Source organism: Streptomyces peucetius (assembly GCF_025854275.1).
GTDB classification, from domain to species: domain Bacteria; phylum Actinomycetota; class Actinomycetes; order Streptomycetales; family Streptomycetaceae; genus Streptomyces; species Streptomyces peucetius_A.
In genome coordinates, this window is the sequence record NZ_CP107567.1 from 1,762,737 (window position 1) to 1,818,062 (window position 55,326).

General features: G+C 71.1%; 55 protein-coding genes and 2 pseudogenes (2 of these 57 running past the window's edge). 26 read left to right on the forward strand and 31 right to left on the reverse strand.

From position 1 onward, the window contains the following. Positions 1-515, forward strand: the 3' portion of a protein-coding gene (gene thpD, locus OGH68_RS08125; protein ID WP_264242655.1) for an ectoine hydroxylase. 382 nt of this gene lie to the left of the window's left edge; only the last 515 of its 897 coding nucleotides appear in the window; its start codon lies beyond the left edge, outside the window; the stop codon is at positions 513-515. Between the two features lie 91 nt (positions 516-606). Here thpD and OGH68_RS08130 read toward each other — a convergent pair. The 3 genes and pseudogenes from OGH68_RS08130 to OGH68_RS08140 form a co-directional block, all read right to left on the reverse strand. Then, a pseudogene (locus OGH68_RS08130) lies at positions 607-1,606 on the reverse strand (alkene reductase). Between the two features lie 116 nt (positions 1,607-1,722). Then, positions 1,723-2,784 (reverse strand): aminotransferase class V-fold PLP-dependent enzyme, encoded by a 1,062-nt coding sequence (locus OGH68_RS08135; protein ID WP_264242656.1) that lies wholly within the window; start codon positions 2,782-2,784, stop codon positions 1,723-1,725. 69 nt (positions 2,785-2,853) lie between these two features. Then, the gene (locus OGH68_RS08140) at positions 2,854-3,588 is read right to left on the reverse strand and encodes a DsbA family oxidoreductase (protein ID WP_264242657.1); all 735 of its coding nucleotides are present in this window, start codon (positions 3,586-3,588) and stop codon (positions 2,854-2,856) included. A gap of 422 nt (positions 3,589-4,010) precedes the next feature. Here OGH68_RS08140 and OGH68_RS08145 point away from each other — a divergent pair, with 422 nt between their 5' ends. Continuing rightward, positions 4,011-4,265, forward strand: a complete 255-nt coding sequence (locus OGH68_RS08145) for a hypothetical protein (RefSeq protein WP_264242658.1) — start codon at positions 4,011-4,013, stop codon at positions 4,263-4,265. A gap of 8 nt (positions 4,266-4,273) precedes the next feature. Here the strand turns inward: OGH68_RS08145 and OGH68_RS08150 are convergent, their stop codons facing one another. Further along, a complete protein-coding gene (locus OGH68_RS08150; RefSeq protein WP_264242659.1) occupies positions 4,274-4,747 on the reverse strand; it encodes a GNAT family N-acetyltransferase in 474 nt (157 codons plus the stop codon). 94 nt (positions 4,748-4,841) lie between these two features. On the opposite strand from OGH68_RS08150, the gene OGH68_RS08155 reads away from it, so the two are divergent. After that, a complete protein-coding gene (locus tag OGH68_RS08155) occupies positions 4,842-5,276 on the forward strand; it encodes a nuclear transport factor 2 family protein (protein ID WP_264242660.1) in 435 nt (144 codons plus the stop codon). Between the two features lie 33 nt (positions 5,277-5,309). Here OGH68_RS08155 and OGH68_RS08160 read toward each other — a convergent pair whose 3' ends face one another. Both OGH68_RS08160 and OGH68_RS08165 read right to left on the reverse strand, forming a co-directional pair. Beyond that, a complete protein-coding gene (locus tag OGH68_RS08160) occupies positions 5,310-5,918 on the reverse strand; it encodes a DUF1349 domain-containing protein (protein WP_264242661.1) in 609 nt (202 codons plus the stop codon). 5 nt (positions 5,919-5,923) lie between these two features. Continuing rightward, entirely contained in the window at positions 5,924-7,453 is a 1,530-nt protein-coding gene (locus tag OGH68_RS08165; RefSeq protein WP_264242662.1) for an aldehyde dehydrogenase (NADP(+)), read from the reverse strand. Positions 7,454-7,580: 127 nt separating this feature from the next. Here OGH68_RS08165 and OGH68_RS08170 point away from each other — a divergent pair, with 127 nt between their 5' ends. The 6 genes from OGH68_RS08170 to OGH68_RS08195 all read left to right on the forward strand — a co-directional run bounded on the left by OGH68_RS08170 (position 7,581) and on the right by OGH68_RS08195 (position 13,390). Then, the gene (locus tag OGH68_RS08170) at positions 7,581-8,351 is read left to right on the forward strand and encodes an IclR family transcriptional regulator (protein ID WP_264242663.1); all 771 of its coding nucleotides are present in this window, start codon (positions 7,581-7,583) and stop codon (positions 8,349-8,351) included. Between the two features lie 2 nt (positions 8,352-8,353). After that, positions 8,354-8,824 (forward strand): GNAT family N-acetyltransferase, encoded by a 471-nt coding sequence (locus OGH68_RS08175; protein WP_264242664.1) that lies wholly within the window; start codon positions 8,354-8,356, stop codon positions 8,822-8,824. Positions 8,825-8,913: 89 nt separating this feature from the next. Beyond that, positions 8,914-9,891, forward strand: coding sequence for a hypothetical protein (locus tag OGH68_RS08180; RefSeq protein WP_264242665.1), 978 nt, complete (start codon positions 8,914-8,916; stop codon positions 9,889-9,891). A gap of 35 nt (positions 9,892-9,926) precedes the next feature. Then, positions 9,927-11,189 (forward strand): sensor histidine kinase, encoded by a 1,263-nt coding sequence (locus tag OGH68_RS08185; RefSeq protein WP_264249969.1) that lies wholly within the window; start codon positions 9,927-9,929, stop codon positions 11,187-11,189. After that, the gene (locus tag OGH68_RS08190; protein WP_264242666.1) at positions 11,186-11,842 is read left to right on the forward strand and encodes a response regulator transcription factor; all 657 of its coding nucleotides are present in this window, start codon (positions 11,186-11,188) and stop codon (positions 11,840-11,842) included. Before OGH68_RS08185 ends, OGH68_RS08190 begins: the two co-directional genes overlap by 4 nt. 99 nt (positions 11,843-11,941) lie before the next feature. Then, on the forward strand, positions 11,942-13,390 hold the full coding sequence (locus OGH68_RS08195) for a peptidoglycan D,D-transpeptidase FtsI family protein (protein ID WP_264242667.1): 1,449 nt from the start codon (positions 11,942-11,944) through the stop codon (positions 13,388-13,390). Between the two features lie 61 nt (positions 13,391-13,451). On the opposite strand, the gene OGH68_RS08200 is transcribed toward OGH68_RS08195, so the two are convergent. Beyond that, entirely contained in the window at positions 13,452-14,594 is a 1,143-nt protein-coding gene (locus OGH68_RS08200; RefSeq protein WP_264242669.1) for a hypothetical protein, read from the reverse strand. Continuing rightward, entirely contained in the window at positions 14,591-15,535 is a 945-nt protein-coding gene (locus OGH68_RS08205) for a 5-dehydro-4-deoxyglucarate dehydratase (RefSeq protein ID WP_264242670.1), read from the reverse strand. The genes OGH68_RS08200 and OGH68_RS08205 overlap by 4 nt, the downstream gene beginning before the upstream one ends. A gap of 238 nt (positions 15,536-15,773) precedes the next feature. On the opposite strand from OGH68_RS08205, the gene OGH68_RS08210 reads away from it, so the two are divergent. From OGH68_RS08210 to OGH68_RS08220, 3 genes are all read left to right on the forward strand, one after another. Next, a complete protein-coding gene (locus tag OGH68_RS08210; RefSeq protein WP_264242671.1) occupies positions 15,774-16,598 on the forward strand; it encodes an NAD-dependent epimerase/dehydratase family protein in 825 nt (274 codons plus the stop codon). A 98-nt stretch (positions 16,599-16,696) separates the two neighbouring features. Next, positions 16,697-16,915 (forward strand): hypothetical protein, encoded by a 219-nt coding sequence (locus tag OGH68_RS08215; RefSeq protein ID WP_264242672.1) that lies wholly within the window; start codon positions 16,697-16,699, stop codon positions 16,913-16,915. Between the two features lie 45 nt (positions 16,916-16,960). Then, the gene (locus OGH68_RS08220; RefSeq protein ID WP_264242673.1) at positions 16,961-18,163 is read left to right on the forward strand and encodes a TerD family protein; all 1,203 of its coding nucleotides are present in this window, start codon (positions 16,961-16,963) and stop codon (positions 18,161-18,163) included. Between the two features lie 73 nt (positions 18,164-18,236). Here the strand turns inward: OGH68_RS08220 and OGH68_RS08225 are convergent, their stop codons facing one another. Then, positions 18,237-18,467 carry a hypothetical protein gene (locus OGH68_RS08225; protein ID WP_264242674.1) on the reverse strand — a complete coding sequence of 77 codons (231 nt, stop codon included), beginning with the start codon at positions 18,465-18,467 and terminating at the stop codon, positions 18,237-18,239. A gap of 193 nt (positions 18,468-18,660) precedes the next feature. Here OGH68_RS08225 and OGH68_RS08230 point away from each other — a divergent pair, with 193 nt between their 5' ends. Continuing rightward, a complete protein-coding gene (locus OGH68_RS08230) occupies positions 18,661-19,425 on the forward strand; it encodes an SDR family NAD(P)-dependent oxidoreductase (protein ID WP_264242675.1) in 765 nt (254 codons plus the stop codon). A 216-nt stretch (positions 19,426-19,641) separates the two neighbouring features. On the opposite strand, the gene OGH68_RS08235 is transcribed toward OGH68_RS08230, so the two are convergent. Beyond that, positions 19,642-21,159 (reverse strand): hypothetical protein, encoded by a 1,518-nt coding sequence (locus tag OGH68_RS08235; protein WP_264242676.1) that lies wholly within the window; start codon positions 21,157-21,159, stop codon positions 19,642-19,644. Between the two features lie 278 nt (positions 21,160-21,437). Between OGH68_RS08235 and OGH68_RS08240 the strand changes: the two genes are divergently transcribed. Then, complete coding sequence (locus tag OGH68_RS08240; protein WP_264242678.1) at positions 21,438-23,306, forward strand: endonuclease/exonuclease/phosphatase family protein; 1,869 nt, start codon at positions 21,438-21,440, stop codon at positions 23,304-23,306. A 30-nt stretch (positions 23,307-23,336) separates the two neighbouring features. Here OGH68_RS08240 and OGH68_RS08245 read toward each other — a convergent pair. Next, a pseudogene (locus OGH68_RS08245) lies at positions 23,337-23,558 on the reverse strand (DUF4232 domain-containing protein); the annotation flags it as partial. Positions 23,559-23,864: 306 nt separating this feature from the next. On the opposite strand from OGH68_RS08245, the gene dapA reads away from it, so the two are divergent. Beyond that, positions 23,865-24,785, forward strand: coding sequence for a 4-hydroxy-tetrahydrodipicolinate synthase (gene dapA / locus OGH68_RS08250; protein ID WP_264242679.1), 921 nt, complete (start codon positions 23,865-23,867; stop codon positions 24,783-24,785). On the opposite strand, the gene OGH68_RS08255 is transcribed toward dapA, so the two are convergent. From OGH68_RS08255 to OGH68_RS08270, 4 genes are all read right to left on the reverse strand, one after another. Then, positions 24,770-24,973: a hypothetical protein gene (locus OGH68_RS08255; RefSeq protein ID WP_264249970.1), complete on the reverse strand. Its 204-nt coding sequence runs from the start codon at positions 24,971-24,973 to the stop codon at positions 24,770-24,772. The genes dapA and OGH68_RS08255 overlap by 16 nt on opposite strands. 204 nt (positions 24,974-25,177) lie before the next feature. Beyond that, positions 25,178-26,221, reverse strand: a complete 1,044-nt coding sequence (locus OGH68_RS08260; RefSeq protein ID WP_413470951.1) for a tyrosine-type recombinase/integrase — start codon at positions 26,219-26,221, stop codon at positions 25,178-25,180. After that, positions 26,118-26,558, reverse strand: a complete 441-nt coding sequence (locus tag OGH68_RS36375; RefSeq protein ID WP_413470952.1) for an MSMEG_6728 family protein — start codon at positions 26,556-26,558, stop codon at positions 26,118-26,120. Before OGH68_RS36375 ends, OGH68_RS08260 begins: the two co-directional genes overlap by 104 nt. 70 nt (positions 26,559-26,628) lie before the next feature. After that, positions 26,629-27,081, reverse strand: a complete 453-nt coding sequence (locus OGH68_RS08270; protein WP_264242681.1) for a DUF4383 domain-containing protein — start codon at positions 27,079-27,081, stop codon at positions 26,629-26,631. Positions 27,082-27,382: 301 nt separating this feature from the next. Here OGH68_RS08270 and OGH68_RS08275 point away from each other — a divergent pair, with 301 nt between their 5' ends. Beyond that, the gene (locus OGH68_RS08275) at positions 27,383-27,658 is read left to right on the forward strand and encodes a hypothetical protein (protein ID WP_264242682.1); all 276 of its coding nucleotides are present in this window, start codon (positions 27,383-27,385) and stop codon (positions 27,656-27,658) included. 657 nt (positions 27,659-28,315) lie between these two features. Here the strand turns inward: OGH68_RS08275 and dapD are convergent. Next, positions 28,316-29,308 carry a 2,3,4,5-tetrahydropyridine-2,6-dicarboxylate N-succinyltransferase gene (gene dapD / locus OGH68_RS08280; protein ID WP_264242683.1) on the reverse strand — a complete coding sequence of 331 codons (993 nt, stop codon included), beginning with the start codon at positions 29,306-29,308 and terminating at the stop codon, positions 28,316-28,318. 103 nt (positions 29,309-29,411) lie between these two features. Here dapD and OGH68_RS08285 point away from each other — a divergent pair, with 103 nt between their 5' ends. After that, on the forward strand, positions 29,412-30,497 hold the full coding sequence (locus OGH68_RS08285; protein WP_264242684.1) for a hypothetical protein: 1,086 nt from the start codon (positions 29,412-29,414) through the stop codon (positions 30,495-30,497). A gap of 35 nt (positions 30,498-30,532) precedes the next feature. Here OGH68_RS08285 and OGH68_RS08290 read toward each other — a convergent pair whose 3' ends face one another. From OGH68_RS08290 to OGH68_RS08330, 9 genes are all read right to left on the reverse strand, one after another. Further along, complete coding sequence (locus tag OGH68_RS08290; RefSeq protein ID WP_264242685.1) at positions 30,533-30,898, reverse strand: VOC family protein; 366 nt, start codon at positions 30,896-30,898, stop codon at positions 30,533-30,535. 77 nt (positions 30,899-30,975) lie between these two features. Beyond that, positions 30,976-31,314: a metal-sulfur cluster assembly factor gene (locus OGH68_RS08295; protein WP_264242686.1), complete on the reverse strand. Its 339-nt coding sequence runs from the start codon at positions 31,312-31,314 to the stop codon at positions 30,976-30,978. Next, entirely contained in the window at positions 31,311-31,775 is a 465-nt protein-coding gene (gene sufU, locus OGH68_RS08300; protein ID WP_264242687.1) for a Fe-S cluster assembly sulfur transfer protein SufU, read from the reverse strand. The genes OGH68_RS08295 and sufU overlap by 4 nt, the downstream gene beginning before the upstream one ends. 8 nt (positions 31,776-31,783) lie before the next feature. Beyond that, complete coding sequence (locus tag OGH68_RS08305; RefSeq protein WP_264242688.1) at positions 31,784-33,040, reverse strand: cysteine desulfurase; 1,257 nt, start codon at positions 33,038-33,040, stop codon at positions 31,784-31,786. Then, positions 33,037-33,801, reverse strand: coding sequence for a Fe-S cluster assembly ATPase SufC (sufC, locus tag OGH68_RS08310; protein WP_264242689.1), 765 nt, complete (start codon positions 33,799-33,801; stop codon positions 33,037-33,039). Before sufC ends, OGH68_RS08305 begins: the two co-directional genes overlap by 4 nt. A gap of 7 nt (positions 33,802-33,808) precedes the next feature. Next, positions 33,809-34,126, reverse strand: a complete 318-nt coding sequence (locus tag OGH68_RS08315; RefSeq protein WP_005319006.1) for a non-heme iron oxygenase ferredoxin subunit — start codon at positions 34,124-34,126, stop codon at positions 33,809-33,811. Continuing rightward, complete coding sequence (gene sufD / locus OGH68_RS08320) at positions 34,126-35,322, reverse strand: Fe-S cluster assembly protein SufD (RefSeq protein WP_264242690.1); 1,197 nt, start codon at positions 35,320-35,322, stop codon at positions 34,126-34,128. The genes OGH68_RS08315 and sufD overlap by 1 nt, the downstream gene beginning before the upstream one ends. Before the next feature lie 62 nt (positions 35,323-35,384). Then, entirely contained in the window at positions 35,385-36,806 is a 1,422-nt protein-coding gene (gene sufB, locus OGH68_RS08325) for a Fe-S cluster assembly protein SufB (RefSeq protein ID WP_264242691.1), read from the reverse strand. Then, positions 36,803-37,603 (reverse strand): helix-turn-helix transcriptional regulator, encoded by an 801-nt coding sequence (locus OGH68_RS08330; RefSeq protein WP_264242692.1) that lies wholly within the window; start codon positions 37,601-37,603, stop codon positions 36,803-36,805. Before OGH68_RS08330 ends, sufB begins: the two co-directional genes overlap by 4 nt. A gap of 217 nt (positions 37,604-37,820) precedes the next feature. Here OGH68_RS08330 and OGH68_RS08335 point away from each other — a divergent pair, with 217 nt between their 5' ends. From OGH68_RS08335 to OGH68_RS08350, 4 genes are read left to right on the forward strand one after another with little or no spacing between them, the layout of a single operon-like run. Next, positions 37,821-38,747, forward strand: coding sequence for an ABC transporter ATP-binding protein (locus OGH68_RS08335; RefSeq protein WP_264242693.1), 927 nt, complete (start codon positions 37,821-37,823; stop codon positions 38,745-38,747). After that, positions 38,744-39,511: an ABC transporter permease gene (locus tag OGH68_RS08340; RefSeq protein WP_264242694.1), complete on the forward strand. Its 768-nt coding sequence runs from the start codon at positions 38,744-38,746 to the stop codon at positions 39,509-39,511. Before OGH68_RS08335 ends, OGH68_RS08340 begins: the two co-directional genes overlap by 4 nt. A 48-nt stretch (positions 39,512-39,559) precedes the next feature. Beyond that, a complete protein-coding gene (locus OGH68_RS08345) occupies positions 39,560-40,693 on the forward strand; it encodes a hypothetical protein (RefSeq protein WP_264242695.1) in 1,134 nt (377 codons plus the stop codon). A gap of 25 nt (positions 40,694-40,718) precedes the next feature. Continuing rightward, positions 40,719-41,690 carry a COX15/CtaA family protein gene (locus OGH68_RS08350; protein ID WP_264249972.1) on the forward strand — a complete coding sequence of 324 codons (972 nt, stop codon included), beginning with the start codon at positions 40,719-40,721 and terminating at the stop codon, positions 41,688-41,690. 247 nt (positions 41,691-41,937) lie between these two features. Here the strand turns inward: OGH68_RS08350 and OGH68_RS08355 are convergent, their stop codons facing one another. The 3 genes from OGH68_RS08355 to OGH68_RS08365 form a co-directional block, all read right to left on the reverse strand. Next, a complete protein-coding gene (locus OGH68_RS08355; protein ID WP_264242696.1) occupies positions 41,938-43,032 on the reverse strand; it encodes an amidohydrolase in 1,095 nt (364 codons plus the stop codon). A 78-nt stretch (positions 43,033-43,110) separates the two neighbouring features. Then, positions 43,111-43,467, reverse strand: a complete 357-nt coding sequence (locus tag OGH68_RS08360) for a hypothetical protein (protein ID WP_264242697.1) — start codon at positions 43,465-43,467, stop codon at positions 43,111-43,113. A gap of 93 nt (positions 43,468-43,560) precedes the next feature. Then, complete coding sequence (locus OGH68_RS08365) at positions 43,561-44,514, reverse strand: heme o synthase (RefSeq protein ID WP_264242698.1); 954 nt, start codon at positions 44,512-44,514, stop codon at positions 43,561-43,563. Positions 44,515-44,850: 336 nt separating this feature from the next. Here OGH68_RS08365 and tkt point away from each other — a divergent pair, with 336 nt between their 5' ends. The 5 genes from tkt to pgl are packed head-to-tail and all read left to right on the forward strand — an operon-like array spanning position 44,851 to position 51,472. Next, positions 44,851-46,938: a transketolase gene (tkt, locus tag OGH68_RS08370; RefSeq protein ID WP_264242699.1), complete on the forward strand. Its 2,088-nt coding sequence runs from the start codon at positions 44,851-44,853 to the stop codon at positions 46,936-46,938. Positions 46,939-46,972: 34 nt separating this feature from the next. After that, positions 46,973-48,091, forward strand: coding sequence for a transaldolase (gene tal / locus OGH68_RS08375; protein WP_264242700.1), 1,119 nt, complete (start codon positions 46,973-46,975; stop codon positions 48,089-48,091). A 5-nt stretch (positions 48,092-48,096) separates the two neighbouring features. Next, on the forward strand, positions 48,097-49,629 hold the full coding sequence (gene zwf, locus OGH68_RS08380; protein WP_264242701.1) for a glucose-6-phosphate dehydrogenase: 1,533 nt from the start codon (positions 48,097-48,099) through the stop codon (positions 49,627-49,629). Continuing rightward, positions 49,626-50,690: a glucose-6-phosphate dehydrogenase assembly protein OpcA gene (gene opcA, locus OGH68_RS08385; protein WP_264242702.1), complete on the forward strand. Its 1,065-nt coding sequence runs from the start codon at positions 49,626-49,628 to the stop codon at positions 50,688-50,690. The genes zwf and opcA overlap by 4 nt, the downstream gene beginning before the upstream one ends. Beyond that, positions 50,687-51,472, forward strand: coding sequence for a 6-phosphogluconolactonase (gene pgl / locus OGH68_RS08390; RefSeq protein WP_264242703.1), 786 nt, complete (start codon positions 50,687-50,689; stop codon positions 51,470-51,472). Before opcA ends, pgl begins: the two co-directional genes overlap by 4 nt. Before the next feature lie 474 nt (positions 51,473-51,946). On the opposite strand, the gene OGH68_RS08395 is transcribed toward pgl, so the two are convergent. The 3 genes in view from OGH68_RS08395 to pgi are tightly spaced (at most 4 nt apart) and all read right to left on the reverse strand, a layout consistent with a single transcriptional unit that may run on beyond the window. Next, the gene (locus OGH68_RS08395; RefSeq protein WP_264242705.1) at positions 51,947-53,488 is read right to left on the reverse strand and encodes a PH domain-containing protein; all 1,542 of its coding nucleotides are present in this window, start codon (positions 53,486-53,488) and stop codon (positions 51,947-51,949) included. Beyond that, positions 53,485-53,985 carry a PH domain-containing protein gene (locus tag OGH68_RS08400; RefSeq protein WP_264242706.1) on the reverse strand — a complete coding sequence of 167 codons (501 nt, stop codon included), beginning with the start codon at positions 53,983-53,985 and terminating at the stop codon, positions 53,485-53,487. Before OGH68_RS08400 ends, OGH68_RS08395 begins: the two co-directional genes overlap by 4 nt. A 4-nt stretch (positions 53,986-53,989) precedes the next feature. Next, a protein-coding gene (pgi, locus tag OGH68_RS08405; RefSeq protein ID WP_264249974.1) for a glucose-6-phosphate isomerase crosses the window boundary here: on the reverse strand, positions 53,990-55,326 show its 3' portion. 313 nt of this gene lie beyond the right edge of the window; only the last 1,337 of its 1,650 coding nucleotides appear in the window; the start codon falls outside the window, past its right edge — the gene reads right to left on this strand; the stop codon is at positions 53,990-53,992.

Consider the following 55,326-nt stretch of genomic DNA (forward strand, 5'->3'; position numbering starts at 1 on the left):
TGTACGTCCACCAGTCCCGGATCAATGTGAAGCCGGGCTTCGGCGCCTCGGGCTTCTACTGGCACTCGGACTTCGAGACGTGGCACGCGGAGGACGGCCTGCCGAACATGCGGACCGTCTCCGTCTCGATCGCGCTGACCGAGAACTTCGACACCAACGGCGGTCTGATGATCATGCCGGGGTCGCACAAGACGTTCCTGGGCTGCGCGGGCGAGACGCCGAAGGACAACTACAAGAAGTCGCTGCAGATGCAGGACGCCGGCACGCCGTCCGACGAGGCGCTGACGCGCTTCGCCGACGACCACGGCATCCGCCTCTTCACCGGCAGGGCCGGTTCGGCGACCTGGTTCGACTGCAACTGCATGCACGGTTCGGGTGACAACATCACGCCGTACCCGCGCAGCAACGTCTTCATCGTCTTCAACAGCGTGGAGAACGCCGCCGTCGAGCCCTTCGCGGCGCCGGTGCCGCGGCCCGACTTCATCGGGGCACGGGACTTCACACCCGTGCGGTAGCAGGGGCGGCACGTCCCGATTCCTCACGCGCAAGGGCCGGTCTCCTCGGGGAGACCGGCCCTTGCGCGTGGCTGTGCGCGGCGCGCCGCTGTCAGCCGGTGAGGGCCGGGTAGTCGATGAAGCCCTCGTCGCCGCCGCCGAAGAGCGACGCCGGGTCCGGGGTGTTGAAGGGGCCGCCCGCCCGCAGCCGGGCGGGCAGGTCCGAGTTGGCGATGAACAGTGCGCCGTACGAGATCACGTCGGCGACGCCGTCCTCGACGAGGGTCAGCGCCTCGGGGCCGGTCGGACCGTCGGGGCGCCGCGTTGAGGACGATCGTCCCGGAGAACAGCTTGCGCAGCGCCTGGGTGAGCTCGCGCAGCTCGGGGGCCGCCTCGAGGATGTGCAGATAGCCGAGGCCGAGCGGCTCCAGCCGCTGGACGAGCGCGGTGTAGGCGGCCTCCGGCTCGTCGATGTCGTTGTACGGGTTGCCGGGCGAGATCCGCAGGGCGGTGCGCTCGGCTCCGATCGCTGCGGCGACCGCCTCGGTGACCTCTGCGGCGAAACGGATCCGGTTCTCGGCCGGTCCGCCCCACTCGTCGGTTCGGGTGTTGCTGTTGGGCGCGAGGAACTGGTGGATGAGGTAGCCGTTGGCGCCGTGCAGTTCGACGCCGTCGAAGCCCGCCGCGATCGCGTTACGGGCGGCGAACACGAAGTCCTGGACGGTCGCCCTGATCTCCTCGGGGCTCAGCTCCCGGGGCGTGACGAAGTCCTTGGGGCCCTCGTGCGTGTAGACCTGCCCCTTCGCGGCGACGGCGGACGCACCGACCGGGACGAGGCCGTCGGGCAGCAGGACCGGGTGACCGATCCGGCCGGCATGCATGAGCTGGGCGAAGATGGTGCCGCCTTCGGCGTGCACGGCGTCGGTGACCTTGCGCCAGGCAGCGACCTGCTCGTCGCTGTGGAGCCCCGGGGTGTCGGGATAGCCCTGACCGACGACGGAGGGCTGGGTGCCCTCGGTGATGATCAGGCCGGCGGAGGTGCGCTGGCGGTAGTACTCCACGACGGAGGGCGTCGGCGTCAGACCGGCGCCGTGGGCACGGCTGCGGGTCATCGGTGCCATCGCGATGCGGTTGGGCAGGTGCTTGCCGACGAGCTGGATTGAGACCGGGGCCCGAGGGCCGGTCCGGGTCTGATCCGCCGGACCGGCCCCCGATGCCATTGCCGGGGTCAGCCCACGAGTCGCTCCAGGATCCGGTCGACGTCGGCGGGCGAGTTGTAGAGGTGGAAGGCGACGCGCAGGTTGCCCGCCCGGCCGGAGACCAGGACCCCGGCCCGGCCCAGCTCGGGCGCACGGTCGCCGAGTCCGGGGATCGCCACCGTCGCCGAGTCGCCGGGCACCGGCTCGTGGCCGTGCTCCCTGAGGGCGGCCCTGAACCGCGCGGCCAGCGCGGTGCCGTGGGCGTGCAGGGCCTCGATGCCGCATTCCTCCAGCAGCGCCAGCGACTGCTCCGCACCGTGGTACGGCAGGTAGGCCGGGGTCTCGTCGTACCGGCGGGCGGAACGGGCGAGTTCGGCGATCGGGCCGTACAGGGTGTCGTCCTGCCACGGCCGTTCGGCGGAGACGGTGCCGGCGTGGAGGGCAGGCAGCGACTCCTGCGCCTCCTCCGTCACCGTCAGGAACGACACACCGCGCGGGCAGAGCAGGAACTTGTAGCCGGCCGTGACGGTGAAGTCCCAGTCCCCCGCGGCCAGGGGCAGCCAGCCCGCCGACTGACTGGCGTCGAGGAGCGTACGGGCCCCGTGGGCCGCCGCGGCCGCCCGTACGGCCGCGAGGTCGGCGACCCGGCCGTCCGCGGACTGCACGGAGGAGAAGGCGACGAGCGCCGTGCCCGGGCGCACCGCCTCTGCGAGCTCGTCCAGCGGGACGTAGCGCCGCTTGAGGTCGTCGCGGACGGAGAACGGTGTGACGAGCGAGGTGAACTCGCCCTCCGGAGAGAGCACTTCCGCGCCCGGCGGGAGCGAGGCCGCGATCAGGCCCACATGCGTGGAGACCGAGCCGCCGACGGCCACCCGGTCCTCGTCCACTCCGGCCAGGCGGGCGAAGGACCGCCGGGCGGCGGTCACCGCGGAGAAGTTCCCGGGGCCGCCGGCCCGGCCCTCGCCGAGCTCCTCGGCGAGGGCCGTGACGGCGCGGATCGACCGGCGGGGCAGCAGTCCGTAGACCGCGGTGTTCAGATACGTGGTGCGTGGCGCGAACTCGGCATCGATGAGCGGCTTCGAGATCTCCATGGCACCACCCTGCGGCCGGGTGGCCGGAGGGTCAATCACGCCTTGCTGGACGGAACCGTTCAGCTTCGCTTACGAGTTCACCGTAGCCCCGGCGGCTGCGGCCGGGACCTCGCAGGCGCCGTCGGCGTCGCACGCCGCCGCGTCGCCGCCGCCGAGGGGAGTGATCGCGCGGCCCTGCCACGCCTGCTCGAGCGCCTGCGTGAACAGCTCCGCGGGCTGCCCGCCGGAGACCCCGTACCGCCGGTCGATCACGAAGAACGGGACGCCGGTCGCGCCCAGCTCGGCGGCCTCCCGCTCATCGGCGCGCACGTCGTCGGCGTAGGCGGCCTCGTCGTCGAGGACCCGGCGCGCCTCCTGCTCGTCGAGCCCGGCCCGCACCGCGAGCGCGACCAGCACCTCGGGGTCGAAGACCGACGTCTCCTCGGCGAAGTTCGCCCGGTACAGGAGGGCGAGCAGCTCGTCCTGGAGGCCGTGGGCCTTGGCCAGGTGCAGCAGCCGGTGCATGTCGAAGGTGTTGCCGTGGTCGCGGCCCTCGCTGCGGTACTCCAGCCCCGCGGAGCGCGCGGTGGAGGCGACGTGCTCCTCCATCGCCTGCGCCTCCTCGCGGGTGCGGCCGTACTTCTTCGCGAGCATGTCGACGACCGGAACGGTGTCGCGCGTGGCGCGGTCCGGGTCAAGTTCGAAGGAGCGGTGCACGACCTCGATCTCGTCGCGGTGCGCGAAGGCCTTCAGGCCCTCCTCGAAACGGGCCTTGCCGATGTAGCACCAGGGACAGACGATGTCGGACCAGATCTCGACGCGCATGCTTCTTCATCACTCCAGGTCGTACGGGTGCGGGGCAGGCGCGGAGGCAGCCTCCGCCGAGGAGGGGAACGCCCACGCCCGGCGGGTCATTCCCGGACCGCGGCGGTGTCCCGCCCGGCATGCCGGAGGGCCCGCGCCGCGGAGCGGCGGCCGGTCCCCCGCCCCTGGTGCGCACCCGCCCGGGAAAACCCGGCCGGCCGGTGGCCGCCGGGCCAGGTTCGACGGAGCAGCGGGAAGCCGCCGCGCATCGCACCCCGGGAGACGTTCATGGCTGAGCATCCGCACATCGCAGTATTCCGGCGGGCCATGGAGGCCTTCTCGTCGGGTGACATGGACGCGCTGGCCGAGGTGTTCGACCCGGATGTGGTGTGGCGGCTCGGCGGACGGAGCCCGATGGCGGGCCGCCACCGGGCCGGGACGCCATGTTCGCGATGTTCGCGATGTTCGCGATGTTCGCGATGGACTTCGAGCTGTCGGGCGGCACGTACCGCCCACAGCTCCGTGACGTCCTCGCGAACGACGACCACACCGTCGCACTGCTGCACGCCACCGCCGAGCGGGCGGGCAAGCGGCTGGACATGGACTGCGTCATCGACTTCCGCATCCGGAACGACAGGATCGTCGAGGGCTCGGAGTTCTGGGCCGAGCCCTCGGAGTACGACGAGTTCTGGTCGTAGGCACCCGCCTACGCGGCGGGCGGGACCACGAAGCGGAGGTTCAGGTGGTTGCCGGTGTGCGGTTCTTCGGGGTCCGGGTACCAGCCGTGGTGGGTGTAGAAGGCCTGTGCGCGCGTGTTCTTCTCGAAGACCTCCAGGCGGGCGTGGGTCACCCCCGCCCGCTGCCAGGCCAGGACGACCGCCGTGTGCAGTTCGCTCCCGACACCGGAGCGCCAGTGCGCGGGGGCGACATGGAGCTGCGTCAGGGTCATGGCGCCCTCCCGCTCGCCGAAGGCGGCCACGCCGGCGACTGCCCCGTCGCGTATCGCGCACAGCACCGCGCCGCGGCCGATCGCCTTCTCCCAGCCGGACCGGGTGCGGGCGTGCTCGGCCGGGCTGTCGAAGGCGTCGTCGGGGATGTGGCCCCGGTAGTACGTGGCGCGGGCCTCCGCGTGGAGGGCGGCGACGGCGTCGAGGTCGGCGGCGGTGGCGGTTCTGATCATGCGGGAGGAGACGCGCACCGGGCGGTGGCGGTTCCGGCGGGCGGCGCCGACCGCCCTTGACCTCAAGCGCGGTTGAGGGTGAACGCTCGTCGGCATGACCACACAGACGGATCACACCGAGATCGCCCTGCTCGTCAGCCGGTTCTTCCGTGCCCTGGACGAGCGGAAGTTCGCGCCCGGCTGGGCCGACGGCTACGTCACCGACGACGTGCGCATGGTCGCGCCGGTCGGCGTGTACGAGGGCCCGGCGGCCGTGCGGGGCACCGAGGAGGCCATCGGGCGGTTCGCCCGTACGCAGCACATGTCCTCCGACCTCCTGACCGACATCGACGAGGCGTCGGGCACGGCCCACGCCTCGTGGAACGCGCTGATGGTGCATGTCCACCACGAGGACCCCGACCCGCTGTTCACCGTCGGCGGGCGCTACGACACGGAGCTGCGGCGCACCGACGAGGGCTGGCGGATCAGCCGGATGTCGGTCGAGGCCGTCTGGACGACGGGGCGTCCACCGGTCCTGCCGTCCGCCTGAGCCGGCGCCCGGCCGGGGCCGCCGGTGGTGGCGTCAGGAGCCGTCGCGCAGACCCTCCGGCCAGTTGTCGCGGTACTCGATCCGGTCGAAGGAGACCACGCAGCCCTCGCCGACCGGGGACTGGGCCATGAAGCCGACGAGTGCCGCGCCGGCCCGGTCCTCGTCGCCGAGCGTGAAGATGCGGACGAAGGTCCAGTGCTCGCCGTCGGTGGACGCGTGGAACGCGAACGCCTTCCCCGTGCGGCTGATGCGCAGCCAGACGCTGTCGCCGTCCACCGTGAAGGAGTTGGCGTCGTCGGAGTGGCCGCGGGTGACGACCGTGCACACCGTGGGCCGGTCCGGGGAGAGCTCCAGGCAGAGCTTGGCCCACTCCTGCTCGGTGACGTGCAGGTACAGCACGCCCGCGTCGAAGGCGGCGGCGAAGCCGACCTTCACGCGGGCGATCAGCTGGAAGTCACCCTCCGGGGCGCCGAGCAGACGGGGCGCGTCGGAGGCCGGTTCGAGGGCGTGGCCCGTCGGCGGGACGAAACGGTCCTGGCGCGGGCCCGCCCAGGCGGTCAGCACACCGTCCTCGTAGGACCAGTCGGCCTCGGGACCGTACGCCCGCAGGGGGAAGGGGAGGTCGGGCAGCTTCAATTCCATGCGGGTCAGTGTTGCAGTTGGCCGTCGACCTGCCGTGGAAGTCCGTGCGGGTTGTCGTCGCGGAGCTCCGCTGGGAGCAGTGCGTGGGGGGTGTTCTGGTAGGTGACGGGGCGTAGCCAGCGTTCGATGGCGGTGGTGCCGACGGAGGTGGAGGTGGAGGTGGTGGCGGGGTAGGGGCCGCCGTGGTGCTGGGCGGGGGCGACGGCGACGCCGGTGGGCCAGGCGTTGACGAGGATGCGTCCGGCGAGGGGGGTGAGGCGGGCGAGGAGGTCGGTGGCGTGGGGGGTGCCGTCGGTTTCCGTGGTGGACAGGTGGACGGTGGCGGTGAGGTTGCCGGGGAGGCGGTCGAGGACGGCGGTGACCTCGTCGTCGCCGTCGTAGCGGGCGACGACGGTGACGGGGCCGAAGCACTCCTCGAGGAGGAGGGTGTGCGGGCCGTCGCCCGCGAGGCGGGCGGCGGGCACGGTGAGGAAGCCGGGGGTGACGGTGTGCTCGGAGCCGGCGCCGGGGGCGACCGGGGCGTCGACGTCGGCCAGGGCCGTGCGCTCGGCGACACCCGCGACGAAGTTGTCCCGCATCCGGTGGTCGAGCAGCACACCGTCGCCGGTGCCGGCGACGGCGTCGGCCAGGGCCTTGACCAGGCGGTCGCCGTCGTCGCCCGACGGGGCCAGGACCAGGCCCGGCTTGACGCAGAACTGCCCCGTGCCCAGCGTCATCGACCCCGCCAGGCCCGTGCCGATCTCCTCGGCGCGTTCCGCGGCGGCCGCCTCGCTCACCACGACCGGGTTGAGGGAACCCAGCTCGCCGTGGAAGGGGATCGGCACCGGCCGGGCCGCCGCCGCGTCGAACAGGGCCCGCCCGCCGCGCACCGACCCGGTGAACCCGGCCGCCGCGACCAGCGGATGACGCACCAGCTCCACCCCCGCCTCGAAACCGTGCACCAGACCGATCACACTCTCCGCAACACCGTGCTCGGCGGCCGCCCGCCGCAGCACCGCCGCGACCCGCTCCGACGTCGCCGGATGATCCGGATGCGCCTTGACCACCACCGGACAGCCCGCCGCCAGCGCACTGGCCGTGTCCCCGCCCGGCACCGAGAACGCGAACGGGAAGTTCGACGCCGCATACACGGCCACCACCCCCAACGGCACCTTGTAACGACGCAGATCCGGCACCGGCGGAACCGCACCCCCATCGGGATGATCGATGATCACCCCCAGGAACGCCCCCTCCTCCACCACCCCCGCGAACGCCCGCAACTGGTAACACGTCCGCGCCAGCTCACCCGACAACCGCACCGGCCCCAACGCCGTCTCCGCATCCGCCACCGAGACAAGCCCGTCCCCAGCCTCCTCCAGCAACCGCGCAGCGGTACGGAGAAAACCGGCACGCACGGTCCGGTCGGCCAGCGAGGCACGGGCCCCGTCGGCGGCCCGTACCGCCGCGTCCACGTCTTCCGCTGTGGACTCCACCCCAACCTGTTCGCGCTGCTTCCCGGTTCGGGGGTCGACACTCCAGACTGGTGCTGCTGCCACCGCGGCTTCCTTCCGGTCTCTGCCACCCACCAGGGTTCGTTCGGTATTCTGAACGGTGTTCCTGGTGGTGAATTTCTGGGGACTCTATTTCCGGGCGTTCCGCGCGGTCAAGAAGGGGCGTAGAGCAATGTCAGTCGCCGATTCCGGTGGAGCACAGGTCAAGTCCGCGGTGCGGACGGTCGAGTTGCTCGAGTACTTCGCCGGGCGGCCCGGCATGCACTCTCTCGCCGCTGTCCAGGAGGCCGTCGGCTACCCCAAGTCCAGCCTGTACATGCTGCTGCGCACCCTCGTGGAGCTGGGCTGGGTGGAGACGGACGCGACGGGGACGAGGTACGGCATCGGGGTGCGCGCCCTGCTGGTGGGCACGTCGTACATCGACGGCGACGAGGTCGTGGCCGCCGCGAGGCCCACGCTGGACCGGCTCTCCGACGACACCACCGAGACCATCCACCTCGCGCGGCTCGACGGCACGAACGTGGTGTACCTGGCGACCCGGCAGTCGCAGCACTATCTGCGCCCCTTCACCCGGGTGGGGCGGCGGCTGCCCGCGCACTCCACGTCGCTCGGGAAGGCCCTGCTCGCCACCTACAGCGACGAGCAGGTGCGCAAGATGCTGCCGGAGACGCTCGCGCCGCTGACGGAACACACCATCACCGACCGGGAGAAGCTCATCGAGGAGCTGCACCTCGTCCGCGAGCAGGGCTACGCCGTGGACCGTGAGGAGAACACCCTCGGGCTGCGCTGCTTCGGCATCGCCATCCCCTACCGGACGCCGGCGCGCGACGCGATCAGCTGCTCGGTGCCGGTGGCCCGGCTGACCCCGGCCCACGAGCAGATGATCAAGGACGCGCTGTTCGACGCCCGTGACCGCCTCACGCTCGCGACCCGGAGGCTCTGAACATGGACGTCGTGCTGCGCGAGGTCCAGGACGGTGACCTGCCCGTCTTCTTCAGGCACATGAGCGACCCCGAGTCCAACCGGATGGCCGCCTTCACCAGCGAGGACCCCACCGACCGGGCCGCGTTCGACGCGCACTGGGCGCGGATCCGCGCGTCCGACGCGGTGCTGCGGACGGTGGTCGCCGACGGGATCGTGGTCGGCCACGCCGCGGTGTACGGGCCGCCGCAGGAGCGGGAGGTGACGTACTTCGTCGACCGGGCGCACTGGGGGCGCGGCATCGCCACGTCGGCGCTGCGGGCGCTGCTGGAGGTGGTGCCCGTGCGCCCGCTGCACGCGCGTGCGGCGGCGGACAACGCGGGGTCGATCCGGGTGCTGGAGAAGTGCGGCTTCGTGGTGACGGGGCGGGACCGGGGGTTCGCGAACGCACGGGGCGCGGAGACCGACGAGGTCCTGCTGACGCTGCGTGGGTGAGTTGCCCCGCCGCCCCTCCCCCGCGTGGCGGAGACGGATCGTCGTGCGGCAGGACGTGGGCCCGGTGGGTGGGGCGGGAGGGTGAGAGCATGACAACGACCACGGCCCAGTCCGGCCTCTCCCCACAGCCCCGCCCCGTCAGGTCCGCGCTGCGTGCCGTCGCGATCGCGGCCTGCGTGCCGTATCTCTCGCTGAAGATCGCGTGGATCGCCGGCAGCCGCGTCGGCATTCCCGAGGACAGCAGCCTCCTGGACCACCGCGTGCTGATGGCCGTCGCCAACAGCGTCACGGTGCTGATGGACGCGGCCGTCGTCGTACTGGCGCTGCTCCTCACCCGGCCGTGGGGGCAACGGGTGCGGGCCTGGCTGCTGGCCGTGCCGATCTGGGCCGCGACCGGACTGCTCGCGCCGATCATGGTCGGCTTCCCGCTGCAGCTGGCCGGCGTCGCCCTCGGCGGCACCAGGATGCAGGAGGCGGGCGACGAGCCGTTCCTCCACAACTGGGTGTTCAACGTGGTCTACGGCGGCTTCATCCTCCAGGGCCTCGCGCTGGGCGCGTTGTTCGTGCTGTACGCCAAGGAGCGCTGGGGTCATCGGCTGCGGGGCAGGGTGTGGGACCTGCCGTCCCGTGCGACGGGCCCCTTCATGCGGACGACCGCCGTCGCGGGCTCGCTGCTGGCGCTCTTCCCCGTGACCATGCACGTGCTGTGGGCCGCCGGTTCGACGACCGCCCTCCGGGCGGACCGGGTCGCACAGCGCACCACTGACTTCTACCTGCTGGAGGGCTCCCGGATCGCCTTCGTGGCCGTCGCCGTCACCGGCGTGCTGCTGCTCGCCTTCCGGCCGCGACCGGCCCTGCCCGTACGTCCGCCGCTGACGATGGCCTGGGTCGGGGCGAGTGCGATGGGCGCCTGGGGCGGGTGGATGCTGCTCGCCTCGCTCATGCCCGAGTCCGACGGGGCGGAGGGCCCCTCCGCGCTGCTGGTGCTCACCTACTCCGGGGAAATGGTCTCCGGTCTGCTGCTCACCTGCGCCATGGCCTCCTTGCTGCGCAGGCGCGGCGCGTGACGATGTCCGGTCCAAGGAGGCCGGCCGAGGGCCGGATGCGGTCCGGCACGGGGTGGCAGGCCGCCGGCCGGGCGCTGTTCGGCCGGCGGGCGAGGCTGCGCTGGGTCCATCTGGTACTCGGCGGCGCACTGTTGATGCCGTTCTGGCTGGTCGGCACGGTGGCCCTGGGGCCGCTGACGGGCGAGCAGGACATGTGGTCGCGCTCGCCGGCGTTCCTGTTCGGTGCGTACGGCGTCGCTCTGCCGCTCGCCGCCGTCGCCGGGCTGTTCCCGACGGCCAGGCGGCTGTCGGTGGCCGTCGCCCGCGCCCTGTGCGGGATTCCCGGCGAGCGGCTCGCCGACGGACACGCGCGCACCCGGGCCGGACGGGTGCGCACAGCGGGCTGGTGCACCCTCCACATGGGGGTCGGGGCGCTGGTCAGCGGCACGTCCCTCGCGCTGCCGCCGTTCGCCGTCGCACTGATCGCCGTGCCGCTGTTCCCGGGGGTGCGGAACTATCTGCGGATCGAGCCCTCCGTCTGGTCGTGGGTGCTCCTGCCGCTCGCGGGGACCGCGCTGCTGCTGGCTCTCGCGGCCGTGTCCGCCGCCGCCGGGGCGCTGCTGGCCCGCTGGGCGCAGGTGCTGCTGGGGCCCACTCCCGCCGACCGGCTGGCCGCTGCGGAGCGGCGGGCGACGGAACTCGCGGAACGCAACCGCCTCGCCCGCGAGCTGCACGACTCCGTGGGCCACGCGCTGTCCGCCGTCGCCCTCCAGGCGGGCGCGGCCCGCAGGGTGCTGGACAGCGACCGGGACAGCGACGTGGAGTTCGTACGGGAGGCGCTGGCCGCCATCGAGGAGACCACCCGGCGCACGGTGGGTGAACTGGACGCCGTGCTCGGCCTGTTGCGTCAGGACGTCGACGGCGCGGAGCGTCCCGGCGGTCCGACGCTCGGCACGCTGGACGGACTGCTGTCCCGCAGCGGCGTCCGGGTGTCGCTGCACACGGAGGGGCCGCTCACGGCCGTGCCGGCACCCGTCTCCCGCGAGGCGTACCGGATCGTCCAGGAAGGGCTGAGCAATGTCCTTCGCCATGCCGGGGCTTCGCCGGTGACACTGTGGATCGCCGCACGCGACGAGGAGTTGGAGATCAGGATGGAGAACCCGCTGCCCGAACAGGCCCCGGTGGTGCGCCCCGGAGGCGGCCGCGGGCTGCGCGGTGTCGCCGAGCGGGCCACGCTGCTCGGCGGCCTGGCCGAGGCGGGGCCGCGGGAAGGGATCTGGCGGCTGTCCGCCCGGCTGCCGCTGGAGGGACGCCGATGAGCACGGTCCGGGTCGCCGTCGCCGACGACGAGCGCATGGTCCGCACCGCGCTGCGCGTGATCCTCGAGGCCGAGCCCGGCCTGGAGGTCGTCGGCGAGGCGGCGACGGGCGCTGAGGCGGTCTCGGTGGTGCGGGAGCTGCGCCCGGACGTGGTGCTGATGGACGTACGCATGCCGGAGGTGGACGGTATCCGGGCCACCGAGCAGATCCTCGCCACGATGGACGCGCCGCCGCGGATCGTCGTCGTGACGACGTTCGAGAACGACTCGTACGTGTACGACGCGCTGTGCGCCGGAGCCGCGGGTTTCCTGCTGAAGCGGGCCGCGGCCGAGGAACTGGTGCAGGCGGTGCGGCTGGTGGCCCGCAGCGACTCGCTGCTGTTCCCGTCGGCCGTGCGCTCGCTCGCCGCCGCCTACGGCCGTACCCGGTCCGCGGCCGCGCCGCGGTGGGTGGCACGGCTGACGGAGCGGGAGGCGGAGGTGCTGCGGCTGATGACCACCGGGCTGACGAACGCGGAGATCGCCGGCCGGATGGGCGTGGGCCCGGCGACGACGAAGACCCACGTCGCGGCGGTGCTCGCCAAGATCGGAGCACGCGACCGTACACAGGCGGTGATCGCGGCGTACGAGTCGGGCTACGTCTCGCCCCGCTGACCGGGACGGCCGGACGGGCGTTTCGCCGCAGATGAGGAAGTCCTGAGAAAACGGGCGTACGGGAACGAACCGCGGCCCGCCGCTCGTCCCTCGTGCGGGATGAACAAGACGATCAGGCGTGCCGCCGTCTTCAGTCTGCTGCTGGTCCTCGCGCTGCTGGCGCAGGCGACCTGGGTGCAGGCCTACGAGGCGGCGGACCTCACGGACAACGACCACAACCGGCGGAAGGTCATCGCGCGGTACGCGCAGCCGCCGGGCGACATCGTCGTGGCCGGTTCGGCGGTCACCGGCTCGGAAAGGACAGAGGGAGGGGACCTTGCCTACAAGCGCACCTACACCGACGGCCCGCTGTACGCGGCCGTCACCGGCTACAGCTCCCAGGCGTACGGAGCGACCCAGCTGGAGGGCATCTACTCCGGCGTCCTCGACGGCACCGACATCCGTCTGAAGAACCCGCTGGACATGCTCACCCGCGCGCAGCAGGAACCGGGTGACGTGCTGACGACGATCGACCCGGCCGTCCAGAAGGCCGGATTCGAGGCGCTCGGCGACAAGAAGGGTGCCGCGGTCGCCGTCGACCCGAAGACCGGGGAGATCCTCGGCATGGTCAGCACCCCGTCGTACGACCCGTCGGCGATCAGCGGCACGACGGACGGCGAGGCATGGCAGAAGCTGCTCGACGACAAGGACAAGCCGCTGCTCAACCGGGCGCTGCGGCAGCCGCTGCCGCCGGGCTCGACGTTCAAGCTGGTCGTGGCGGCGGCCGCGCTGGAGGACGGCCTGTACGCGTCCGTCGACGAGCGGACCGACAGCCCCGACCCGTACCGGCTGCCCGGCACGGTCACCGACCTGGAGAACGAGAACCCGTCCGCCCCCTGCGAGAACGCCACGATCCGCACCGCGCTGCAGTACTCGTGCAACAACGTCTTCGGCAAGATGGCCGTCGACCTGGGGCAGGACAAGCTGCGGGCGATGGCGGAGAAGTTCGGCTTCAACGACGAGAAGCAGGACGTGCCGGTCCGGGCATCGGCGAGTGTCTATCCGTTCGGGATGAACGCCTCGTCCACCGCGCTGACGGGGATCGGCCAGTTCGACGTGACCGCGACCCCGCTGCAGATGTCCCTGGTGTCGGCCGCCCTCGCCAATGACGGCGTCCTGGTGTCACCGCACATGGTCTCCGAGGTGGTCTCTGCGGACGGCGACACGCTCCAGTCCTACGAGAACGCCGACTCGAAGCGGATCGTGTCGTCCGGCACGGCCGAGCAGCTGCGCAGCGCGATGGTGACGGTGGTCGAGGACGGTACGGGATCGAACGCGCAGATCCCCGGTCTCGAGGTCGGCGGCAAGACGGGCACCGCCCAGCACGGCGAGAACAACAGCAAGACGCCGTACGCCTGGTTCACCTCGTACGCCAAGGATCCGGACACCGGCAAGGAGGTCGCCGTCGCGGTGCTGATCGAGGACTCGGGCGCGGAGCGCTCGGAGGTCAGCGGCAACGGGCTGGCGGCGCCGGTGGCGCAGCGGATGATGGAGGCGGCACTGAAGTGATGACGGCCGGCCCCGCCCCCGGACCGGGGGCGGGGGCGACGGCGAGGGCCGGCGGGCAGGGCTACGACAGAGCGGGGCCGAGCAGGGCCAGGTCCGCGTCCGGGGCCAGGCCCGCGTGGTAGAGGCGCAGCTCCGTCGCGCCGAGGGAGGCCGCCTTCGCGGCGGACGCCGCGAGGGCGGCGGGCGCGCCGCCCATGCCCGTCACCACCGTGAAGTTGGCGGCGAGCACCGTCTCGTCCGTCGCGTGTTCCGCGAACGGCTCCAGCAGCTGTGGCCCTCCTGTGCACGGCACGACCACGCCGTCGGCGACCGACAGGATGTGCGCCGGGTCCACGCCGGCGTTCGCGCCGCAGTGGTGGGCCTTTGGATCGGCGTGCAGCAGAACCTGGAAACCCTCCGGAGCCGCGGCGCGCACCGCCGCGACCGCCGACTCCTGGAGTGTGCGCGCCGTGCGCGTACGGAACTCCAGTACCGCCTCTGCCTGGTCGGTCCCGAGCGGCCGTACCGGCGCGTCGTGGCCGTGCCAGACCGGCTCCAGGGCGTCGCGCACCGACGCGGCGAGCCGGCCGGGGTCGAGGCCCGCCCTCCCGTAACCGTCCCGGCAGGACGGGCAGAAGCAGAGCGACATCAGGTACTGCGCCGCGTCGTCGAGAGCGACGCCCGAGATCTTGTCGTGGGCGTGCAGGTGGGCCGCCCCGTACCAGCCGCAGGACTCCAGCTCGGTGCCCCGCGCGCCCGGTCGGACCGCCGCCTCCGCCGCCAGCGACACCAGGTACTCCCGCACAGCGGGCTGCGCGATGCACGGCGCCCAGGGGTAGCGGTCGCCGTAGGCGTTGACGACGGACGTGGCCGGGTGTTCGGCGCCCATGCGGGAGTTGTGCGCCAGGACGACCCAGGTGCGGACGTCGAGCCCGGCGGCCTCCAGCGTGGCCGCCGCCTCGCCGTACGCGTCGCCCGGCGCCCACTCACCGGCCGCGTACGGCCGCAGTCCGCGTCCGGCCCAGCGTGCCGCGTCGGGCGGGTAGAGCACCGCGGCGTACTCGGCGGTGACGATCCGGTGGCGCGGGTGGCGTGGTGTCAGGGCGCGCGTGGAGTGGTACGCGGAGGCGAGGGTGACCTGCCGTACGCCGAGGTCCGCGATGCGGGCGGCGGCGTCGGGGTCGCCCACGACGTCCCACGGATACAGGAAGGCGGCGGCCTTCACGCGCCCTCCTTCAGCAGTGCCCTGCCCTGCTCGATCAGCGCCGCGAGCGCCTCGGTGTGCCGGCCGGCGGGTTCGGTCAGCGGTGGCCGCACCTCGCCGACGTCCAGGCCCTCGAGGCGTACGCCGGCCTTGACGAGCGACACGGCGTATCCGCGGCCTTGGTTGCGCAGTTCGACGAGCGGTACGAAGAAGCCGTCGAGGAGGCGGTTCACCGTCTTGTCGTCGCCGGTGGTGAGCGCGCGGTGGAAGGCGAGGGCGATGTCCGGGGCGAAGGCGAAGACGGCGGAGGAGTACAGGGTGATGCCGATGCCGCGGTAGGCGGGTCCGGTGAGCTCGGCGGTGGGCAGCCCGTTGAAGTAGAGGAAGTCGCGCTCGGGGAGCTCCTGGCGCACGGCGCTGACGGTCCGCTGCATGAGGTCGAGATCGCCGTGGCCGTCCTTGAGGCCGATGATCTTCGGATCCCTGGCCAGTTCGACGACGGTACGGGGCGAGAAGACCGCGTTGTCGCGCTGGTAGACGATGACGTCCAGGGACGTCGCGGCGGCGAGCCGAGTGTAGTGGCGCAGCAGCCCGGCCTGGTCGGGGACGACGAGGTAGGGCGGCATGGCGAGGAGCCCGTCCGCGCCCGCCTGCTCGGCGATCCGGGCGTACTGCTCGGCGAGCGCGGTGCCGTACCCCGCGCCCGCGAGGACCGGTACCCGGCCGGCCGTCTCCTCGACGGCGGCGGCGACGCAGTCGCGGAACTCGCCGGGGGTCAGGGCATGGAACTCCCCCGTGCCGCAGCAGGCGAAGACGGCGGCCGCGCCGGCGTCGACGCCGCGTCTCACATGCGCGCGGAAGGGGTCGAGGGCGAGTTCGCCGTCCGGTCCGTACGCGGTGACGGGGAAGAACAGCGGTCCCTGGACCCGGGTGAGCCGGGCGGCGAGCGGATCTGAGGTCACGGGCGCTCCCTGGGCCGTGCTCCGGGCTCCGGGCCCGTGCACAATTCTGATCGATGTCCATATCTCTGAACACGCTCACGCTAGGGCAGCCGCGTCGCGCCGGTCAAGACGGAAACCCGCATTCCAGGCCCGGAGTCACCCGATCCACGCGACACTTGACGACACCGGGGCCGCTCCTTAGCGTGTCCATGCATGTGAATGTCGTCCATGCATCTGAGCACTTCGAGGAGATCCGCCCATGCCAGCTGCCCGTACCGTCCTGCTCACCGGCGCAGCCGGCGGACTCGGCACCCTGATGCGCGGCCTGCTGCCCGCGTACGGCTACGAGCTGCGCCTCTTCGACGCCGTTCCCATCGAGGGTGAGCCGGACGCGATCACCGCCGACCTCGCCGACCGGGCGGCGCTGCGCGAGGCCGTACGGGGCGTCGACGCGGTGATCCACCTCGCGGGCATCTCCCTGGAGGCGTCGTTCGACAAGATCCTGCGCGCCAACATCGAGGGGACGTACAACCTGTACGAGGCCGCGCGTGAGGAGGGCGTGCGGCGCGTGGTCTTCGCCTCCAGCAACCACGCGGTCGGCTATGTCCCGCGCCCGGACGGCGAAGCGCCCTTCGCCCCCGGGGAGCTGATCCCGGTCGAGACCCGCCACCGGCCCGACACCTTCTACGGACTGTCCAAGTGCTTCGGTGAGGATTTGGCGCAGCTGTACTGGGACCGGCACGGACTTCAGACGGTCTCGGTGCGCATCGGCTCCTGTTTCATGGAGCCGACCTCGGTGCGGATGCTGTCCGTCTGGATGAGCCCCGGCGACGGAGCCCGGCTCTTCCACGCCGCCCTCACCGCCGAGGACGTCGGCCACTCGATCGTCTACGGCTCGTCGGCCAACACCCGGCTGTGGTGGGACCTCACGAGCGCGCGGGCGCTCGGCTACGAACCGCAGGACGACTCCGAGCAGTACGCCGCGAAGCTCATCGCCGAGCACGGCGAACTCGCCCCGGACAATCCGGACCACGCCCACCTCGGCGGCCACTTCACGACCCGTCCGCCGCAGTGGCCGCACTGACGGCCGCCCCACCGATGGCCCGGCCTCCTCCCGGGCCCCGGGTCCCACTGCGGCGAAATCCGCGTGCCGCACGGTCGTGGGCCCGCCAGGATGACGGCATGGCGAAACCCTTCGGATTCAGTTACACGCAGCTCGGTGACGGCACGGTCACCATCACCCACCGCGGCCGTGCGGCGGGCACACTGCGCGGCAGCCGCGCGGAGAAGTTCCTGAGGGAGGTCGGGGCGGGGGATGCGCAGCTGGTCATGGCCCGGTGGACCGGCGCGTACAAATTCGGCAATGAGCGGGTGGCGCGAAATCATCCCCGTAACAGGTGACTACGGTAAGGGAACGGTAAAGCGGACTCGCTCGTTACCCCAGTCATGACAGCTATGACCCCCGGCTCGAACATCCCCCTGACCGCCGCGCGCGTGGCGGTGGACGTCGCCGCTCCGGTGCGGCTCGACGTATCGGGCCTGCTGCTCACCGCCGACGGCAAGGTGCGCTCCGACGACGACTTCATCTTCTACAACCAGCCCCAGGGCCCCGGCGTCACCTACCGCTCCGGCGGCGGCACGGCACCCGACGCGATCCTGATCGACACCGCGGCCGTCCCTCCGGGCATCGAGAGGATCGTCGTGACGGCCAGCCCGGACGCGGCCGGCCGGACCTTCCAGGGCATCGAACCCACCGCCACCATCCGCAACGGCGACGACGGCAGCGCGCTCGCCACCTTCACCCCGCCGCAGCTCGGCGCGGAGACGGCGCTGGTCGTCGTCGAGATCTATCTGCGCAACGGCGCGTGGAAGGCCCGCGCCGTCGGCCAGGGCTATGCGAACGGCCTCGCGGGCATCGCCACGGACTTCGGCGTCTCCGTCGACGAGGAACCCGCGGCCCCGGCGGCCCCTCCCGTCGCCGCCGCGCCGCCCGCCGCGCCACGGACGGTGACGCCCCCGCCGCCGCCCTCCGCGCCGCCGGCCGCCCCCGCCGCGCCCCAGGCCGCCACCGGCAAGATCAACCTGGACAAGGGCCGGGTGAACCTCCAGAAGAACCAGACGGTGTCCCTGGTCAAGGGCGGCCGTCCGCTGCTCTCCCAGGTCAAGATGGGCCTCGGCTGGGAGCCCGCCTTCCGCGGCAAGGACATCGACCTCGACGCCTCCGTCATCGCCTACGGCCCGAGCCGCAACCACCTGGACAGCTGCTACTTCGGCAAGCTCTCCATCCTGGGCGGCTCCATCAAGCACTCCGGCGACAACCTCACCGGCGAGGGCGCGGGGGACGACGAGGTCATCGTCGTGGACCTGGGCAGGCTGCCGGCGGACGCCACGGGCCTCGTCTTCACCGTCAACTCCTTTTCCGGCCAGAAGTTCACCGAGGTCGCCAAGGCCTACTGCCGGCTGCTGGACGCCACCACGGGAGAGGAGCTGGTCCGCTTCGACCTGACCGGCGCCGAGCCCCAGACCGGCGTGATGATGGCCAAGCTGATCAAGCAGTTCTCCGGCGAGTGGGAGATGACCGCCATGGGCGACTTCGTGAAGTCGCGCACCGTGCGCGGCATGGTGAAGCCCGCCGCGCAGGCGCTCTGAAAAGGTCCGCCGGGGGCGCCCGTCACGGTGCGACGGGCGCCCCCGGCGAAGGGGCTGTTCAAACGGGACGTGCTCAGAGTTTGGCCAGTTTGGAGAACGGGCTGAGGATGCGGCCCTGCCTGCCGGAGAAGTCGACAAGCACAGCGGCGTTGTCCCCTTCCACGGCGAGGACTCTCCCCAGACCGAACTGGTCGTGGGACACCCTGTCGCCCGCTTCGTAGCACTCGATCGGCGGCTCTTCCAGGGACGGACGGTTGAAGGGGCTGGACGGCAGGTGGCGCCGGGAACCGGCTGACTTTGTCATTGCCCTCAGTATGCGCCCCCGGCCCCGCACCACGCCACGCCCAAGTGCCCCGCAGTGGGTCGGTCACTGCGGTGCCCTGCGCGCTTCAGGCCCTTCGGGGCGCGTCCGGGCCGGCCGATATGTGCCGCTCCCGGGCGGGAGCGTATAAACGCCACTTGAACGCCGTACGTCATCGGAAGAGGCCTTCGCTGTCATGAATCCCCCCGGCAAGGGACGCCGCGTCCTGATCAGCGGAGCGTCCCGGGGCCTCGGCCGCGCCGTCGCCCACGCCTTCGCCGCGAACGGCGACCGCGTCGCCGTCCACTACGGCACCCGCGAGGAAGAGGCCCGCCGCACCCTCGAGGCACTGCCCGGCACGGGCCATGTCCTCGTGGGCGGCGACCTGACCGCCGCGCCCGGCGCGGCGGCCGTCGCCGAACGCGCCGTCGCCGGCCTCGGCGGCATCGACGTCCTCGTCAACAACGCGGCCGTCAACGTGCGACATCCTCTCGCCGAGACGCCGTACGAGGAGTGGGCCGAGATCTGGCAGCGGCACGTTGCCGTGAACCTGCTCGCCACGGCGAATCTCAGCCATTGCGCCGCGCGGCGCATGATCGCGGACGGCACGGGCGGCCGGATCGTCAACATCGGCTCACGCGGGGCGTTCCGTGGCGAGCCGGACCATCCGGCATACGGCGCGACGAAGGCGGCGGTCCACGCGCTGGGCCAGTCCCTGGCGGTCTCCCTGGCGCCCTACGGCATCGGCGTCGCCTCGGTCGCGCCGGGCTTCTTCGAAACGGAACGCGTCGCGGACCGCCTCAAGGGCCCGGAGGGCGACGCCATCCGCGCCCAGAGCCCCTTCGGCCGGGTCGCCTCTGCGGACGAGATCGCGTCGGCGGTCCTGTGGCTGGCATCGCCGGAGGCAGAGTGGTCGTCGGGCACGGTCCTGGACCTCAACGGCGCGTCCCACCTCCGCTGAGCCCTTGGGCGGGCGGCCGACCGGGTCCACGTTTCCGGGCGTGGCCGGGTCCGGGCGCTCCTCGGGCTCGGCCCGGTCCGTGTACTTCTCGGGCGGGGCCCGGTCCGTGTTGCGTGGCGTCCGGGTGCCGCGCTCCAAAGGCCCCGACCCCCGCAACCACCCACCGGCGAAGCCGCACAGGCCCGGCCCACGCCAGGGCCCGGGGTGGCGCGAGCGTCAGCGAGCCGAGCGGGACTTGAAGGCCGCCTTGCGCGCCTCCTTCGCCATGGCCTTGTCCCGGTGCAGCCGCCCCATCGCCTCCAGCACGTCGGCCGTCGCCGGGTGGTCCACCCGCCACGCCGTGTCGAAGAACCCGCTGTGGCGGCCGACCAGCCCCTCCACCAGGTCCTGGAGCTCCGCGGCCTCGCCGCCCGCCGCGAGCTGCGCGGCGATCGTGTCGATGGCCAGCCAGAAGATCATCGACTCGGGCGGCGCCGGCACGTCCCCCGTGCCTCGTTCCGCGAGCCAGACGCGGGCGAGGCCGCCCAGCTGCGGGTCGTCGAGGGCGTCGCGCACGGCGGGCTCCGCGGGCAGGCCGACGAGGGCGAGCGCCTGCTGGCAGTGGAGCCGGCGCAGGGGCGCGCCCTCGTCGTTGCCGCGCGCCGCGGTGAGGAGTTCGCGGGCGGCGTCGGCGGGTGCGCGCCGGGCGAGCCACTGCTCGGTCTCGGCGCGGGCGGAGATCTCGGGGAACTGGGCGAGCCCGTCGAGCAGTACGTCCGCGCCCTTGTCCGCGAGATCGCCCACCGCGGGGGCCTCGACACCGGCCTCCAGCAGCCGGGCCCTGACGCCGTAGAGCCCCAGCGGAGTGAGCCTGACCATGCCGTACCGGGTGACGTCCTCTTCGTCGACGAGAGGGCCGGCGGTGCTCTCCTCCGCCATCAGGGCCTCGTCCACCGGGTGGTAGCGGACGAGCCCGACGGGCTCGAGCAGCCGGAACTGGTCGTCGAGGCGCATCATCGCCTCCGAGACCTGCTCCAGCACGTCGTCGGTCGGCTCGCCCATGTCGTCGGGGACGATCATCGACGCGGCGAGCACGGGCAGCGGGACGGACTCCTCGCCGGCGCCGCCGTCGGTGACCGTCAGCAGGTAGAGGTTGCCGAGCACTCCCTCGAGGAACGCGGCCTCCGCCTCGGGGTCCCAGTTCAGCGCTTCGAGGTCGATCTCGCCGTCGTCGCCGATGACGTCGGTGATGTCCTCGAGCACGGGGGCGATGGCGTCGGCGAAGACGACGTCCAGGGCGTCCTGCCACAGGCCGAGCACGTCCTGCGGCGAACCGCCGGTGACGCGTGCGAGGTTGGCCCCCGCGACGACACCTCCGGTGCCGCTGCCCGATCCGGAACCGGTCTCGGCCCCGGGCTCGAAGCCGGACCCGGACCCGGAGCCCGACCCGGCCCCGGACTCGGAACCCGAAGCCCCCGCGTCTTCGATGTCCACGAGTCCGGTGTCGACGGCGACGCGCCACGCCTCGCTCGCGTACGCGGGGCCGTCGTCGTCCCCGCCCAGACCCAGCGCCTCGGCCGCGGCCGGCAGCTGCTCGTCGACGAGTTCGCCGCCGACGCCGACCCTCGTCCGCGGGTCGGCCCAGCGGGCGAGCCGTACGGCACGGGCCAGCAGCGGGGTGGCCAGCGCGTCCCGCGCCAGCTCCGCGTCCGAGGGCAGCCGTACCGGTGGCAGGGTGGGGCGGTCTTCGGGCATCTGGTGGGTCTCCTCCACGGCGTACCGGATCCGGGCGGCCTTGTGGGCGACTGGACGGGCCCCAGCGTAGACGCAATTCGTGCCGCTTCGCCGCGCCTGCCCGGTACGGCCGCCCGGCCTGCGGCGCGCTCCACCGGTTCATCGGGCCTTCTGCCTCCGTACACCCGCCGGCTCTTGACAAGTGCCCTGCTCAGCCAAGAGATTGACGCGCGTAGAACCCGCCGGGCCGTTCGACCGGGGCCCGCGGACCCCTCATCCCTCACTTCCGGAGAACCTTGATGCCTTCCTCCGTCGTACCGAGAACCACCGCCGTCGCGGCCGTCGTCGCCGCAGCGCTGGCCGCGGGCCTGCTCGCCGGCTCCGCGAGCGCCTCCGCGGCGGACTCCGCCAGCGGAACCGCGACCGCGGCCGACACCTCCCAGGTCCGGATCCACGACATCCAGGGCAGCACCCGCATATCCCCGCTGGTGGGCCGTCAGGTCGCCGACGTGCCGGGCATCGTCACGGGCGTCCGGACCTACGGCTCCAGGGGCTTCTGGTTCCAGGACCCCGAGGGCGACGGCGACCGGGCCACCAGCGAGGGCGTCTTCGTCTACACCGGCTCCTCACCGACCGTCGCGGTCGGCGACCGGGTCACCGTCTCCGGAACGGTCACCGAGTACGTCCCCGGCGGCACGTCCTCCGGCAACCAGTCGCTGACGGAGATCACGCGGCCCACCGTCACCGTGGTCTCCTCCGGCAACGAGGTACCCGAGCCGGTCACCGTCTCCGCGTGGTCGGTGCCCTCCGCGTACGCCCCGGAGGGCGACCCGGCGGCGGGCGGCAGCATCAACGGCCTCACCCTCGCCCCCCGGGCCTACGCCCTGGACTACTACGAGTCGCTCGAGGGTGCCAACATCCGCATCGGCACCTCGCGTGTGGTCGGGGCGACCGACCCGTACGCGGCGCTGTGGGTGACGGTCAAGCCGTGGGAGAACGACAACCGGCGCGGCGGTACCGTCTACGGCTCGTACGACTCGCAGAACACCGGCCGGCTGAAGATCGAGTCCCTGACCCCGCTCGCCCAGCAGCCCTTCCCGAAGGCGAACGTCGGTGACGTCCTCGAGGGCGTCACGGAGGGCCCGCTGGACTTCAACCAGTACGGCGGCTACACGCTCACCGCCCGCAGCCTCGGTACGGTCCACGACCGCGGCCTGGAGCGCGAGAAGACCCGCCCGCAGCGGGACGGCGAGTTGGCGGTGGCCACGTACAACGTGGAGAACCTGGACCCCTCCGACCCGCAGGCGAAGTTCGACGCGCTGGCGAGGGCCGTCGTCGAGAACCTGGCCTCGCCGGACATCCTCGCCCTGGAGGAGATCCAGGACGACACCGGCGCCAAGAACGACGGCACCGTGTCGGCCGCGGGAACGGTCAAGAAGTTCACGGACGCGATCGTCGCGGCGGGTGGTCCGTCGTACGAGTGGCGCGGTATCGACCCGGAGAACAACCAGGACGGCGGCCAGCCCGGCGGCAACATCCGCCAGGTGTTCCTCTTCAACCCGGAGCGGGTCTCCTTCACGGACCGCGCGGGCGGTGACGCGACGACGGCGACCGCTGTCGTTCGCGAGGAGCGCCGGGCCGCTCTGTCCCTGTCCCCGGGCCGTATCGCCCCGGCGAGCGACGCCTGGGAGGACAGCCGCAAGCCGCTGGCCGGCGAGTTCACCTTCCGTGGCCGTACGGTCTTCGTGATCGCCAACCACTTCGGTTCGAAGGGCGGCGACGAGTCGCTGCTCTCGCACCACCAGCCGCCGAACCGTTCCTCCGAGGTGCAGCGCCTGGAGCAGGCGCAGGTGGTGAACGCGTTCGTCAAGGACATCCTGGCGGTCGACCGCAAGGCGGACGTGCTGGTGCTGGGGGACATCAACGACTTCGAGTTCTCCCGGACGACGCAGGCCCTGACGGACGGTGGCGCCCTTTATCCGGCGGTCAAGTCCCTTCCGCGGTCTGAGCGTTACTCGTACGTCTACCAGGGCAACAGCCAGGTGCTGGACCAGATCCTCACCAGCCCGTCGATCCGCCGCTTCAGCTACGACAGCGTGCACATCAACGCGGAGTTCGCGGACCAGAACAGCGACCACGACCCTCAGGTGCTGCGTTTCCGCCCGTAGCCGGGTCGTGTCCGTGGCGGCGCGGGGCCTTCAGCGCAGCAGGTCCCGCGCCCACGCGGTGACGTCGAGGTCCCCCGATGTACCGATGTCCAGCCGGAACGGCAGCGTCTGCGAACTCTCGCCCTCCTTCGGGGTGACCACCAGACAGGCGCCTTCGGTCACGGGGTCGAAGGACGTCACCCGGTTGTTCCAGTTGAGCACCGACTTCACGCTCTGCCCCGGCGCGAGGGTCAGCGGCTTCGGCCCCTGTTCGCGTCCCGCGTCGGTGCAGGGGGTCGTGGGTGACGGTCAGCCGCAGTGGGCCGCGGTCCTCGCCCGGCGACGGCGCGGCGAAGCCGCTCCCGGCGGCCCCCTCGCGACCGCAGCCGCTCAGCGCGCCGGCCGCCATCACCGCCGCCGGCGCCGCCCGCCGTATCGTTTCCGCCATCCCGTTTCCCTCCCCGTCGCCCCGTCCTCGTGCCGATCATGCCGACTACGGCCGATACATCAGCACTGCTTCATGATCAGATGAAGCAGATTTAACTGGAGCTAAGCGGTCCAGGCCCGCAGACTGCGAGCATGACCTCCTCTCCTCCCTTCGGCCGCGCGGTGTGCGCCATGGTCACGCCCTTCGCCGACGACGGTTCCCTCGATCTCGACGGCGCTCAGGAGCTGGCAGCGCGTCTCGTCGACGGCGGCTGCGACGGTCTGGTGCTCTCCGGCACCACCGGCGAGTCGCCGACCACCTCGGACGACGAGAAGGCCGCGCTCGTCCGGGCAGTGGCACAGGCGGTCGGCGGCAGAGCCGCCGTCGTCGCGGGCGTCGGCACCGCGGACACCCGGCACACCGTCGAAGCGGCGCGGGCCGCGCAGGCGGCGGGAGCGGACGGCGTGCTGGTGGTCACCCCGTACTACAGCCGCCCTCCACAGGCCGCCGTGGAGGCGCATTTCCGCCGGGTGGCCGACTCGGTCGGCGTCCCCCTGATGCTGTACGACATCCCCGGCCGCACCGGTACCCGCGTCGAGCCCGACACGATGCTGCGGCTCGCGGAGCATCCGCGCATCGTCGCGGTGAAGGACTGCGCGTACGACCTGCTGGGCAGCTCGAAGGTCATCGCGCGCAGCTCGCTGGCCTACTACTCGGGCTGCGAGGAGCTGAACCTGCCGCTCCGCGCGGTGGGCGGCGCGGGCTTCGTGTCGACCGTGGCCAACGTCGCCGCTCCGCAGCTGCGGGCGGCACTGGACGCGTACGACGCGGGTGACAACGCCCGGGCGACGGCGCTGAACCAGCGCACGCTGCCGCTCGCCGAGCTGATGATGGCGTCCGGCCTGCCGGGCACCGTGACCGCGAAGGCGCTGCTCACCGCGCTGGGCCTGCCGGCCGGTCCGGTGCGCGAGCCGCTGCAGCCCGCCGGTCGCGAGGCGACCGACGGGCTGTTGCGCGCGTACACGGAGCTGACCGGCCACCGTCTCGTGGAGACCTCTCAGTTGCGCACGTAGGTGCTGCCGAGGACCGCCGCGTGCTCCAGGACGTCCTCCAGCGGGTCGTCGATCTGCCCCGTCGAGATCAGCGAGACGCGATGCCCGTTGTGGGCGTCGGTGTGCGTCTCGTCGGCGCGTGCGACCCCGTGCGAGGCCATCGCTGCGAACAGCGCGCACATGCCGAGAGCGGTCAGCCTGGTCTTCATGCCGGTCTTCATGCCGGTCTTCATGCCGGTCTTCATGCCGTTTCCTCGCCCTGCCCGTCCGAAGTGGACCTGGTGACGCTGCGTGTCCGGCCTGCTTATCGTCTGGTACGGCCCGGAAGTTACGCAGAGTCACACGAAGGAAGGGGCGCTCGCCATGTGCCTTGATCAGTTGTGGCTGTTCTGATTGCGATGCAGGTCAAGGGGTCAGCTTGCCCCAGGGGCCGTCTCGGGGCCGTCCTCGGTACTGTCCGGGTCCCGGAAGATGCGATCCACGGCGGCCCGGGTGCGCGCCTCGCTGTTCGGCATCAGGTGCGTGTACGTGCGCAGGGTGAAGCTCGGATCGTGGTGGCCCAGGTACTCGCTCAGTGCCTTGATGCTCTCCCCCGCGTCCAGGAGCACCGAGGCGTAGAAGTGCCGAAGGGCGTGCATGCCGTTCTCGCGTCCGAGGGGAACGCCGGCGGCCGTGAGGGCCGGTCGCCACACATACTGGTTGAAGCGCGTTCGGTGAAGAGCCCGAGCCTTGTTCCGAACGTTGACGAACAGCAGCAAGGACGTCACAGGCGGACCGTCCAGCGTCTTCCAGGGCAGCGTGACCTCTACCGGATCGTGCCTCGTGATGTGATCGGCCAGCGCGAAGGCGACTGTCTCGGGCAAGGGCACGTGACGTTCCTTGCCACCCTTGGGCGGGCCGAAGACCGCCTGTGTGCCTCGAAAGATCTTGACCTGCCGGACGACGTGGACCGTGCCCCCGAGGAAGTCGACGTCTTCGAGCGCCAGGCCGAAGATCTCGCCTTGCCGAAGGCCGCATCCGGCCCCCAGAGTCACCATCTCCTGGTATGCGTTCGGTAGCGCTTCGTGTACCGCTGTCACGCGCTCGAGGGACCAGGGCTTGACCTTGCGCCCATCGAGAGACGGCGCCCGGACGGAGCGAGCGCGGCAGGGAATCTCTGCGATGACTCGGTCTTCCACAGCGGCCGTGAACACGGCGGACACGTTGGCGAAGATCGACCGCCGGTAGGACGCCGCGCGTCCCGTGGCTTCCAGCTCCCGCATCCATGCGCGCAGGTGAGATGGACGGAAGGAGGCCATTGGCCGATCACCGAGGTACGGAAGGGCGTGGACCCGGAGACGGATCTCGACACTCTCACGGGTCACCGGGTCGATGGTGAGTGCCGCCATCCACTGCTTGGCGTACTCGCCGAAGGTCACCGAGCCCGCAGCCGGATCGATGTACCGCCCCTGCGACATGTCCGCTTCGATGTTGGCGAGCCACTGGTCCGCCTTGCGCTTCTGCTTGTCCGGGAAGCTCGTGACGGAATGCGAGGAGATCCGCGACCAGTGTGGCCGCACAGCCGTCCTGATGGCCTTGTTCACGCCACACCTTGCAAACTTCCAGGCCATATCGGACCAGCGCTTCCTCGTATCCCGCCCACATCCGCACTGCTGGATGGTGGCGCCACCCGTAACCCGGCACGACGAGGCCACGAAGGACCTGCAATGCCTCGACCCGCTGTTTTCCAAGTCGGCGACGGTCCAAGACCAGGGCCGAGGATCTGAAGTCGGGGTAGGGCAGGAAAGTCTGCATGCCTTCGCCCCTGCCAGGCAGGGACCTCCTCCTCCTTGTAGGGCGAAAAATCCGCTGCCCGACTCGGCCTTTACCGATCTCCGGTGCCAGTGGTACGTCGGCCGAGGAGAAGCGCAAGACCGACCATGGCGATGCCCAGCACGAAGTGAAGCCAGTCGTCGGCAGTGTTGAGGGGCACGAAGTTGGCGTCACTGTCCTGGCTGACGGCCATGCCGTATATCCACAACGCTAGGTAGATGGCCCCGCCGACGAGCAGATAGCTATACGCAGCGGAAGCGGTACGGGCCAGTGCCAGACCTGCAACCCCGAAAGCCAGGTGGACCAGATTGTGCAGGATGGAAATCTGGAAGATCCCGAACAGCTTGGCACCCGACTCGTGCGAGGCGAATTCCATCGCGCTGTAACTCGTGGTGACACCGGGGATGAAGCCCAGTATGCCCACCAACAGGAATACGGCCCCCACCAGCATAGCGGCCTGCTGCACAGGGGCACGGGCGGTCACGCGGCGTGTATGTGTGGTCATGGTTTGTCGCTCCTCACTGTCTAACGGATGACGAGCATGAAGAAAGCAGGCACTGCGCACGAGTACCACGCCTGGTGCAGAAACCACCTGGACGAGCAACGGCATCGGCGCGCGGCAACAGGTCGATGCCAGAAGAAATCTGTCGGCTTTCCACCGATCGAGCTGCTCGACTTGTTGAAGCCACAAACAAAAAGTGGCCGCCGATTCGTTGGAGTGCGGGTGTTGGTCAAGAAAATGGGCACCCGCCAGCGCGAGGACCGCAGGAAACCCACCCACTACCGACCTATGAGCGGGAGAACACATGAGCGTCAAGAAAATGCACGAGATGGGCATCCGCAGCGAGCACGCCTACATGGCCGCCTTCACTTCCATCGGCCTGACCGTTGCGGCCTGGATGACCAGCCTCAAAGCCGAACCCGGCACTGGGCTCGCCCGCGCCGACCGGTGGGGCATCTTCGTGGGCGAGTGGGCTCCCACGTTCTTCGGCCTCGGCCTCGCCCTGTCCCACTACGAACAGCACGACGGCACCCTCACGGCCAGCGTCCATGAACTCCGGGAGCGCAAGGCGGCTAGCTGAAAAAGGGCTGCAGCAGCCGGAAGCCTCCCCAGTGGTGCCTGCCCGGGCGGGCACCACCGCCATACCATCAGCCCCATTGGGAGATCACGAACGCCTACAGCACCCCGAGGGCCTGGGGCGGAAGTAGGGTGACGGCATGAGCGCGCTACCGATCCGCCCACGCTGTGGGCAGGACTAGATCCATCGGTATCGTTTCACGAGCAATGGAGCGGCGTTCTCCTTGTGCACCGAATGCGACTCCTTGTGATGGCCGCAGGCGGAGACAGCGACGGACATCCCCAATGCATTGTTCCTCGATGATGTCGTGGCAGCCAGACTTGGGGAAGTGGGGAAGAAGGCAACCCGTGGACCGCCCGCGTGTGGGCCGATGTGATTGAACCTCTGCCAGACGCGGGCTGACATCCGCAGCTGACATCAACGACAGCGAACAGCAGCAGCGTGCCGCAGCTTTGGTCGGAGCTACAGCCGCGCTGGGAGGTGTCCCGGGGCCTGCCGGGACGAATTCCTAATGCGGTGCTCACGCACGAGCGCCCTCCCGGGCCGTGCTCGGGCCGTGGAAGGGCGCTCAATGGTGACCAACGTCGACAGGTACCGACAGCTCGGCAGCAGGTCAGGACGTCGACCGATTAGGCGGCCGCAGGTCACGGCCGCCGGTGATCAATTGTGGCTGTGCAGCACGTCGTTGAGTCCGCCCCACACCGCGTTGTTCGGACGGGCCTCGACGGTGCCGGTGACCGAGTTGCGGCGGAAGAGGATGTTGCTCGCGCCGGACAGCTCACGGGCCTTGACGATCTGCCCGTCGGGCATCGTGACGCGGGTGCCCGCCGTGACGTACAGGCCCGCCTCGACGACGCACTCGTTGCCGAGCGCGATGCCGACGCCCGCCTCGGCACCGATCAGGCAGCGCTCGCCGATGGCGATGATCACGTTGCCGCCGCCGGACAGCGTGCCCATGGTCGAGGCGCCGCCGCCGATGTCGGAGCCGTCACCGATGACGACACCTGCGGAGATGCGGCCCTCGACCATCGACGTGCCGAGGGTGCCGGCGTTGAAGTTGACGAAGCCCTCGTGCATGACGGTGGTGCCCTCGGCGAGGTGCGCGCCGAGCCGCACCCGGTCGGCGTCGGCGATGCGCACGCCCTTCGGCGCGACGTAGTCCGTCATCCGCGGGAACTTGTCGATCGACGTGACCTGGAGGTGCAGGCCCTCGGCGCGGGCGTTCAGCCGCACCGTCTCGACCTGGTCCACGGCGACGGGGCCGAGGCTGGTCCACGCCACGTTGGCGAGGAGCCCGAAGACGCCCTCCAGGCTCTGCCCGTGCGGCTTCACGAGCCGGTGGGAGAGCAGGTGCAGACGCAGGTAGGCGTCGTGGGCGTCCAGCGGCTTGTCGTCGAGCGAGGCGATCACGGTGCGCACGGCGACGACCTCGACACCGCGGCGCGCGTCGGGTCCGACGGCCTTCGCGGCGGCCGCGCCGAGGAGCTCGACGGCCCGCTCCGCGGTCAGCCGCTCGGTGCCGGCGGGACCGGGCTCGGCGGCGAGCTCGGGCGCGGGGAACCAGGTGTCGAGAACAACGCCGTCGTCGGTGACGGTGGCGAGTCCGGCGGCGACGGCGCCGGTGGTACGGGGTGCGGAAGACGTGTCGGTCATGACAGGAAACCTAACCGGCGAGGCGGCACCCGGGCCAACCGGTCTCAGGTGCCGGGCGCTACGGTGTGCCGTCCGAACAGCAGAAACACTCGGGGGGCGAACGATGACCCACGGAAACACACCGCCGTACGCAGGACCGCCCGGGCCGTATCCGGGCCCGCCGCCCGGCTGGGGCGGCTGGATCCCGCCGAGACCCGGCGTCATACCGCTCGCACCGCTCGGCTTCGGCGACATCCTGGGCGGGGCCTTCTCGACGATCGGCCGCCACTGGAAGCAGTTGCTGGCCATGGCGCTGGCCGCGTACGGCATGGCGCTCGTGGTCGTCGGCGCGGTCATCGGTGTCGCGTACCTGGCGCTTTCCGACCGGCTCGACCGGATGCTCGACTCCGATACCGCACCCGGCTGGGACGACGTCTGGCCGCTCGTCGTCGGTTTCGGCGCGGTGTACCTCATCGGCATGTTCGTGATGCTGGTCGCCAACGCCCTGATCTACGCGAGCTGCCCGGCCGTCCTCCAGGACGCCGTCCTCGGCCGCCCGTCCACATTCGGCGTGATCTGGCGCCGCAGCGTGCGGCGTGTGTGGTCGGTGCTCGGCACCGTCCTTCTCACGGCCCTGATCGTGGCGGTCCCTGTCGCCCTGACGGCAGTGGCCTTCTTCTCGGTGTTCCTCTCGCTCATGGTGTTCAGCCTGGGCGAGGACGGCGGCGGCTACGGCTGGCTGTCCCTGATCGGCGTCCTCGGCATGCTGGCCACCGCCCCGCTGGCCGTCTGGCTCTGGGTGAAGTTCAGCCTCGCCCCGGCCGCGGCCGTCTTCGAGGGGCAGGGCACGATCGCGGCGATGACCCGTTCCTCACGGCTGGTGCAGGGTGCCTGGTGGCGGATCTTCGGCATCTCCCTGCTGGCCACGCTCATGGCGGGGGTGGCCGGCTTCATCATCCAGATGCCGTTCTCGTTCGCCAACGTGTTCGCGCCGGGTCTCACACAGGACCTGTCCAGCAGCGGGGCCGCCGTCACGGCCGTGATCGTCATCATGGTGTTCAGCCTGCTCAGCTCACTGATCGGCCGTATCCTCACGGCCGCGTTCCCGCAGCTGGTGGTGAGCCTTCTCTACGTCGACCAGCGCATCCGCAGGGAGAACCTGGCCCCTGCCCTCGCGCAGGCGGCCTCCGAGCCGCCTGCCGCCGGGTGAGGGACCGCGTTGCGACGCAGCCGGGAGACAGGGCGTTAGTCGAGCAGCGTCTTCTTCGGGCGCAGCACACAGAACTCGTTCCCCTCGGGGTCGGCGAGGACGACCCAGGTGGCGTCCTCGTCCTGCCCGACGTCCACGCGGCGCGCGCCGAGCCCGACGATCCTCGCCACCTCGGCGTCCCGGTCGTCGGGGCTCAGGTCGAGGTGCAGGCGGTTCTTGACCTTCTTGTCCTCGGGCACGGTGAGGAACACGATGCCCGGCAGCGCGCTCGCGTCGGCCCCGATGATGATCTCTTCGGGGTCCTCGTAGACGATCTGCCAGTCCAGGACCTCTGCCCAGAACCGGGCGAGCTTCGGGGCGTCGTGACAGTCGATCGCGATCTGGTACAGAGAAACGGCCATGCCGGCCAGTTTGCCCTGGCAGGCACGGCCGTCTCATGCGTTTCGGACATCGTTTCCGATGGCCGAAACGCAAGGGCTCAGACGTTGAAGCCGAGCGCGCGCAGCTGCTCCCGGCCGTCGTCCGTGATCTTGTCCGGGCCCCACGGCGGCATCCAGACCCAGTTGATCTTCAGCTCGTTGACGATGCCGTCGGTCGCGGACTTCGCCTGGTCCTCGATCACGTCGGTCAGCGGACAGGCCGCGGACGTCAGCGTCATGTCCAGCGTCGCGACGTTGGAGTCGTCGATGTGGATGCCGTAGATGAGGCCGAGGTTGACGACGTCGATGCCCAGCTCGGGGTCCACGACGTCGTACAGCGCCTCGCGGACCTCTTCCTCGGACGCCGGCTTGACGGCAACTGTCTCGTTCTCGCTCATGCGGTCTTCCTCTCCGCGACGTCACCCATCACCTGGGCCGTCGCGTCCTTCCACGCCATCCAGCTGAGCAGCGCGCACTTCACACGGGCGGGGTACTTGGAGACACCGGCGAACGCGACCGCGTCCTCCAGCACCTCCTCCATCGCGTCGTCCGGCTCGATCTGGCCCTTGGACTGCATCAGCTCCAGGAACGTGCCCTGGATCTTCTGCGCGTCCGCGAGCTCCTTGCCGACCAGTAGTTCGTTCAGCACGGAGGCGCTGGCCTGGCTGATGGAGCAGCCCTGGCCCTCGTAGGACACGTCCTCGATGCGCGATCCGTCGTACTTCACCCGGAGCGTGATCTCGTCGCCGCACGTCGGATTGACGTGGTGCACCTCGGCGTCGCCGTCCCGCAAGCCCCGACCGTGCGGATGCTTGTAGTGGTCCAGGATGACGTCCTGGTACATCGAATCCAGCTTCACATCGTCCCCTAGCCGAAGAAGTTCCGGACGTGCTCCAGGCCGTCGACCAGAGCATCGACCTCTGCCGGCGTGGAGTACAGATAGAACGACGCTCGCGTGGTCGCAGGAATTCCGTACCGCAGGCAGACCGGGCGCGCGCAGTGGTGACCCACGCGGACCGCGATGCCCTGCTCGTCGAGGACCTGGCCGACGTCATGGGGGTGGATGTCGCCGAGCGTGAAGGAGATCGCCGCGCCGCGGTCCTCGGCCGTCGTCGGGCCGATGATCCGCAGGTCCGGGACCTCCAGGAGCCGCTTCACCGCGTACTCGGTGAGCGCGTGCTCGTGCTGGGCGATCTTGTCCATGCCGATCGAGGAAAGGTAGTCCACGGCCGCGCCGAGGCCGACGGCCTGTGCGATCGGTGGCGTACCGGCCTCGAACTTGTGCGGCGCGGGAGCGTACGTCGACGAGTGCATCGACACGGTCTCGATCATCTCGCCGCCGCCGAGGAACGGCGGGAGGTCCTCCAGGAGCTCCTGCCGGCCCCACAGCACGCCGATGCCGGTCGGGCCGCACATCTTGTGGCCGGTGAACGCCACGAAGTCGGCCTGCAGTGCCTGCACGTCCAGCACCATGTGCGGCGCGGCCTGCGAGGCGTCGATCAGCACCAGCGCGCCGACGTCCTGGGCCCGGCGGACGATCGCCTCGACCGGGTTGACCGTGCCCATGATGTTGGAGACCAGCGTGAAGGAGACGATCTTCGTCTTCTCCGTGATGACCTCTTCGATGTTCGACAGGTCGAGCCGGCCGTCGTCGGTGAGGCCGAACCACTTCAGCTTCGCGCCGGTGCGCTGCGCCAGCAGCTGCCACGGCACGATGTTGGAGTGGTGCTCCATCTCCGTGATGACGACCTCGGTCTCGCTGTCGACACGGTACGGCTCGTCGGCCCAGCCGAGCATGTTGGCCACGAGGTTGAGCGACTCGGAGGCGTTCTTGGTGAAGATGACCTCGTCGCGGCTCGGCGCGTTGATGAACGCGGCGACCTTGTCGCGGGCACCCTCGTACAGCGCCGTGGCCTCCTCGGCGAGCACATGCACACCGCGGTGGACGTTGGCGTTGTGCCGCTCGTAGTACCCGCTGAGTACGTCGATCACCTGGCGCGGCGTCTGGGAGGTCGCCGCGTTGTCCAGGTAGACGAGCTTCTTGCCGTCGTGGAGCACCCGGTCGAGGATCGGGAAGTCCTTACGGATCGCCTCTGTGTCCAGGAGGCCCGGCAGCTGTGTCACGCGGTGACTCCTCCCTTGGTGTACGACTCGTAGCCCTCGTTCTCGAGCTTGTCGGCCAGCTCGGGGCCGCCCGACTCGACGATCCGGCCGTTCGCGAAGACGTGCACGCGGTCGGGCTTGATGTAGCGCAGGATGCGCGTGTAGTGCGTGATCAGCAGGGTGCCGACCTCGCCGCTCTCACGGACGCGGTTGACGCCCTCGGAGACGATGCGCAGGGCGTCGACGTCCAGGCCGGAGTCGGTCTCGTCGAGGACCGCGATCTTCGGCTTGAGCAGCTCCAGCTGAAGGATCTCGTGGCGCTTCTTCTCACCGCCGGAGAAGCCCTCGTTGACGTTGCGCTCGGCGAAGGAGGGGTCCATGTTGAGGCGCTCCATGGCCTCCTTGACCTCCTTCACCCAGGTACGCAGCTTGGGGGCCTCGCCGCGGATGGCGGTGGCGGAGGTGCGCAGGAAGTTGGAGACCGAGACACCGGGGACCTCGACCGGGTACTGCATGGCGAGGAAGACGCCGGCGCGGGCACGCTCGTCGACGCTCATCTCCAGGACGTCCTCGCCGTCCAGGGTGACGGTGCCGCTGGTGATCGTGTACTTGGGGTGGCCGGCCAGCGAGTAGGCGAGCGTCGACTTGCCGGAGCCGTTGGGGCCCATGATGGCGTGGGTCTCGCCCTGCTTCACGGTCAGGTCGACGCCCTTGAGGATCTCCCGGGAAGCGTTGTCGGCTTCGACGGAGACGTGCAGGTCGCGGATTTCAAGCGTTGCCATGGGTGACTCAGGACTCCTGGGTGACGGAGACGAGCACATCGTCCCCTTCGATCTTGACGGGGTATACGGGGACGGGGCGCGTCGCGGGAAGACCGGACGGCTTGCCGGTACGGAGGTCGAAGGCACTGCCGTGGAGCCAGCACTCGATCTGGCAGTCCTCGACCTCACCCTCCGACAGCGAGACGTTCGCGTGCGAGCAGATGTCGTGGATGGCGAACACCTCGCCCTCGGTCCGCACCACGGACACCGGCGTGCCGTCGAGTTCCACCCGCTTCGGGGTGTCCTCCTCCAGCTCGCTCAGCGCACAGGCTTTGACGAAGGCCATCAGGCTGACGCCTCCTGGACCGACGCCTCCAGCTCGGCGTCGATCTTGGCGAGCAGGCGCTCCTCGACGTCCGGCAGACCGATCTGCTGGACCAGCTCGGCGAAGAAGCCGCGGACGACCAGTCGCCGTGCCTCGGCCTCGGGGATGCCGCGGGCCATCAGGTAGAACAGCTGCTCGTCGTCGAAGCGGCCGGTGGCCGAGGCGTGACCGGCGCCGGCGATCTCGCCGGTCTCGATCTCGAGGTTCGGCACCGAGTCGACCCGCGCGCCGTCCGTGAGGACGAGGTTGCGGTTCATCTCGTAGGTGTCGGTGCCCTCTGCCACGGCCCGGATGAGCACGTCGCCGATCCACACCGCGTGCGCGTCGTCGCCCTGCAGCGCGCCCTTGTACACGGCGTTCGACTTGCAGTGCGGCATGTTGTGGTCGACGAGGAGGCGGTGCTCCTGGTGCTGGCCCCTGTCGGTGAAGTACAGGCCCAGCAGCTCGGCCTCACCGCCGGGGCCGGCGTAGGCGACCCGCGGGTGGAGCCGAACGAGGTCGCCGCCGAAGGTGACCACGACCGACTTGAAGGAGGCGTCCCGGCCGACCAGCGCGTTGTGCTGGGCGACGTGCACGGCCTTGTCGTCCCAGTCCTGGACGGAGACGACGGTCAGCTTGGCTCCGTCACCGAGGACGTAGTCGACGTTGGCGGCCAGCACGGCGTCGCCGGTGTGGTCGATGACCACGAGCGCCTCCGCGAAGGCGCCGAGCTCGATCACCTGGTGGCCGAAGGCGGTGCCGCCCTCGCCGTGCACCGCGATACGGATCGGCTCGGTGAGCACGGTCTCCTTCGGCACGCTCACCACGGTGGCCTGCTCGAAGGAGGAGTACGCCTGGGCGGCGACCCGGTCCACCGGGGTGCCGGCCCGGCCGACGCGCGCGTCGTCACGGCCGACCGTCTCGACCATGACGCCGTCGGGGGCGTCGATCGCGACCTTGAGGGCGTTGCCGGTGGCGACGGCGGTGCCGTCGTGCAGTCCGGCGAGGCGCTCCAGCGGAGTGAAGCGCCACTCCTCCTCGCGGCCGTGGGGGACCGGGAAGTCCGCCACGTCGAACGACGGGGGCGCACTCATGCGGGTGGCGACGGTCGACTCGGCGGCCACCGCGATCGAACCGGCGGTGGTGGAGCCCACCGGGATGTTCTGAGCCTCAGCCATGGCTGTCGTCTTGCTCTCTTCCTACGTCAGAAGTCAGTCGCTGCTTACGGTCACGGAGGGCGTCAGCCCACCGAGCCCTCCATCTGCAGCTCGATCAGCCGGTTGAGCTCCAGCGCGTACTCCATGGGGAGTTCCTTGGCGATCGGCTCGACGAAGCCACGCACGATCATGGCCATCGCCTCGAACTCGGTCATACCGCGGCTCATCAGGTAGAAGAGCTGGTCCTCCGAGACCTTGGAGACGGTCGCCTCGTGGCCCATGGAGACGTCGTCCTCGCGGACGTCGACGTACGGGTAGGTGTCCGAACGCGAGATCGTGTCGACCAGCAGAGCGTCGCAGAGCACGTTGGACTTCGCACCCGGCGCGCCCTCGCCGATCTCGATCAGACCGCGGTAGGACGTGCGGCCGCCGCCTCGCGCCACCGACTTGGAGACGATGTTGGACGAGGTGTTCGGGGCCATGTGGACCATCTTGGCGCCGGCGTCCTGGTGCTGGCCCTCGCCCGCGAAGGCGATGGACAGGGTCTCGCCCTTGGCGTGCTCGCCCATCAGGTAGACGGCCGGGTACTTCATGGTCACCTTGGAGCCGATGTTGCCGTCGACCCACTCCATGGTCGCGCCCTCGTACGCCACGGCGCGCTTGGTGACCAGGTTGTAGACGTTGTTCGACCAGTTCTGGATGGTCGTGTAGCGGCAGCGGCCGCCCTTCTTGACGATGATCTCCACCACGGCGCTGTGCAGCGAGTCGGAGGAGTAGATCGGCGCGGTGCAGCCCTCGACGTAGTGGACGTAGGCGTCCTCGTCGACGATGATCAGCGTCCGCTCGAACTGGCCCATGTTCTCCGTGTTGATACGGAAGTAGGCCTGCAGCGGGATGTCCACGTGGACGCCCTTGGGGACGTAGATGAACGACCCGCCGGACCACACGGCCGTGTTCAGCGACGCGAACTTGTTGTCACCGACCGGGATGACGGTGCCGAAGTACTCCTGGAAGAGCTCCGGGTGCTCCTTCAGCGCGGTGTCGGTGTCGAGGAAGATGACGCCCTGCTCCTCCAGGTCCTCGCGGATCTGGTGGTAGACGACCTCGGACTCGTACTGCGCGGCGACACCGGCGACCAGGCGCTGCTTCTCCGCCTCGGGGATGCCGAGCTTGTCGTACGTGTTCTTGATGTCCTCGGGCAGGTCCTCCCACGAGGCGGCCTGCGCCTCGGTGGAACGCACGAAGTACTTGATGTTGTCGAAATCGATGCCCGAGAGGTCGGAGCCCCAGCTCGGCATGGGCTTCTTGTCGAAGAGGCGCAGACCCTTCAGCCGCAGCTTCAGCATCCACTCCGGCTCGTTCTTCTTCGCGGAGATGTCGCGGACGACGTCCTCGTTCAGACCGCGCTTCGCGGCTGCGCCGGCCGCGTCGGAGTCGGCCCAGCCGAATTCGTACTTACCCAGGCCCTCGAGTTCGGGGTGGGCAGTCTCCGTGGGGAGAGTCATGCGGGGTTCCTCCCGGCCGTGCTTGCAGAAGCTGATGGTGTGGTGCTGGTCTGTGTGGTGCTGTCCTGCGGCGCGGTGCCCGGCGGCGAGGTGCCGCTCTGGGGCGCGCCGCGCGGGATGAACGTCGTGCAGACGCCATCGCCGTGGGCGATGGTGGCGAGCCGCTGGACATGCGTCCCGAGGAGCTTCGAGAAGAACTCGGTCTCGGCCTCGCACAGCTGCGGGTACTTCTCAGCCGCGTGGGCGACCGGGCAGTGGTGCTGGCAGAGCTGCTCGCCGACCGGTGCGCTGCGAGCCGTAGCAGCGTACCCGTCGGCGCTGAGCGCCTTGGCCAGCGCTTCGGTGCGTGCCTCGGGAGCGGCGGACTCGACGGCCGCGCGGTACGCCCCGGACTGGGCCTCGATCCGGTCCCGGGCGAAGGCGGCGACCGCGGCCTCCCCGGCCGCCCCTCCTCCGGCGGACCGCTCGATCCAGCGCAGGGCGTCCACCGCCAGCGTGTCGTACGACTGGTCGAAGGCGTCCCGGCCGCAGTCGGTCAGTGCGAACACCTTGGCGGGCCTGCCGCGGGTGCGGGCGCCGTAGACGCGCTGCTCGCGCGGCTCCACGACGTTCTCCGAGACAAGGGTGTCGAGGTGGCGGCGGACGGCCGCCTGGGTGAGTCGCAGGCGGCCCGCGAGGTCGGCCACGGTGGACGGGCCGTGGTCCAGGATGGAGCGCGCGACGCGGTTGCGGGTGGAGTGATCCGACCGCAGACCCGCCGCGAGTTCCTCCTGGGGAGCCTCGCCAACGTTTTTCACAACGCCATTGTTGCGTAATTCCTCAGAGACTGACAAGCGGCGCCCGGAGCAGCGCGCGGTGCCGTGCGTCACTTAGGCAAACCTAAGCTGACCTGCGGAAATGATCACCGGGGGCCCAGCAGGCCAGGTCGGACGGGCACCGGCGCGCACTCGCCCTCGGGGGCCACCGGGGAACCCGCGGGCCGGGCCGCCGCGGCGCGCGCCTAGACTTCCCGGCATGCTGAGCGAGCCTGCCGTCCGGATCCGGGGCCTGGTCAAGCGGTACGGACCCAAGACCGCGGTGGACGGGCTCGACCTCGACGTCGCCACCGGTTCCGTGACCTCCGTCCTGGGGCCCAACGGCGCCGGCAAGACGACCACCATCGAGACCTGCGAGGGCTACTGCCGCGCCGACGCCGGCACCGTGCGGGTCCTCGGACTCGACCCCGTCGCCGACGCCGCGCGGCTGCGGCCCAGGATCGGCGTGATGCTCCAGTCGGGTGGCGTCTACTCCGGCGCCAGGGCCGACGAGATGCTCCGCCACATGGCGAAACTGCACGCCCACCCCCTGGACGTGGACGCTCTCGTCGAACGCCTCGGCCTCGGCAGCTGCGGACGTACCCCCTACCGCCGCCTCTCCGGCGGCCAGCAGCAGCGCCTCGCACTGGCCATGGCCGTCGTCGGCCGCCCCGAGCTGGTCTTCCTCGACGAGCCGACCGCCGGTCTCGACCCGCAGGCCCGCCGCGCCACCTGGGACCTCGTACGGGAACTGCGGGCCGACGGTGTCACCACCGTGCTGACCACGCACTTCATGGACGAGGCGGAGGAGCTCTCCGACGACGTCGCCATCGTCGACGCCGGCCGGGTCGTCGCCCGGGGCAGCACCGAGGAGCTGTGCCGCGGCGGCGCGGAGAACAGCCTGCGCTTCACCGGCCGCCCCGGCCTCGACCTCGGCTCCCTGCTGAAGGCGCTCCCCGACGGGTCGGCGGCCGCCGAGCTGACACCGGGCGCGTACCGGATCACCGGCGACGTCGATCCGCAGCTGCTGGCGACCGTCACCTCCTGGTGCGCCCAGCACGGCGTGCTGCCGCACGGCATCTCGGTGGAACGGCACACCCTCGAAGACGTCTTCCTCGAACTGACGGGCAAGGAGCTGCGCGCATGAGCGCCGGTACGTACACGCCGAAGCCGGGTGCCGCGCCGCTGACCCGCATGATCACCGCACAGGCCGCCTTCGAGACGAAGATGCTGCTGCGCAACGGTGAGCAGCTGCTGCTCACTGTGATCATCCCGTCACTTCTGCTCGTCCTGTTCTCCACCGTCGACATCATCGACACCGGAGAGGGCGCGGCGGTCGACTTCCTCGCCCCCGGCGTCCTCGCCCTCGCCGTCATGTCCACCGCCTTCACGGGCCAGGCCATCGCGACCGGCTTCGAACGGCGCTACGGCGTCCTCAAGCGGCTCGGGGCCTCACCGATCCCCCGCTGGGCCCTGATGACGGCGAAGACGCTCTCCGTCCTGGTGACCGAGGTCCTCCAGATCGTGCTGCTGACCGTGATCGCGTTCGCGCTCGGCTGGTCCCCGCACGGCGGCCCGCTGTCCGTGGTGCTGCTGCTCGTCCTCGGCACCGCGGCCTTCTCCGGCCTCGGGCTGCTGATGGCGGGCGCGCTCAAGGCCGAGGTGACCCTGGCCGCCGCCAACCTCGTCTTCCTGCTGCTGCTCGTCGGCGGCGGGGTGATCGTGCCGCTGGACAGGTTCCCCGGCGGCGTCGCCTCCGTGCTCGGATGGCTGCCGATCTCGGCGCTCTCCGAGGGGCTGCGGGACGTGCTCCAGCACGGCGCCGGCATGCCGTGGGGCAATCTGGGCATCCTCGCCCTCTGGGCGGTGCTCGGACTGGGCGCGGCCGCCCGGACCTTCCGCTGGGAGTGACACGCGCGCCAGGATGACCCTGCCGAGACCCGCACGGTGGGAGGCCGGATGAAGCGCACTGCCCGCACTGCCGCACTGCGACTGGACGCGCAGTGGATGAAGGTCAGAGCCGGCCGGCCCTCCGCCTCCCCCGCGGAACGTGAGCGGATGCTGACCGATCTGATCTCCGCCCTCGCCCCGCACGCCGCGGGCGACCTCTCCCTCGCCGCCAGGCTGAGCCTGCGCTACGGGGACCTCGCCCGCCACCACTTCGACACCGGCAGGCGCACCGACGCGCTCATCGCCGTCGACCAGGCCGTCCTGCGCGGCGCCGAGCCGGCGGAGCACGACGCCGAACACGCCCGCTGGTACGCGCGGGCCCTGATCAGCCAGGCCGTCTACCTCGCCGAACCGCTCAGCGACGAACTGGGCCTGCCCCGCTACCCCTTCCAGCCGCACGGCGAGCAGCCGTGCGCCGAGGACCGCCTGGCGGGACTGGCCGCCGTCGAGGCCACCCACCGGGCGATCGCCGTCTGGGAGCGGCTCGACCGGTCCGATCCGCGCAACCGTGAGGGCCTCGCCCAGGCGTACGTCTTCCTCGGCGACCGGCTGGAGGAGCTCGGCAGGCCGGTCGACGCGGCGGAGTGGGCCGTACGGGCGGAACGCGGGTTCCACGCCGTCTGGCAGGCCCCCGACCCCGCCGAGCGCGCCCACGCCGCCGTCCTCGGCCATCTGCGGGACCAGCTGGAGCGCCGGCTGCGGCGCTGCCCGTTCGAGGGCGGCCTCACCCAGCTGCACAAGCGCGGGCTGCTGCCGGAGCGCCTGGTACCGCTGGCGGTCCTGGCGGCGCGGATCGAGGGCGTCGACCCGCAGGCGATCGCCGAGGGGCTCGGCCTCGAGCGGGCGGAGGTGGGCCGTGTCCTGCGCGCCAGGTCGTGGCGGGCGGTGTGGCGGTTCGACGTGCGCACGGCCGACGGCTCATGGGCACCGCTGGCGCACCCCTGGCGCGGGATGGACGCGGTCACCGACTGCACGGCGGAGGAGGTGGCCGCCGATCTGACGGACGCCTTCCGTACGTCGCCCGGTGTGCCGTCGGCGCCGTGGCGCTTCGCGCTGTGGTGGGAGGAGGAGGACCACCTGGACGGGTCCCGTGTCCGTACGACGTCCGAGGCGTTCGAGGAACCCGCTGCCGACCCCTCGTGAAACCGTGCACAAGCCCCCGCTTACGATAGGGGCCGTGCAGACCCCCCTCGCCCATATCGCCCAGCGCTGGACACCGTCACCCAAAGTCCTGCGGCGCGCCGCGCTTTCCGCCGTCCTGATGACCGTCGTCATCATCGTCACCGGCGGTGCCGTACGGCTGACCGGCTCCGGCCTCGGCTGCGACACCTGGCCCAAGTGCACGGACGACAGCCTCTTCGCCACGCCCGAGCAGGGCATCCACGGCGCGATCGAGTTCGGCAACCGGATGCTGACGTACGTCCTGTCGGCCGCCGTCGGCTGGGCGATCATCGCCGGGCGCTCCGTGAAGCCGCGCCGGCGCGGCCTCGGCCGGCTCGCCTGGGCCCAGTTCTGGATCGTCATGGGCAACGCCGTCCTCGGCGGCATCACGGTGTGGGCGGGCCTCAACCCGTGGACGGTGGCCGGGCACTTCCTGCTGGCGAACGTGCTGCTCACGGTCGCTACGGTGACCTGGGTACGCAGCGGTGAGGGCGACGCGGCCCCCCGCCCGCGGGTCCCGCGGCCGGTCCGCAGGCTCGCGTGGGCGATCGTCGCGGTCTCCGCGGTGCTGATCACCCTCGGCACGACCGTGACCGGCTCCGGCAAGCACGCGGGCGACAGCAGCGACGTCCCGCGCATGCCCTGGGACTGGTCCGCGGCGGCCCACATCCACGCGATCGCCGCGTGGGTGGTGTGCGCGCTGGCCGTCGCGATGTGGCTCCTCCTGCGCGTGGTCGACGCCCCCGACGACATCCGGGCCCGCGCCCGTGACCTGCTGCTGGTGGTGCTGCTGCAAGGGGCGCTCGGGTATGTGCAGTACTTCACCGGGGTGCCGGAGCTGCTGGTCGGTGCGCACATGCTCGGTTCGTCGCTGATGTGGATCGCGGTGCTGAGGCTGGCGCTGAGCCTGCGGGAACGGGAGCGGGTGTCCCCGTCGGCGACACCGACGACCGGCGACCCGGCGCTGAGCCGCGCCTGACGGGACCGGGCCGCTGCGCGGGCCCGTCCCCCACCCCGCCCCTTCCCGAACGGGCTCCGCCCGGACCCGCTTTCGGGGGCTCCGCCCCCGGGCCCCCGCCGGCGGGGCTGACTCCGCGGAACGAAATCCAGCCCGCCCGGCGTTTGAGGGCACGGCCGAAGGCCGCACGGGGTCCGGGGCGGAGTCCCGGTTCGGGAAGGGGCGGGGAGGGGACAAGCCCGCCGCAGGCGACACGCGCCCGCAGCCGTCACGCCGCCCGCGGCAACCCGTACACCCGCCCCGCGTTCCCCCACGCCAGCAGCCCCGCCACCCGCTCCGCGTCGCCCTGCGACCACGCTCCGTCCGCGACCCACCCGCCCAGGACCCGGCCCAGCGCGTCGCGGAAGGTCCGTGCGGCCACCACATGGAGCTCCGGCAGGCCCCGCGCCCCCGACGAGAACAGCAGCTTGCCGAACGGCGCGAGTTCGAGGATCTCCGCGAGTACCGCCGCCGCCCGCGCGCCCGTGCGGGCGAGGGCGGGGCCGAGGTCGACGTACACGTGCGGGTACGCGCTCGCGAGGTGCGCGGCGCTGCGGTGGTGGGGGTAGCCGTGGAGCAGGACCAGGTCCGTACCGAGCCCGGCCGTCGCCGCGGCGAAGTCCGCGAGCGGCATCGGGTCGTCCGCACCGACGTGCAGCTGCAGCGGCAGCCCCGTGGCGACGGCGACCCACAGCAGGTGCCGCAGCAGTACGGGATCGGTGAGGGGCCCGCCCACGCGGCGGCCGGCGAGCCAGCGTCCGGCCGCGCCGCGCACCTCGCCGGGGCCCGGCGGCTCCGGCCGCTCCGGCTGCCACCCGGCGGCGACGGTGGTGAAGGCGGCGGCGGACCCGGCCGTCCCGTGCACCGCCTCCGCGAGGTTCGCGAGGAACGACTCCACGGTCCCCGAGGTGTCCGCCACCTGCTCCGCGAGCAGTTCGAGCCGTACGATCTCGCGCGCCTGCGCCTCCCCCGCCGCGGCGATCTCCGCCGGGCCGGCCAGGTCGCCGGGCGGCCCGGTGTCGACGAGGTAGGTGGCGATACCGGTGCCCCGCAGAAGCCGTCTGCCCGCCTCGACCACTCCGAGCTCGCGGCGGCGGGCCAGGTAGTGGGCGGGCGGGCAGTGCGGTTCGAGTCCCAGGAGCGGCGGGCACCAGCGCCGTACCGCGAACCCCGTCTGGGTGTCGAAGAAGGTGGTGCCGGCGGCCGGCGGGGCTCCCGCGGCCGGGCCCAGGTACGTCTCGAAGGTGCCGAGGCCCAGTTCCGTGCGGAGCACCCCGTGGCAGTACTGGTCGACCAGACGCACCGAGGACGCGGCGTCGATCATCGGGAGCTCCTGCCTGTGGACCGTGCTTCCACAGGGCTAACGGACGACCCCGGCACAAGGTGTTGCCCGGGAGGCGACTCAGCCGTTGGAGGGGCCGCCGAGCTGGATGCCGGCCATCCGGCTCCACTCGTACGGGCCGGTGCGCACCTTCGCCGCGAAGTCGCCGTCGAAGGACTCGTGCAGCGTGATCCCCGACTTCTCGGCGGCGCTCACGGCGACGGGGTGGCTCGGGGCCACCAGGTCGCCCCAGGCGCCGTCCTCGCCGACGAGGACGATGCGGGTGCCCATCTGGCCGAGGTAGGCAAGCTGGCCCTCGGCGCCGCCGTGCGCCTTGGAGAACGCCTGGATCTGCTTGGCGAGCTTCGCCGCCCTGCGCTCGGCGCGGGCGTCGGACGCGTGCGGGGACGCCGTCTCATCAACCGTGGTGTCAGCCATGCATCGCATGCTACTCGCGGGTAGATCATTCGGCGACGGCCGGGAGACGTGGCCTCGGCCACGCCGCGCCGTTCCGGGCGGACCGGCGCGGTCTCAGCGCAGGAAGGGGTCCACCGCGACGGCCACGAACAGCAGCGACACATAGGTGATGGACCAGTGGAAGAGCCGCATCTCCTTGAGCTTGCCGCCCGTCTCCCCCGCCTTGGCCCTGCTCTGCAGCGCGTGCGCCTCCCACAGCCACCAGCCGCCCGCGGCCAGCGCGACCGCGGTGTAGAACCAGCCGGTGTAGCCGAGCGGGGTCAGCAGCAGCGAGACGGCGACCATCACCCAGCTGTAGACGACGATCTGCCGGGCGACGACCTTGTTGCCGGCGACGACCGGGAGCATCGGCACGCCGACGCGCGCGTAGTCCTCCTTCACCTTCATCGACAGCGGCCAGTAGTGCGGCGGCGTCCAGAAGAAGATGACGAGGAAGAGGATGACCGCGGCCCACGACACCGAGTTCGTGACCGAGGACCAGCCGATCAGGACCGGCATGCAGCCGGCGATGCCGCCCCAGACGATGTTCTGCGCGGTGCGGCGCTTGAGAAGCATCGTGTAAACGACGACGTAGAACAGCAGCGCGCCGAGCGACAGCGCTGCCGACAGCCAGTTGACGAGCAGGCCGAACCAGAGGGTGGAGACCACGGCGAGCGTCAGGCCGAAGACCAGGCCCTCGCGCGGCGAGACCATGCCGGTGACGAGCGGGCGCTGCGAGGTGCGGTCCATCAGCGCGTCGATGTCGCGGTCGATGTACATGTTGAGCGCGTTGGCGCCACCCGCGGAGAGGTACCCGCCGAGGCAGGTCGCAAGCACCAGCCACAGGTCCGGAACGCCCTGCTCGGCGAGGAACATCACCGGCACCGTGGTGATCAGCAGCAGTTCGATGATCCGCGGCTTGGTCAGCGCCACGAATGCCTTGACGCGGGCCCCGAACGGCCGACGGCCCCCCGGGCCGGTGGCCAAGACGACCCCTGCGGGTCGGGACTCGACGGCCGTCACGCACACCCCTGACAGAGAAATCCCAGCGACTCTTCCGGGGTCCCTCCCATGCCTGAGGGCTCTGGGGGAGTCAAGACCCGCGAAGACTCGCGCGTACCACGCCACTCTAGACGTTGCCAGTACGCCGATCTTCGCGGGGGTCGCCTCGTGTTGAGCGGCCGCCGGACACCGGCCGTATACAACGCCGACGGGCGGAGAACACGCGCTGACCGCACCCGGCGGTGTCCAATGGGAAAGACACGCAGCCGAAGAGAGGCGTGTTGCTGCGAGGGTAGGCTCGACAGCGCCCGGTACACCCCTCGTCACCGGGATTCGACATGTGGAGAGGAGCCCTGACTCAGGGTGAGCACCAAGCCGACCACCACAGACCTCGAGTGGACCGCGTTGGACCAGCGGGCAGTCGACACCGTCCGCGTCCTGGCCATGGATTCCGTACAGAAGGTCGGCAACGGCCATCCGGGTACGGCCATGAGCCTGGCCCCCGCCGCCTATGTGCTCTTCCAGAAGCTGATGCGGCACGATCCCGCAGACGCCGACTGGACGGGCCGCGACAGGTTCGTCCTGTCCGCAGGCCACTCGTCGCTCACGCTCTACATCCAGCTCTACCTGGCCGGCTACGGCCTGGAGCTGGACGACCTGAAGGCGTTCCGCACCTGGGGTTCGAAGACCCCGGGACACCCCGAGTACGGTCACACCACGGGCGTGGAGACGACCACGGGACCGCTCGGCCAGGGTGTCGCGAACGCCGTGGGCATGGCGATGGCCGCCCGCTACGAGCGGGGGCTGTTCGACCCGGACGCCGCACCCGGCACGTCGCCGTTCGACCACACCGTCTGGTGCATCGCCGGTGACGGCTGCCTCCAGGAGGGCATCTCGGCCGAGGCGTCGTCGCTCGCCGGCCACCAGAAGCTCGGCAACCTGGTCCTGCTGTGGGACGACAACCACATCTCGATCGAGGGCGACACGGAGACGGCCGTCTCCGAGGACACCCTCCAGCGGTACGAGGCGTACGGCTGGCACGTCCAGCGCGTCCAGCAGCTGGAGAACGGCGACCTCGACCCGGTCGGTCTGTACAACGCCCTGAAGGCGGCGCAGGCCGAGACCGAGCGTCCGTCCTTCATCGCGGCCCGCTCGATCATCGCCTGGCCCGCCCCGCACGCGCAGAACACCGAGGCCGCGCACGGCTCGGCGCTGGGCGACGAGGAGGTCGCGGCCACCAAGCGGGTCATGGGCTTCGACCCGCAGAAGCACTTCGAGGTCTCCGACGAGGTCCTGGGGCACACCCGGGGCGCGCTCGACCGCGGCCGTGAGGCCCGTGGCGAGTGGGAGAAGACCTTCGCCGCATGGCGTACGGCCAACCCGGAGCGCGCCGCCGAGTTCGACCGGATCCGCTCCGGTGAGCTGCCCGAGGGCTGGGACGACGCGCTGCCGGAGTTCGAGGCCGGCAAGAGCGTCGCCACCCGCGCCGCCTCCGGCAAGGTGTTGCAGCATCTGGGTGCGGTCGTGCCGGAGCTGTGGGGCGGCTCCGCCGACCTGGCCGGCTCGAACAACACGACCATCGACAAGACGTCGTCGTTCCTCCCCGCGGGCAACCCGCTGCCGGAGGCCGACCCGTACGGCCGCACGATCCACTTCGGCATCCGCGAGCACGCGATGGCCGCCGTGATGAACGGCATCGCGCTGCACGGCAACACCCGCATCTACGGCGGCACCTTCCTGGTGTTCTCCGACTACATGCGCAACGCCGTCCGCCTCTCCGCGCTGATGCATCTGCCGGTCACCTACGTGTGGACGCACGACTCCATCGGCCTCGGCGAGGACGGCCCGACCCACCAGCCGGTGGAGCACCTGGCCTCGCTGCGCGCCATCCCGGGCCTGAACATCGTGCGCCCTGCCGACGCCAACGAGACCGCGATCGCCTGGCGCGAGATCCTCCAGCGGTACACCAAGGAGTTCGGCAAGGGCGCCCCGCACGGCCTCGCGCTGACCCGCCAGGGTGTGCCGACGTACGAGTGCAACGAGGACGCGGCCAAGGGCGGTTACGTCCTGTTCGAGGAGGAGGGCGGCGACGCCCAGGTCGTGCTGATCGGCACGGGCTCCGAGGTGCAGCTGGCCGTCGCGGCCCGCGAGCAGCTCCAGGCGGCCGGTGTGCCGACCCGGGTCGTGTCGATGCCGTCCGTCGAGTGGTTCGAGGAGCAGGACCAGGGGTACCGGGACTCGGTGCTTCCCCCGTCGCTCAAGGCGCGAGTCGCGGTCGAGGCCGGCATCGGGCTGACCTGGCACCGTTATGTGGGTGACGCCGGACGCATCGTCTCGCTGGAGCACTTCGGCGCCTCGGCGGACGGCAAGGTCCTCTTCCGCGAGTTCGGCTTCACCGCGGAGGCCGTGGCCGCCGCCGCGCGGGAATCGATCGAAGCCGCCGCGCGCTGACGCCGGTATACGACAAGTAGGAGATGCATTTCTCATGACAGACGCACTCAAGCGCCTCTCCGACGAAGGCGTCGCGATCTGGCTGGACGACCTTTCGCGCACGCGGATCACCTCCGGCAACCTCGCCGAGCTGATCGATCAGCAGCACGTCGTGGGTGTCACGACCAACCCGTCGATCTTCCAGAAGGCGATCTCCGAGGGCCACGGCTACGACCAGCAGCTCGAGGACCTCGCGGCCCGCAGGGTGACCGTCGAGGAAGCCATCCGCATGATCACGACCGCGGACGTCCGTGACGCCGCGGACGTGCTGCGTCCGGTCTTCGACTCGACGGGTGGCCAGGACGGCAGGGTGTCCATCGAGGTCGACCCGCGTCTCGCGCACAGCACCAAGGCGACCATCGCCGAGGCCAAGCAGCTGGCCTGGCTGGTGGACCGGCCGAACACCTTCATCAAGATCCCGGCCACCCGGGCGGGCCTGCCGGCGATCACCGAGGTCATCGGCCTCGGTATCAGCGTCAACGTGACGCTGATCTTCTCGCTGGAGCGCTACCGCGAGGTCATGGACGCCTACCTGGCCGGTCTGGAGAAGGCCAAGGCCGCGGGCCTGGACCTGTCCAAGATCCGCTCGGTCGCCTCGTTCTTCGTGTCCCGCGTGGACACCGAGATCGACAAGCGCCTGGACGCGCTGGGCACCCCCGAGGCCAAGGAGGCCCGCGGCAAGGCCGCCCTGGCCAACGCGCGCCTCGCCTACGAGGCCTACGAGGAGGTGTTCAGCGGCGACCGCTGGGCCGCGCTCGACAAGGCGCAGGCCAACAAGCAGCGTCCGCTGTGGGCCTCGACCGGCGTCAAGGACAAGGCGTACAAGGACACCCTGTACGTCGACGAGCTGGTCGCCCCGGGCACGGTGAACACCATGCCGGAGGCCACCCTCGAGGCCACCGGTGACCACGGACAGATCACCGGTGACACCGTCAGCGGCACGTACGAGCAGGCCCGCGCCGACCTCGAGGCCGTCGCGAAGCTCGGCATCTCCTACGACGAGGTCGTCCAGCTGCTCGAGGACGAGGGCGTCGAGAAGTTCGAGGCGTCCTGGAACGACCTGCTCAAGTCGACCGAGGCGGAGCTCAAGCGCCTCGCACCCTCGGAGGGCTGAGCGACTTGTCCGGTATTGGCGGAGCCAACCCGCTCCGTGATGCTGCCGACCGACGGCTCCCGCGTATCGCGGGGCCGTCGGGCCTGGTCATCTTCGGCGTCACGGGCGACCTGTCGCGCAAGAAGCTCATGCCCGCCGTCTACGACCTCGCGAACCGGGGACTGCTGCCGCCGGGCTTCTCGCTCATCGGCTACGCCCGTCGCGAGTGGGCCGACGAGGACTTCGCACAGGAGGTCCACGACGCGGTCAAGCAGCACGCGCGTACGCCGTTCCGCGAAGAGGTCTGGCAGCAGCTCATCCAGGGGATGCGGTTCGTCCAGGGCACCTTCGACGACGACGACGCGTTCGAGCAGCTGAGGTCCACCATCGAGGACCTCGACAAGGTGCAGGGCACCGGCGGGAACTTCGCGTTCTATCTCTCCGTGCCGCCGAAGTTCTTCCCCAAGGTCGTCCAGCAGCTGAAGAAGCACGGGCTGGCGGACCAGAAGGAAGGTTCCTGGCGGCGCGCGGTCATCGAGAAGCCGTTCGGCCACGACCTGGTCTCCGCCGAGGAGCTCAACCAGGTGGTGCACGAGGTCTTTCCGCCGAACGAGGTCTTCCGGATCGACCACTACCTGGGCAAGGAGACCGTCCAGAACATCCTGGCGCTGCGGTTCGCCAACACGCTGTTCGAGCCCATATGGAACCGGTCGTACGTCGACCATGTGCAGATCACGATGGCCGAGGACATCGGCATCGGCGGCCGCGCCGGGTACTACGACGGCATCGGCGCCGCCCGTGACGTGATCCAGAACCACCTCCTCCAGCTGCTGGCGCTGACCGCGATGGAGGAGCCCGCCTCCTTCGACGCGGACGCCCTCGCGGCGGAGAAGACCAAGGTCCTCGGAGCGGTGAAGCTCCCCAAGGACCTGGGCAGGAGCACGGTCCGCGCGCAGTACACGGCGGGCTGGCAGGGCGGCGAGAAGGCCGTCGGCTATCTGCAGGAAGACGGCATCGACCCCAAGTCGAAGACCGACACCTACGCAGCGATCAAGCTGGAGATCGACAACCGCCGCTGGGCGGGCGTCCCGTTCTATCTGCGCACCGGCAAGCGGCTCGGCCGCCGCGTCACCGAGATCGCGGTCGTCTTCCAGCGCGCCCCGCACTCACCGTTCGACTCCACCGCCACGGAAGAGCTGGGCCAGAACGCCCTGGTCATACGCGTCCAGCCGGACGAGGGCGTGACCATGCGGTTCGGCTCCAAGGTGCCGGGCACCTCCATGGAGGTCCGGGACGTGTCGATGGACTTCGCCTACGGCGAGTCCTTCACGGAGTCCAGCCCCGAGGCGTACGAACGCCTCATCCTCGACGTGCTGCTCGGCGACTCCAACCTCTTCCCGCGGGTGGAGGAGGTCGAGCTGTCCTGGAAGATCCTCGACCCGATCGAGGAGTTCTGGGACGCGAACGGGAAGCCGGCGCAGTACACGGCCGGCACCTGGGGTCCGGACGAGGCGGACGAAATGCTCGCACGAGACGGACGGAGCTGGCGTCGGCCATGAAGATCGACCTTACGGACACCACGGCCAGCAAGATCAACAAGGCGCTGGTGAAGGGCCGCCGGGCGATCGGAACCCCGGCCGTCGGCATGGTCCTCACCCTGGTCATCGTGACCGATGAGGAGAACGCCTACGACGCGTTGAAGGCCGCCAACGAGGCGTCCCGGGAGCATCCCTCGCGCACCCTCGTGGTCATCAAGCGGGTCTCCCGTTCGCCGCGCGACCGGGCCAAGGCCCGGCTCGACGCCGAGGTCCGCGTCGGCGCGGACGCCGGCACCGGCGAGACGGTCGTGCTGCGGCTGTACGGCGAGGTCACAGACCACGCCCAGTCCGTGGTGCTCCCGCTGCTGCTGCCCGACGCCCCCGTCGTCGTCTGGTGGCCGGTCAACGCGCCGACCGACCCGGCCAACGACCCGCTCGGTTCGCTGGCCCAGCGGCGTGTGACCGACACCTACGCGGCCGAGCACCCCGTACGGGAGCTCGCGGCCCGCGCGGAGGCCTACACCCCCGGCGACACCGATCTGTCCTGGACCCGGATCACTCCGTGGCGCTCCATGCTCGCGGCGGCGCTGGACCAGGTCGCCTGCGAGGTCACCTCCGTCGAGGTGGAGGGCGAGGAGTTCAACCCGAGCTGCGAGCTGCTCGCGATGTGGCTCGCCGACCGGCTGGACGTACCGGTGAAACGTACGTCGTCGGCCGGGCCCGGTCTCACGTCGGTACGGCTGGAGTCCAGCCGCGGCCCGATCGTGCTCGACCGGCCCGACGGGTCGCTCGCGACGCTGTCGATCGAGGGCCAGCCGGACCGCGCAGTCGCGCTGAAGCGGCGTGAGACGGCCGAGCTGATCGCGGAGGAGCTGCGCAGGCTCGACCCCGACGACACGTATGCGTCGGCGCTGCGGTACGGCGTCGAGCGCCTCTCCGCGGCCGCGTCGGCCGCGGAGGCCGCGGAGGCCGCGGAGGCCGCGGAGGCCGCGGAGGCCGCGGAGGCGCAGCCGGCGCCGGCGGAGCGGAAGGCGCCCGCGGCCAAGAAGGCCGCCCCGGCGAAGAAGGCGGCGGCCAAGTGACCGCGGCACCGCAGCTGGTCGTCCACCGCGACAAGGAGCTGATGGCACAGGCGGCCGCGGCCCGGCTGATCACGAAGGTCGTGGACGCGCAGGCCGCCCGTGGGGCCGCCTCGGTGGTTCTCACCGGCGGCCGCAACGGCAACGGCCTGCTGGCCGCGCTCAGTTCGTCCCCGGCCCGGGACGCGGTCGACTGGTCGCGACTCGACCTGTGGTGGGGTGACGAACGGTTCCTGCCCGAGGGCGACCCGGAACGCAACGTCACCCAGGCCCGTGAGGCGCTGCTCGACTCCGTGCCGCTGGACCCGTCGCGGGTGCACGCCATGCCCGCGTCGGACGGCGCGTACGGCTCCGACGTGGAGGCGGCGGCCGCCGCCTACGCGGCGGAACTGGCCGCGGCCGCACAGCCGGAGGACCACGGCCCGGTGCCGACGTTCGACGTGCTGATGCTGGGCGTCGGCCCCGACACGCATGTGGCGTCACTCTTCCCCGAGCTGCCGGCGGTCCGGGAGACGGAGCGCACGGTGGTCGGCGTCCACGGCGCGCCCAAGCCGCCGCCGACCCGCATCTCGCTGACGCTGCCGGCCATCCGCGCGGCACGCGAGGTGTGGCTGCTCGCGGCGGGCGAGGACAAGGCGCAGGCGGCACAGATCGCGCTGTCCGGCGCGGGCGAGATCCAGGCACCGGCGGCGGGCGCGTACGGGCGGTCCCGGACGCTGTGGCTGCTGGACGGGGCGGCGGCGTCGAAACTGCCGCGCTCGCTGTACCCGCCGGCGTCCGCCTGAGCGTCCTTCCCGAGGCCCGGTCCGCCCCTGCGGCGGACCGGGCCTCGCGCGTTGCACGGCGCGGCGGGGGCGGGGCCGCTGCGCGGTGCCTGTCCCCCACCCCGCCCCTTCCCGAAACCGGGGCTCCGCCCCGGGCCCCCCGTACCGCGCTTCGCGCGGTCGCCTCGAACGCCGGCCGGGCTGGAAAAGCCGCTGCGCGGCAAACCAGCCCAGTCGGGCAACTCCAACCTCGCTGGGGATACTCCCCCTACGGCCTGGCGGCGTGGGAGATACCCCCCGCCCACGGCCGCCAGGCCGTAGGGGGAGTTTGAAGCGCCGGACTCGGGGCGGAGCCCCGACAAGACCGGCAAGATCCAGCCTGCTGGGGGTACCTCCCACGGCCGCCGGGCCGTTACGGGGCAATTGAGGCGCGGGGGCCGGGGGCGGAGCCCCCGGTTCGGAAGGGGCGGGGACGGGACAAGCCCCCCGCAGGCGCTACTCCCGGCGCAGGAACGGCTCCAGCAGCCCCGGCACCGCCTCCGCCGCGAACACCAGCGCCTCCGCCTCCCCCGCGTCGTAGACGCCGTACGCTCCCCCGCCCGCAGCCGTCGTCGCCGTGAGGGTGATGAGGCCCGCGCGGCGCTGGAAGAGGGACTGCCGGGCCGTCCAGCCGATCACGCCGGTCCGCTGGAGCGCGACCGTGCTGCGGCGGACCGTGCCGGAGCGGGTGAGGAGATAGTCCCCGGCAATCCCGTGCCCCAGGGCCCGGTACGCGTCGAGCGCGAGGAGTACCGCCACCGGGACGCCGACCGCCGCGCACCCCACGGCGATCCACAGCAGCACCGGCGTCAGCAGCGCGCCGAGGAGCGCGAGGATCCCGACGGGCAGCAGCACGGCGCCGATCGCCCAGCGCAGCCGCCGGCCCCGGGCGGCCGGCGGGTGGGGCGTCAGCAGGGACGCGGCCGTCGGCGACGCGGTCTCCCGCAGTACCTGCGCCGCGACCTCGTCGGCCTGTGCTCGCGGCACCACCGGCAGCAGCACGTTGGCGTCGGCCTTCTTGTCCTTCTCGTTGTTGACCAGTCCGGTGGCGACCGCGTCCAGCCGGGCCGCGCCGAAGAGTCTGACGCCCAGCGGCTCGACGAGGTCGACTCCGCGCAGCCGGCGCTCCTCGATCGATATCGAGCGCGAGGTGAACAGGCCCCTCCTCACCCGCAGGGTGCCGCCGGGTTCGCGCTCGAGCCGGTAGTTCCACCACATCTCGATCCAGAGGCCGAGCGCGCCGACGACACCGGTGGCCAGCGCGGCAGCGGCGAGCACCACGACCATCCATACGATCGAGGTGTCCCTGAAGCGGTCCCACACCCAGCCGATGACCTCGCCCTGCGCCCCGAACCATTCGCTGACCTGCATCACGGCGCCCGCCGCGGCGCCGCCGAGCAGCGGGGCGACGAAGGAGACCGGGGCATAGCGGATCCAGGCCGGGTCGAGGACGGCCAGTGCGCCCTCGCGGTGGGTGGCGGGCCCGCGCGGGGTGGCCCTGGCCAGGAGTTCCAGTCGCAGCCGCTCCCCCTCCGCGCGCGTGACCGCGTCGAGTTCCAGGGTGGATTCGCCGCCCCCGGTGTGCTCGCCCGTGCCGATGCGGACCTTGACGAGTCCGAGGACGCGCAGCAGCACATTGGCGGTGAGGTCGACGGTGCGGATCCGCTCGCGGGCCAGTGAGCGCCGTTTGACCAGGAAGAGGCCGGTGTGGAGCTCGGCCAGTTCGGGGCCGATGCGGTAGCGGGTGCGCTGCCAGCGCACCAGGTCCGCGCCGGTGACGGCGCCGATCAGCAGGCCGGCGCCGGCGAGCACCCAGGACGCGGCCTTCCACAGGGGCATGCCGCCGGCGAGGCCGAGGAGGGTGGGCAGTCCGGCGCCGCCCGCGAAGCCGGCCATGACGAGGGCGGTGACGAGGACGGTGCGCCCGTCGAGCCGCCGCCACTCCTGCCGGCCCTGCTGGTCCGGCCCGCACTGCCCGTCCTGTCCGGGACCGCTCACGTCGCGTCCCCGGGTGTGGCCCGGGTGATCCGGGTCAGGCGCTCCGCGAGTTCCGCGGCCACCTCGTGGTCGAGGCCCTCGATCCTGACAGCGCCCTTGGCGGAGGCGGTGGTGACCGTGACGGTGGCGAGCCGGAACGCCTGCTCCAGCGGTCCCCTGACCGTGTCAACGGTCTGGATGCGGGACATGGGCGCGATCCGCCACTCCTGCCACAGCGCCCCGGTGCGCACGTACACCGCCTCGTCGGTCACCTCCCAGCGGTGCACCCGGTACCACCAGGCGGGGAAGAACGCGGTGCCCGCGAGGCCGAGGACGGCGATCACGCCTGCCGGGACCAGCAGCCAGGTGCGGGCCGGCTCGATGAAGGCGCCCAGTACGGCGAGCACGAGAGCCGGGACGGCGGCGGTCAGCAGGCACTGCGTACGCCACCAGTTGACGGCCCGTTCGTTCAGCCGGTTGTTCGGCGGCCGCAGCCGCACCGCGTTCTCCCCCGCCATCAGGTCACCGGCCGCGCAGTGTCCGGTACTTGCCGGCCAGCGTCGCGGTGGAGCTGTCGAGCTGTTCGCCGCCCTTGCCGTCGGTCAGCACGGGCTCGATCTTCTTCGCGAGGACCTTGCCGAGCTCGACGCCCCACTGGTCGAAGGAGTCGATGTTCCAGATCGCGCCCTGGACGAACACCTTGTGCTCGTACAGGGCGATCAACTGACCGAGCACCGACGGGGTGAGCTCCTCGGCGAGGATCGTCGTCGTCGGGTGGTTCCCCTTGAACGTCTTGTGTGCGACGAGCTCCTCCGCGACGCCCTCCGCCCGTACCTCCTCGGGCGTCTTGCCGAAGGCGAGGGCCTGGGTCTGTGCGAAGAAGTTGGCCATCAGCAGGTCGTGCTGGGGGACGAGACCGGCGAGCAGGGAGGGGACGGGCTTGGCGAAGCCGATGAAGTCGGCCGGGATGACCTTGGTGCCCTGGTGGATCAGCTGGTAGTAGGCGTGCTGCCCGTTGGTGCCGGGGGTGCCCCACACCACCGGGCCGGTCTGCCAGTCGACCGGATTGCCGTCGCGGTCGACGGACTTGCCGTTGGACTCCATGTCGAGCTGCTGGAGGTAGGCGGTGAACTTGGACAGGTAGTGCGAGTACGGCAGCACGGCGTGCGACTGGGCGTCGAAGAACGCCCCGTACCAGACGCCCAACAGGCCAAGGAGCAGCGGCGCGTTGGCCTCGGCGGGCGCGGTGCGGAAGTGCTCGTCGACGAGGTGGAAGCCGTCGAGCATTTCGCGGAACCGGTCCGGGCCGATCGCGATCATCAGGGAGAGACCGATCGCGGAGTCGTACGAGTAGCGGCCGCCGACCCAGTCCCAGAACTCGAACATGTTGGCCGTGTCGATACCGAAGCCGGAGACCTTCTCGGCGTTGGTCGACAGCGCGACGAAGTGCTTGGCCACGGCGTCGGGGCCGACCCGGAGGTTGGTGAGCAGCCAGTCGCGCGCGGAGGTGGCGTTGGTGATCGTCTCGATGGTGGTGAAGGTCTTCGAGGCGATGATGAATAGGGTCTCCGCCGGGTCGAGGTCGCGCACAGCCTCGTGCAGGTCGGCCCCGTCCACGTTGGAGACGAAACGGAACGTCAGGTCCCGCTGGGTGTAGGAGCGGAGCACCTCGTACGCCATCGCGGGCCCGAGGTCGGAGCCGCCGATGCCGATGTTGACGATGTTCCTGATGCGCCTGCCGGTGTGGCCGGTCCACTCGCCGGAGCGGATCTTCTCGGAGAACGCGGCCATCCTGTCGAGCACCGCGTGGACGGCGGGCACCACGTTCTCGCCGTCGACCTCGATCACGGCGTCCCGCG

Coding starts and splice junctions, on each gene's coding strand:
- OGH68_RS08135 (WP_264242656.1), bottom strand. CDS start 2,784: ATGGAGATCTCGAAGCCGCTCATCGATGCCGAGTTCGCGCCACGCACC.
- OGH68_RS08140 (WP_264242657.1), bottom strand. CDS start 3,588: ATGCGCGTCGAGATCTGGTCCGACATCGTCTGTCCCTGGTGCTACATC.
- OGH68_RS08145 (WP_264242658.1), top strand. CDS start 4,011: ATGTTCGCGATGTTCGCGATGTTCGCGATGTTCGCGATGGACTTCGAG.
- OGH68_RS08150 (WP_264242659.1), bottom strand. CDS start 4,747: ATGATCAGAACCGCCACCGCCGCCGACCTCGACGCCGTCGCCGCCCTC.
- OGH68_RS08155 (WP_264242660.1), top strand. CDS start 4,842: ATGACCACACAGACGGATCACACCGAGATCGCCCTGCTCGTCAGCCGG.
- OGH68_RS08160 (WP_264242661.1), bottom strand. CDS start 5,918: ATGGAATTGAAGCTGCCCGACCTCCCCTTCCCCCTGCGGGCGTACGGT.
- OGH68_RS08170 (WP_264242663.1), top strand. CDS start 7,581: ATGTCAGTCGCCGATTCCGGTGGAGCACAGGTCAAGTCCGCGGTGCGG.
- OGH68_RS08175 (WP_264242664.1), top strand. CDS start 8,354: ATGGACGTCGTGCTGCGCGAGGTCCAGGACGGTGACCTGCCCGTCTTC.
- OGH68_RS08180 (WP_264242665.1), top strand. CDS start 8,914: ATGACAACGACCACGGCCCAGTCCGGCCTCTCCCCACAGCCCCGCCCC.
- OGH68_RS08185 (WP_264249969.1), top strand. CDS start 9,927: ATGCGGTCCGGCACGGGGTGGCAGGCCGCCGGCCGGGCGCTGTTCGGC.
- OGH68_RS08190 (WP_264242666.1), top strand. CDS start 11,186: ATGAGCACGGTCCGGGTCGCCGTCGCCGACGACGAGCGCATGGTCCGC.
- OGH68_RS08195 (WP_264242667.1), top strand. CDS start 11,942: ATGAACAAGACGATCAGGCGTGCCGCCGTCTTCAGTCTGCTGCTGGTC.
- OGH68_RS08210 (WP_264242671.1), top strand. CDS start 15,774: ATGCCAGCTGCCCGTACCGTCCTGCTCACCGGCGCAGCCGGCGGACTC.
- OGH68_RS08215 (WP_264242672.1), top strand. CDS start 16,697: ATGGCGAAACCCTTCGGATTCAGTTACACGCAGCTCGGTGACGGCACG.
- OGH68_RS08220 (WP_264242673.1), top strand. CDS start 16,961: ATGACAGCTATGACCCCCGGCTCGAACATCCCCCTGACCGCCGCGCGC.
- OGH68_RS08225 (WP_264242674.1), bottom strand. CDS start 18,467: ATGACAAAGTCAGCCGGTTCCCGGCGCCACCTGCCGTCCAGCCCCTTC.
- OGH68_RS08230 (WP_264242675.1), top strand. CDS start 18,661: ATGAATCCCCCCGGCAAGGGACGCCGCGTCCTGATCAGCGGAGCGTCC.
- OGH68_RS08235 (WP_264242676.1), bottom strand. CDS start 21,159: ATGCCCGAAGACCGCCCCACCCTGCCACCGGTACGGCTGCCCTCGGAC.
- OGH68_RS08240 (WP_264242678.1), top strand. CDS start 21,438: ATGCCTTCCTCCGTCGTACCGAGAACCACCGCCGTCGCGGCCGTCGTC.
- dapA (WP_264242679.1), top strand. CDS start 23,865: ATGACCTCCTCTCCTCCCTTCGGCCGCGCGGTGTGCGCCATGGTCACG.
- OGH68_RS08255 (WP_264249970.1), bottom strand. CDS start 24,973: ATGAAGACCAGGCTGACCGCTCTCGGCATGTGCGCGCTGTTCGCAGCG.
- OGH68_RS08260 (WP_413470951.1), bottom strand. CDS start 26,221: ATGTCGCAGGGGCGGTACATCGATCCGGCTGCGGGCTCGGTGACCTTC.
- OGH68_RS36375 (WP_413470952.1), bottom strand. CDS start 26,558: ATGCAGACTTTCCTGCCCTACCCCGACTTCAGATCCTCGGCCCTGGTC.
- OGH68_RS08270 (WP_264242681.1), bottom strand. CDS start 27,081: ATGACCACACATACACGCCGCGTGACCGCCCGTGCCCCTGTGCAGCAG.
- OGH68_RS08275 (WP_264242682.1), top strand. CDS start 27,383: ATGAGCGTCAAGAAAATGCACGAGATGGGCATCCGCAGCGAGCACGCC.
- dapD (WP_264242683.1), bottom strand. CDS start 29,308: ATGACCGACACGTCTTCCGCACCCCGTACCACCGGCGCCGTCGCCGCC.
- OGH68_RS08285 (WP_264242684.1), top strand. CDS start 29,412: ATGACCCACGGAAACACACCGCCGTACGCAGGACCGCCCGGGCCGTAT.
- OGH68_RS08290 (WP_264242685.1), bottom strand. CDS start 30,898: ATGGCCGTTTCTCTGTACCAGATCGCGATCGACTGTCACGACGCCCCG.
- OGH68_RS08295 (WP_264242686.1), bottom strand. CDS start 31,314: ATGAGCGAGAACGAGACAGTTGCCGTCAAGCCGGCGTCCGAGGAAGAG.
- sufC (WP_264242689.1), bottom strand. CDS start 33,801: ATGGCAACGCTTGAAATCCGCGACCTGCACGTCTCCGTCGAAGCCGAC.
- OGH68_RS08315 (WP_005319006.1), bottom strand. CDS start 34,126: ATGGCCTTCGTCAAAGCCTGTGCGCTGAGCGAGCTGGAGGAGGACACC.
- sufD (WP_264242690.1), bottom strand. CDS start 35,322: ATGGCTGAGGCTCAGAACATCCCGGTGGGCTCCACCACCGCCGGTTCG.
- sufB (WP_264242691.1), bottom strand. CDS start 36,806: ATGACTCTCCCCACGGAGACTGCCCACCCCGAACTCGAGGGCCTGGGT.
- OGH68_RS08335 (WP_264242693.1), top strand. CDS start 37,821: ATGCTGAGCGAGCCTGCCGTCCGGATCCGGGGCCTGGTCAAGCGGTAC.
- OGH68_RS08340 (WP_264242694.1), top strand. CDS start 38,744: ATGAGCGCCGGTACGTACACGCCGAAGCCGGGTGCCGCGCCGCTGACC.
- OGH68_RS08345 (WP_264242695.1), top strand. CDS start 39,560: ATGAAGCGCACTGCCCGCACTGCCGCACTGCGACTGGACGCGCAGTGG.
- OGH68_RS08355 (WP_264242696.1), bottom strand. CDS start 43,032: ATGATCGACGCCGCGTCCTCGGTGCGTCTGGTCGACCAGTACTGCCAC.
- OGH68_RS08360 (WP_264242697.1), bottom strand. CDS start 43,467: ATGGCTGACACCACGGTTGATGAGACGGCGTCCCCGCACGCGTCCGAC.
- tal (WP_264242700.1), top strand. CDS start 46,973: ATGACAGACGCACTCAAGCGCCTCTCCGACGAAGGCGTCGCGATCTGG.
- opcA (WP_264242702.1), top strand. CDS start 49,626: ATGAAGATCGACCTTACGGACACCACGGCCAGCAAGATCAACAAGGCG.
- OGH68_RS08400 (WP_264242706.1), bottom strand. CDS start 53,985: ATGGCGGGGGAGAACGCGGTGCGGCTGCGGCCGCCGAACAACCGGCTG.